The organism is Micromonospora saelicesensis (genome assembly GCF_900091575.1).
GTDB lineage: Bacteria > Actinomycetota > Actinomycetes > Mycobacteriales > Micromonosporaceae > Micromonospora > Micromonospora saelicesensis.
Genome location: NZ_FMCR01000004.1, coordinates 281,636 through 336,955, shown reverse-complemented (window position 1 = coordinate 336,955; position 55,320 = coordinate 281,636). Strand labels below are relative to the sequence as shown.

The window sequence follows — 55,320 nt, the reverse complement described above, 5'->3', positions numbered from 1 at the left end:
CTTCGGCTCGACCGTCAGGTTGATGTTCTCGATTGCCTTGAAGCCGCCGTAGTACGCGGTGACGTTCGAGGCGGAGACGCGCTTGGCCATGGTGGTACCTCCGGGGTTCATCGGCTGAGCCTGTTGCGACGGGCCAGCAGCTTCGCCGCGATCGTCAGGATGAGTACGAGGGCGACCAGGGTGAGTGCCGCGGTCCACGCCCGTGCCGGCGAGTACTTGGAGGCCTCGCCAGCCTGCTGGTAGACGAAGAGGGCCAGCGACGACTGGTTGTTCTCGAAGGGGTTGAAGTTGATCGCCGCGCCCCCGCCGGCGACCAACAGCACCGGGGCGGTCTCGCCGGCCGCACGGGCGATGGCGAGCATGACGCCGGTGACGATGCCGGGCAGCGCGGTCGGCAGCACGACCCGCAGGATTGTCTTCCACTTCGGCACGCCGAGCGCATAGGCGCCCTCACGCAGTGGGGCCGGCACGAGGCGGAGCATCTCCTCGGTGGACCGGACGATGGTCGGCAGCATCAGTACGGCAAGGGCCAGCGCGGCCGCGAAGCCGGAGAAGCTCGGCCGGCCGTCGTTGAACCACGGCGAGACGATCAGCACCCAGAACGCCAGCACGAAGAGGCCGGTGACGATCGACGGGATACCGGTCATGACGTCGACGAAGAACCGGATTGCGAAGGCGAACTTGCCCCGCCCGTACTCGACGATGTAGATCGCGCAGAGGATGCCGAGCGGCACGGTGATCAGGGTGGCGATGCCGACCTGCTCCAGCGTGCCGACGATCGCGTGGTACGCACCGCCGTTCGGGTCGCGGGCCCCGATGTTGTTCATCGAGGTGTTGAAGAAGTCGCCGTCGAGCCGCTCGGTGCCCTTGCTCACCAGCGTCCAGACGACCGAGGCGAGCGGCAGTACCGCCAGCACGAACGCGGAGTGGATCAACGCGCTCCAGGTGCGGTTGCGGGCCGACCGCCGTCCCTCGACCGCGTTGGCCGCAGCGAAGAGCCCAACCAGGTAGAGCACCGCGCCGAGGACGATCACGAGGACCGGGCCGCCGATCCCGGTGCCGTAGACGATCACGACGGAGAGTGCCAGGGCCGCTACGGCGATGGCAGGTGCGGCGTACCAGGGCAGCCGTCTGGCCCGCAGTGACGCCGGCTGGGCCGGTGGCCGAGTGCGGTGGGACGTGACGGTGGGGGTCATGCGGCGGACTCCGTGAACTCCCGGCGGCGGTAGATGATCGCCCGCGCGATGATGTTTACGATCAAGGTGATCGCGAACAGCACCAGGCCAGAGGCGATCAGAGCGCCCCGGCCGGTGTCATTCGCCTCGGCGAACCGGTTGGCGATGTTGGCAGCGATGGTGTTGCCGCCGGACTCAAGCACGTTGAACGAGATGGCGTAGGTGGAGCCGAGAGTCAACGCCAGCGCGATGGTCTCGCCCAGCGCCCTGCCCAGGCCGAGCATCACCGCGGCGATGATGCCGGGGCGGCCATACGGCAGCACGGCCGTGCGCAGCATCTCCCAGCGGGTGGCGCCCAGGGCGATGGCGGCTTCCTCGTTGGCGGTCGGCGTCTGGAGGAACACCTCGCGGGTGAGCGAGGTGACGATCGGCAGGATCATGATCGCCAGGACCAGGGAGCCGAGCAGGATCGAGTTGCCGTACGGGCCGTCGCCGCCGAAGATCGGGATCCAGCTGAAGTACTTGTTGAGCCAGACCGACAGGTCCGACACCGGACCGATGAGGTAGTCGCGGCCCCACAGGCCGAACACCACACTGGGTACGGCGGCCAGCAGGTCGATCAGGAAGCCGAGCGCGTTGCCGAGTCGCCGGGGCGCGTAGTGGGACAGGAACAGCGCGATGCCCATGGCCACCGGAACGGCCATGAGCAGAGCCAGGGCGGCGGTGAGCACGGTGCCGAAGGCGAGCGCACCAATGCCGAACGTCGGCGGGTTGTCGTTCGGGAACCAACCCTCGAAGGTCCAGAAGCTCGCCGTGTTGGCGCGTAGGGCCGGGATCGCCTTCGCGATCAGGAAGGCCGCAATGGCCACGATGATGACCAATACCGTCGTCCCGGCGGCCATGGTGAGGCCACGGAAGGCCCGCTCGGCACCGAACTTCCGGTTTCGGGGCAGTGCGCCGCCGCCGCCCAGCCCGGTGCCGCCCGGGGAACGGGTGCTGACTGGTGCCTCGGCCACACGCGCCGAGGCACCGGCGGGCCACTCGTGACTCTGGGTCACGCGCGTCCCGCCGGTGCCGGCGTCGGCCGAGCGGTGAGGGGTTTCACCCATCTGCTCGCTCGATTCCGTTGCTGAGGTGGTGGGGTCGGGTCAGGAGAGGTTCTTGACCGCGGTCTCGACCTTGGTGCGGACCGTCTCCGGCAGCGGGGCGTAGCCCAGCTCGGTCAGAGAGGCCTGGCCTTCGGCGCTGGCGGCGTGGCCCAGCAGGCCCTTGACCAGCTTCAGCTTGTCGGCGGCGAGGCCCTTGCTGCAGACGATCTCGTACGTCGCCAGGACGATCGGGTAGGCCCCGGCCTCCTTGGTGTTGTAGTCGATCGACAGCTTGAGGTCGTCGCCCTGGCCCTCGACCTTCGCCCCGGCGATGGTCTTGCCGGCCGACTCGGCGGTCAGCGCGGCCCACTCGCCGGCACCGTTCTGCACCTTGGCCATGTTCAGGCCGGAGTTCTCGGCGTACGACCACTCGACGTAGCTGATCGTGCCGACCGTGCTCTTGACCTTGCTGGCCACGCCGTCGGACTTGGCGGCACCGATACCGCCCGGGGCCTTCCACGCCTTGGCGTTGCCGAAGGTCCAGTCCGACTCGGCGGTCTTCGACAGGTACTTGGTGAAGTTGTCGGTGGTGCCCGACTCGTCAGAGCGGTGGACCGTCTGGATGGTGGCGGACGGAAGCTTGGCGTCCGGGTTGTCCGCCTTGATCGCTGCGTCGTCCCACTTGGTCACCTTGCCGGCGAAGATCTTCGCCAGAGTGGCTGGCTTGAACTGCAGGTTATCCACGCCAGTGCCGGCGTTGTAGACGACCGCGACCGGGCCGATCACCATCGGGAGGTTGAGGGCCGCGCCACCGGCGCACTTGGCATCGGCCTGCGGCTGCTCCTCCGGCTTGAGCGCGGAGTCGGAGCCGGCGAAGTCGGCGGTCCCGGCGATGAACGCCTGAATGCCGGCGCCCGAGCCGGAAGCCTCGTAGTTGATCGTGGTGCCGGTGCACTTCTGCTGGTACGCCTTGATCCATTCGGCCATGGCGTTCTTCTGGGCCGAGGAGCCCTGGGCGTTGACCGTGCCGGTACCGCAGTCGACCGCGGCGGCCGAGCCCGCGGCGCTGGCGCCGGGGGTGGGCTCGTTGTTGTCCGAGCCGCATGCACTGAGGCCGAGCGTCGCGGCAAGAGCGAGGCAGGCAAGAGTGCCGTACCGCTGGAGCTTCACCTGAGGGGTTTCCCTTCGCGTCTGACTTGGCGCCCCGATCCCGGGGCCCGAGGACCGGCACTGACCGGCTGACACGAAAGCTAGAAGTGCCAGGTGGACGGTTTGCCGGCCAGAAGTTAACGAAGGGTGAACAACCTTGGTCTCGAGAGTTGCTGTTGGCTGAGTGCAAGTTGTCCGTTAGGCAAACTCCCATCCCGAATCAGCAGGTGTGGGGCCTTATGGCCAGCCCTCATTGCTCCACGTGCCGTGCCGCTTGACGCATGGCGATGCCGGTGCGGCGTCCGCTGGAACCTCAGCGATGGATGCCCCGCGCAATCGGGTCTGCCGCGTTCCTTGCTGCGTGGTCGGATCGTGGCCGTGTAGACGCTGTCCGGTCACGGGATCTTGGTCGCTGTCCTGCCGGCGCCGATGTCGACGTGGATGGCCTCAATCGAATCCAACTGGCCCTCGGCGCCGAGGCGCAGTGGTTCATGGACGTGAATTGGCGCTTAATGCAAGGCGGCGGCGGGATGAAGAGAACCGTAAACGAATTCACTTCGAGTGATCCATTGACTTTCCTGCTTGACGTGGTGATCATTTATTCCAGATGCGAACGCGAGAAAGGGCATTGCAATGAAGGTGATTGGTAAGATTCCGCGGGCTATTGCGATGATTGCAGCCACCGTATGCCTAGGCTTGGTTTCTACAGGCACGCCCGCCCTCGCGGCACCATACACGGTATGGGCCTGGCATGATGCGAATGTTCGATCCAACACCAGTACCAGCGCCTCCATTGTTGGCAAGATCTATGCCTCCAACGGCTACCCGGCTCAATGCTACGTCATCGGCCAGACGGTAAAGGATCTCGGCTACACCAACAAGTATTGGGTTCTGATTGATCTGAAGAATGGTGGCCACGGCTGGGTTAGTGGAATCTATCTGCAGGGCGATCAAATGGGTAATGTGAATACTGAGTGTTAGCTTTCCTCGGCTGGGCCGGTAGAGTCAGAGTGAGGTTCTACCGGCCCGCTGTGGAGGACGGTCAGCCCAGGTGGTAGTTGATGTGCGCGGACCAGCGGGCGAAGCCCAGCCGCTCGTAGAGCGCGACGGCCCCGGTGTTCGAGTCGTCCACGAAGAGCATCACCCGGTCGAGGCCACGCTTGTCCCGCAGGTGTGCCAGCCCGGCGGTGGTCAGGGCCCGGCCGAGCCCGCCACCGTGCGCGGTCGGCTCCACCCCCAGGACGTACACCTCGCCGATCCGGGCCGACCCCGGCCGCTCGTGCACCTTGGTCCAGTGGAAACCGAGCAGTCGGCCGGTCGCGGTCTCCTCGGCGAGCAGGAAGCCCGCCGGGTCGAACCACGGCTCGGCGAGGCGGACCCGCAGGTCGTCCGATGTCCACCGACCCTGTTCGGGGTGCTCGACGAAGGCCCGTGCGTTGAGGGCCAACCAGGCCGCGTCGTCTGCCCCGGGCCGGAACGCGCGTAGCGCCACCCCGTCGGGCAGGCGCGGCTCACCCAGCGGGGCCGCCAACGGCCGGCGCAACTGCCAGAGCACCCGGGCGCGGGCGAAGCCGAGGTCGACGGCGAGCGCGGCGGCCGAGGGGTGGTCGCCGTGCGCCCACGCCCGCAGCGGCCCGGTGGCCGAGGCGAGTACGCCCCGGGCGAGCGCCCGCCCGGTGCCCCGTCGCCGGTACGCGGGGTGCACCACCAGCTCGACCCCGATCCCACCGACCGGGTCGGTGGTGTCCAGGTGGGCGTACCCGGTGAGGGTGCCATCGTCGGCGCGGGCGATCAGATGCACGGCGGGGGCGTCAGGGTCGCGCAGCCGCAGCAGGACGTGTTCGTCGAGCGGGTCCGCTCCGTCCGTGTCACCTGCGGCGCGGGCGAGGGCGAGTACGTCGGCGATCTCCGCCGGCGCCAGTTGGTCGCTCCGGGTCACCTGGTCGCTGGTCGGCTCCGCGCTGCTCATCCCGCCACCGTATCCGTTGCGTGTCGTGACGCCCGGAGCGTCGCCGTAAAGCCGCGGCTCACGTCGGGTCGGTGGGGAGTGCCTCCAGCTCGAACCGGGCGGTCAGGTCGGGCAGGATCCGGCGCAGCGCCTCCACCGTGCCCTGCCGGTCCCCACCGGCGTCGTGCAGCAGCACCACCGAGCCCGGTTCGGCCTGGCTCAGCACCGTCGCAGTGATCTTGGTAGCGCCGGGTAGCTCCCAGTCCGACGGATCCACCGACCAGTGCAGCGGGGTCATGCCGAGCTGCCGCGCCACCGACACCACCGGGTACGTCCAGGCTCCGCCCGGCTGGCGGTACCAGACGATCGGGGCGTTCGGCACCGCCGCCCGGATCGCCGCGTTGGTGCGCAGGAGGTCGGAGCGGATCGCGTCGGCCGACCGGGCGCCCAGGCCGACGTCGTGGTGCCAGGAGTGGTTGCACAGGGTGTGCCCGGCGTCCACGATCGACTGGACCAGGTCGGGGTGGTTCTGCGCGTTCTCGCCGACCACGCAGAACGTGGCGCGCACGTCGTATTCGCGCAGGAGGGCGAGGACCTGCGGCGTGTAGCGCGGGTCCGGCCCGTCGTCGAAGGTCAGCGCGAGCCTCGGGGTGCCGGTGGTGGCGTGCGCGCCGAACAGGTTGTCGCCTCCGGCGTCCCGTCCGGACCCGTCCTGGCCGGCCTCGGCTGGGCCGGTCCCAGCCGCGCTTGCGCTGGCGCTCGGGGCTCCGCCCGGCTCGCCAACGCCGGGCTGGTCGGCGTAGTGCGGTCCGTCGGCGCTCGTGGTGACGCCGGTGGACTGCCGAGGCGTCTGGTCGGGGACGAGGCTGCGGCCCAGCACGTACGCGGAGCCGAGCAGCCCCGCCACCACCAGCGTCACGATCCCCGCGGCCCGCGCGGTGGAGCTGCCCCGCGTCACGACTTCCGCCTGGCTTGCCGGTCACGCCGGCCCGTCGCCCCCGTGTGCAGTGCGCGCACCGTCGCCCCTTTCTCCGACAAACCCGGCAGTCAGAATAGAACCGCCAAGCTGCGCAAAAAGGGCATATGGGAAATCGTCTGGAGCGGGCCTTGGATCAGACCGGCAGGGGCGCGTGCTCCGCCTCGGGAAGCGACCGCGACGGCGGAACGACGAACTTGTAGCCGACCTGGCGGACGGTGCCGATCATCGACTCGTACTCCGAGCCGAGCTTGGCGCGCAGTCGCCGGACGTGCACGTCCACCGTGCGGGTGCCGCCGAAGTAGTCGTAGCCCCAGACCTCGCGCAGGAGCTGGTCCCGGGTGAACACCCGACCCGGGTGCTGGGCCAGGAACTTCAGCAGCTCGAACTCCTTGTAGGTGAGGTCGAGCGGACGGCCCTTGAGTTTGGCCGCGTAGGTGTCCGGGTCGATGGTCAACTCGCCGGCCCGGATCGAGCCACCCGCGCCGGCGGTCGCGTTGCTGAGCCGGCCCACCGCCAGCCGCAGCCGTGCCTCGACCTCGGCGGGGCCGGCCGACGCGAGGATGACGTCGTCGACGCCCCAGTCGGCGTTGAGGGCGATCAGGCCGGCCTCGGTCACCACCGCGACAAGCGGCACGCCGAGCCCGGTGGCGTGCAACATCCGGCAGGTCGCCCGGGCCTCGCTCAACTCCGATCGGGCGTCCACCATCACCGCGTCCGGGCTGGGGCCCGCGACCAGTGTGCGAACATCACGCGGCGCGGTGCGGACCGAGTGCGGCAGCAGGTCGAGCGCCGGCAGCACAGCCGACGGTTCTCCTGCGCGTGCGGTCACCAGCAGCAGGATCTCCACGATCACCTCCGTCCCGGCGGCGCGAGGCCGCACGCGACCAGTCGCACTCATCAAGGAGTGCGCTGAGAAATTGCGTGGTCCCGGCGTCGCTGACGGGCGGGTAACGCGTTGAGCCTAACCGATCGCCTCGGCCGCGCCGTCAGGCCGTTTCCCGTTTGTCTACCTTGCCCCTGATCGTGGCCCGGATTTTAACGTCGCTGAAACCCGTGACCACCGCGTCGGGCCGTCGGTCTGGCACGATCGGGTCGTGTTTCCCTCCACCTCGCCCGAGGCCGGCCGTGAATCGTGGCCCGCAGGGCCCCAACCGGGTCCGGCCGCCGCAGCGACGCGCGGCCAACCGCCCGCGCCGCGTACCGGTCCGGCCACCACCGACGGCGACCGCCGGGAACGGGGTGGGCCGCGCCGTGCCCGTCGCGCCGGCGAGCCGGCCCGCCGATCCGAAGACGAGATCGACGAGCCGGAAGAGGAGGTCGTTCCCCCGGTCGCGGTGCACCGTCAACTGGCGCTGACCATCGCCGGCTTCGCCGCGCTGCTCGGTGTCGGCCTGGTGCTCGGCGCGCAGACGTCGGGCCCCGGTCACCGGCTGCCGTTCGCCTTCATCATCTTCGGTGTCCAACTGCTGTTCGTGCTCGCCTGGACGATGGCCATGCGTCCGCCCGCGCTGTTGGTGGTCGCCGGGATCAGCGCCGTGGTCGCGGCGCTGGTCGACATCGCAGCGGTACAGACCGACGTCGCCGGCCTGGCGCCACTGGGCTACCTGGCCGCCGGCGGGTTCCTCGCCGCCGTGCTCGGCCAACTGGTTCGTCGGGTCGACCGGGTCCGTGTCACCGACTCCCTCGGCGCCACGCTGCTCATCGTGGTGGGGGTGGTGGCCTTCGGCACCCTGATCGTGCTCAGCCGGATCCCGGCCGGCACCCAGGCGATCACCGTCTGCCTGACCGCGAGCGGTGTCGCGCTCACCGTCGCCCGACTCACCGACGCCGTACTGCCCTGGCCCCGGCTCGCCCCGCAGGTGCCCCGGGGCGCCGCAGGCGTGGTGGCCGGCGCGATGGTCGGCACGCTGACCAGCGCCCTCCTCGGCAGCTACCTGGTGGCTCCCTTCACGCCGACCCGGGCCGCCGTGATCGGCCTGGTCGCGGCGGTCACCGCCGTCCTCTCCGACCTCGCCGTGGGGTACGCGGAGGCGGGTCGGTTGATGGCCGGCGAACCGCCCACCATGTGGGTGGCCCGGCACATGCAGGGCCCGCTCGGCGGCTTCGCCCTGGCGGCGCCCGCCGCGTACGCCATGTGCATGCTCTTCCTCTGAGTCACGGTTGAGCGCCGAGCCGGTCGGGTACCTACGGGTGCGCCGCCCTGCGGCGTCGGTACGAACGACCCGTCGCGGTGCGACGGGCGGAGACAGGAGGCGGCGTGGCGCAGGACTATCCGGTGGACCAGGCGCGACCCCGACGGCGTGGCCGCAAGCTGCTCATCGGGCTGTTCGTGCTGCTCCTGCTGCTGGCGGGGTTGCTGGTGGTCGCCGACCGGGTGGCGGTCGGGGTCGCTGAGCGGATGATCGGCGACCGCGTACGCCAGGAGATCGCCAAGCAGGGCGCGCAGTCCGCCCCACCTGAGGTCGAGGTTGGCGGAACTCCGTTCCTCACCCAGGTGCTGGATGGCCGTTACCAGCGGATCACCATCAACCTGCGGGACGTGCAGGCCTCGGTCGAGGGCGACGCCGTCCGGCTGCCGGTGCTCGATGTGACCGCCCGCAACGTTCGGGCCTCGCTGGACACCCTGCGCACCGGCCAGGGTGACGTCGTGGCGGACACCGTCAACGGTGCCGGCACGATCAGCTACGAGAGTCTGGCCGCGCTGCTGAACCGCCCGGGTCTCACCCTTGGCGAGCAGAACGGCAAGCTCACCGTCAAGGCCCCGGCCGACATCCTCGGTCAGAAGCTCACCATCAGCGGCACCGCCGACGTCACCGTCGCCGACAACGGCGCGGTCGCCCTGCGGTTCAACGACCTGGACGCCGCGGGTCTGCCGAACTTGCCGCTGGCTCGGGCCTTCCTGAGCAACTACGCCAAGAGCATCTCCATCGACGTTCCCCTGCCGGAGTTGCCGTTCCAGCTCGCGGTCCGGGAGGTCCGTCCACTGCCGGAAGGGCTGGCGGTCACCGCCGACGCCAAGAACGTGCCGATCAACTCCGCTGGCTGACGCCGGAGGCGCGGTGGGACGCCGAAATCCTCGGCGATCCCGGCGATTCCCGGATGGTGGTCGGCCCAGTGGCAGCACGGTCACTGGCTGGTAGGCTCCCTGGCCATGGGGACCCACCTCACCAAACGGCGCGCGGTCGACCTGTGCCGCGTGGCCACCTGCCTGTGTCGCCCCGTCATCTGACGGCGGGGCTGTCTCCGGCCGCCTGACGGCGGCCACCGGCACAGGGTTCTCGCACCCTCCGGTTATCCCACCGAACGCCCGGCAGCGGCGCCGTCGCACGAACCCGTGATCCCGTCCTTCCGCTGGGTCCCGCGCGTGGTGCGACAGTTACACCCATCGATTCGCGCGCGTTGGCTCACCATCCATCCTCACCAGGGAGTGATTCGATGAGTCGCGACACCGCACTCGTTTCGGCCGAGTGGGCCGAGAAGAACCTCGACGCCCCGGGCGTCGTCTTCGTCGAGGTCGACGAGGACACCTCGGCCTACGAGACCGGCCACATCGCCGGCGCCATCAAGATTGACTGGAGGACCGACCTCCAGGACCAGGTTCGCCGGGACTTCGTCAACAAGACGCAGTTCGAGGCGCTGCTCTCCGAGCGGGGCATCAGCAACGACGACACCGTCATCCTGTACGGCGGCAACAACAACTGGTTCGCCGCGTACGCCTACTGGTACTTCAAGCTCTACGGCCACCGTGACGTGAAGCTGCTCGACGGCGGCCGCAAGAAGTGGGAGCTGGACGCCCGCCCGCTCGTCACCGACGCGGTGTCCCGCCCGACGACGCAGTACGTCGCGCAGGAGCCGGACACCTCCATCCGGGCCTTCCGCGACGAGGTCGTCGCCGCGATCGGCACCAAGAACCTGGTCGACGTGCGCAGCCCCGACGAGTTCGCCGGTCGCCTGCTCGCCCCCGCCCACCTGCCGCAGGAGCAGGCGCAGCGGGCCGGCCACATCCCCACCGCGATCAGCGTGCCGTGGTCCAAGGCGGCCAACGAGGACGGCACCTTCCGGTCCGACGACGAGCTGCGCAAGATCTACGGTGACGCGGGGCTCGACGACGGCAAGGAGACCATCGCGTACTGCCGGATCGGTGAGCGCTCGTCGCACACCTGGTTCGTGCTCCAGGAGCTGCTGGGTCACCGCAACGTCAAGAACTACGACGGCTCCTGGACCGAGTACGGCTCGCTGGTCGGTGTGCCGGTCGCGCTCGGCGACGAACCCGGGGAGGCCTGATCATGACTCTTCCCACCGCCGCGGGTTGCGCCGCACCGGACCAGGCCGCGCCGCTGCCGGCCAGCCTGGATCTGGAGAAGGAAACCGTCATCACCGGCATCGTCCGTTCCGCCGAGGCCGAGCCGGTGCCGGGCGCGTACGTCCGGCTGCTCGACTCGACCGGTGAGTTCACCGCCGAGGTGGTCACCTCGGCCGCCGGGCAGTTCCGGTTCTTCGCCGCGCCGGGTTCCTGGACGCTGCGGGCGTTGTCCCGGCACGGCAACGGCGACACCGCTGTCACTGCCGGCCGAGGCGTCAACGAGGTCGCCGTCACCGTCGCCTGACCCACTGCTCTGATCGACCGGGGTCGGTCACCCTCCCGGGGGTGGCCGGCCCCGGTCGTTTCTTCGTAGCGCGCCGGCACGCCGGGGCGGGTGCCGAAATCCATTGGCATGCGTCACTATCTACTGGTGGATTTCAGGGATGAAAGCGGCGGGTCCGACGAAGCGGTCCCCATCGTCCTCTGCGTGGGCACGGACATGTCGCTTCGGGAGCGGGTGCTGAGCCAACTCGACGGGCGCGCCCCGGTGCACAGCTGTTTCGATCTGACCGAGCTACGCGAGCTGTTGTCGTCGCCGACGGACCCGGCGCCGGTCAGTCCCACAGTCCTTCCGCTCACCGGGGCGCGGGGCCTGGTGAGGTGGGGTGAGCTGGTCGTCGACCGGGCCGGACACCGGGTCACCTGGCGCGGCGAGGTGCTCCCGCTGACCCCCACCGAACGGGAGTTGCTCACAGTGCTCATCGGTCCACCGCTGGTGGTGTGGAGCTACGAACGGCTCTGTGTCTCCGCGCTGGGCGGCGCGGACACCGCAGCGCTGCAATCCACCATCAGACGGCTTCGTCGCAGGCTGCGGGGCCTGCCGGGCGGACCGCAGGTGCACACCGTGCGGGGCGTCGGCTACCGGCTCGACCCGCCGCCCCGGCTGAACGACCACTGACCCGCGGTCGCTCCGTCGGGCCGACCGCCTCCGCTGCCGGCCCGGCGGCGGGCGCGTGACACCATGGCCGGGTGAGCGGTGCTGTCCAGACGGGTTGGGCCTCTTCGGCCGGCCCTGCCGCGCCGACACCGGCCGGGTCGCGGCGGCGTTGGCTGCTGGCCGTGGCAGTGGCCTGGGCGGTGCTGCTGGCCGGGCTCACCTGGATATCGGTGCGGAACGACCCGCCGACCGTGCGCGAACAGCGTTCCCTCGATCAGGCCGGCCCGGTGGTCGACCGGGCGGTCGGCGAGTTGGCCCGCGCGGCAGGTGCGGCCGGTCTGCTGGACCTGGGCCCCGCGCGGGTCGCGTCCGGCTGCCGGGTGACCCCGTTCGCCGACGGGGCGAGGCTGCGGCGCGAGGTAGGGGTGCTCGCGGCCACCGGTGACGAGCGGGCCGTGCTGGTCGGCATCGCCGAGCGGCTGCCGGCGAGCTGGCGCGCCGGAGTCGGGCCCGGCGTGGACGGCCCCGAGCTGCGCGCCGACGCCGGAGAATTCGTGGCCGTCGAGGGCCGGCCGACCGTCGACGGCCGGGTGCGACTGGTCGTCGACACCGGTTGCCGACCGGTCGGCGCCGGCTACACGCCGGCCCCGGCCACCGCCGGCGGCCCGGAGACCACCGCGCTGACCGCCGCGCTGCGGGCCCTCGACCGGCCGGGCGACGCCGCTTCGGAGCTGGTCACCGCGCCCTGCCCGGGCGGCGGGCTCGCCCGTACCGCATGGTCCGCGAACGGTCCCGGCCCGGCGGCCTCGACGGCCGCACTCGCCCCGCTGGCCGGTAACGGCCCACTGCTGGACCAACCCCCGGTGTACGCGTACCGCAGCGGTGCCGTCACGGTGCTGGCTGAGATCAGCCCGGACGAGACCCGACTGGCGGCCACCGTCGGCTGCCCGGGCTGAGCTGGGCGTCCGCTCAGGTCAGCGGTCGTCCGGCTGGTCCTCCGGGTCACGGCTGCGGCCCAACGCGTCGACCATGCCCCACCGGCCGGGGATGTCCAGCAGCTCGACCCGGCCCATCCCCGGTGGCACGGCCGGGTCGATGATCAGGTGCTCGCCCTGCGGCTCCAACCCCAGCATCACCCGCAGCAGCAGCAGTGGGGTGCCGGTCGACCAGGCCTGCGGGCTGCACGCGGTCGGGTACTCCACCGGGTAGTCGGTGAGGTCGCGGGCGTAGCCGGCGAACGCCTCCGGCAGCCGACCCTCGAAGTACCGGGACGCGGCCAGCATCGTGTCGCAGAGCAACCCTGCCTCCTCCCGGAAGCCGTACCGCCACAACCCCCAGGCGATGATCGAGTTGTCGAACGGCCAGACGGTGCCCACGTGGTAGCCGATCGGGTTGTACCGCCCCTCGTCCGTGGCGAGCGTGCGCACCCCCCAGCCGGAGAACAGTCGTGGCCCGAGCAGATGCTCGACCACCTTGCCGGCGCGCGACTCGTCCACGATGCCGCTCCACAGCAGGTGCCCGATGTTCGAGGTCAGCGCGTCCACCTGCCGACCGTCGGCGTCCAGCGCGAGCGCGTAGTACTCGCGGTCGGCGATCCAGAAGTCGCTGTCGAACCGCCGTTTGAGGTCGGCGGCCTGGCGCTCCAGCTCGTCGGCGAACTCCGGATCGTTCCAGAAGGTCCGGGCCAGCCGGGCGGCCCGGACCTTCGCGTCGTAGGCGTAGCCCTGCAACTCACAGGTGGCCCGGGGGAAGCCGGGCAGCTGACCGTCGGCGTACGAGATGGCGTCCCAGGAGTCCTTCCAGCACTGGTTCTGCAGGCCGGTCTCCGGGTTGCGGGTCTGGTACCAGAGGTAGCCGGTGCCGAGCAGGTCACCGTAGGTGTCGATCCACTGCAACGCCGCGCGGACCTGCGGCTCCAGCTTGCGGACGAGTGCCGCGTCACCGGTCCACCGCTCGTACTCGTCGAGCAGGATGATGAACAGGGGAGTCGAGTCGGCCGACCCGTAGTACGGCGAGTGTGGTTGTTCCTCGAAACCGGCGGTCTCCCCGTACCGCAGCTCGTGCAGGATCTTGCCGGGTTCCTCGTCCCGGAAGTCGTCCACCCGGTGCCCCTGCAAGCCGGCCAGCATCAGGATGGTCGGCGGAACCAGCTCCGGCAGGAACGGCAGCACCTGCAACGAGGTGATGATGCTGTCCCGGCCGAACAGGGTCATGAACCAGGGGAGTCCCGCGGCGATCAGCCGTACGCCGAGGGCGATCGACTCGTAGCGCAGCGCGGCCAGGTCGTTGAGGCTGCGCCGGTACGCCCCGGCCAGCGGCTCGCAGTCGCAGCCGAGCTTCGGCGCCCGGTCGATCAGCTCCTGCTGCTCGGCCCGGATGGCGTCCGCGTTGCGGCTGCCGCCGTACGGGAGGGTGGCCCGGATGTCCTCGCCCCGGGCCCCGAAGACGACGCTGGACACGTGCAGCCGGGTGCTCCAGTTGTCGTTGCGGGCGATCCGGATCCGGAAGGTCATTCCGGTGTCGTCGACCTGCGCCGGCGCGGTGGTGCTGACGACCATCTCCCGGTGGAACGCCTCCCGCCGGTAGGTCAGCCGCAGCTCGTTCTCGGCGACAGTGACGGTGGTCCGGCCCCGCTTCTGCCGAGAGTTCTTGATCTCGAACAGGTCGGCGAAGTCGGCCCCGATCTCGATCCGGAGCGTGCACTCGACCTCCGCGCCGAGGTGGTTCAGCACTGTCAGCTCCTCCTCGAAGCTGCCCACGATCGCCCGGCTGCGGATCACCGACGCCTTGGCGTCCAGATAGTGCGTGGGTTCGCCGGGGGCGAGGAAGAACTTGGTGCGGTACGACTCGGCATCGTCGACGGAGAGGGCGTGCAGCCGTTCGCCGTCCAGGGTGAGCACCCACTTGGACAGGAAGCGGGTGTCGAAGGAGAACAGCCCGGTGGGGAAGTCGTAGGACGGTTCGATGTCCCCACGCCGGTCGCTGACCAGGAAGGTGTTGCCGTCCAGAATGCTGACGAGGTCCTTCACCTGAGTCGCCCGGCTGCTCGACGGGCCGTTTCGCGGGGGTCGCGGGTGCCGGGCGGGTTCGGAAAGAACCGGCGGAAGGCGAGGAAGAGCACCACGTTCCCGCTGAACGTGCTCTCGTTGCGCAGCACCGCCGCGACCCCCTGGGCCTCACCGGTGATCAGCCGGTCGAAGAGGGCGGCGCTGCTGTACCAGATCGCGTCGGCCGGGCCGCGTCCCCGGCTGACCTGCACCGACCCGGGCCGCATCCGGACCAGCCAGTGTTCGGTGCGGTGGTCCTCGCCGAGGTCGATCTGGAGGGTGCCGTCGGCCAGGCCGCCCAGGACCTCGGCGGCGCGCGACGGCAGTGCCTCGAAGAACCTCTCCGCCGCCTCGGTCACATCCGAATCGTAGGCAGCCGTCCGAGATGTCGGGTCGGTATCGGCACTCCGCTCGGATCGACCCACCGCCGCCGTGCGGTCAGTACACGAGTGCCTGCGCGCCCTCGGCCAACGCCTCCTCGACGAAGACCGCGGCACCGGCGATCCGGACCCCGGGGAGGACGTCGTCCGGGCCGATGTCCCGTCGGGCCGCGCACTGCGTGCAGGCGGTCACCCGGCCGCTGGTCAGGATGACGTGCAACAGCTCGGCCAGGGGTGCGGAGTGCGGCAGGTCGAACTGCTGGGCGCGACCGGGCAGCGCGAACCAGGTGGACTCACCGGTCAGCCAGAGCGAGACGTCCACCCCGGCCGCTACCGCCGTCGCGGCGACGGTGAATGCCTGCGCGCACCGCTCCGGGGCGTCCGCCCCTGCGGTGGCCTTGACGACGAGAGTGCGGGCCATGTGGCCCAGCATAGGATGGCCGGGATGGTTACCGAGATCGGGTTTGTCAGCCTGCTGGTCGCTGGCCTGGGCGGGCTCGCCGGTGGCCTGGTCTACCTTGCCGTACGCATTTCGAGAGGACGTTGGTGAGCGCGAGGAGTGAGCCGGGCTTGCGAGCCCCGCAGTCGCGAACGAAGGTGGCCCTGTGAGCGAGAACCCGCTGCAGCCGCCGTGGCTGAACGCGCCGCCGGTCGAGGAGTACCCGTTCGAGGAGAGCCACGACCTGCGGGTCGGGCCGAAGCTGCACCCCGCGCTGGATGCCCTGCTGCCGTACATCGGTCTGTGGCGCGGTCGGGGCAAGGGCGGCTTCCCCACCATCGAGGATTTCGACTACGCGCAGGAGATCCGGATCAGCCACGACGGCCGACCGTTCCTGCACTACGAGTCGCGTGCGTGGATCCTCGACGAGCAGAGCAAACCGGTCCGTCCGGCCGGCCGCGAGGTGGGCTGGTGGCGGCCGGTGCTGGTGGATGGGCGGGCGACCGACGAGCTGGAGGCGCTGCTGACCACCCCGACCGGGGTGATGGAGCTGCACCTGGGCAAGCGCACCGGCACGCAGCTCGAGTTCGCCACCGACGCGGTGATCCGGACTCCGACCGCCAAGGAGGTCACCGGCGGGCACCGGCTCTTCGGCATCGTCGAGGGGGCGCTGCTCTACGCCCAGGAGATGGCCGCCATGGGGCACGGGCTCAGTCCGCACCTCTCCGCCCGACTCGTCCGGGTCGGCGGCTGACCTCGACGGTCGGTGGCCGGCTAGACGGGGAAACCCAGCAGGGCCTGTAGGGCGGGGGTACGCGGGCAGCGAGCCCGCCGTACCCCGTCCAGCGTGTGGACCTCGGCGGCTCCGCGCAGCGACGAGGTGAACCACACGCCGTCCGCCGCGTGCAGTTCGGCGGTGCCGACCATCCGTTCGGCGGCGCCCAGGCCCAGCTCGCTCGCGTGGGCGAGCAGCCAGGCCGCAGTGGTGCCGGCGAGGATGCCGGTGCTGGCGGCCGGCACCGTGCAGAGCGTGTCGTCGGTGAGCCACACCACATTCGCGGTGGGGCCCTCCAGCGCGTACCCGTCGGAGGAGATCCAGAGCACGTCGTCCACGCCGGCCCGGCGGGCCCAGCGACGGGCGGCGCTGCTGACCGCGTACGACGTGGACTTGATGCCGGCCGGCAGCCAGGCCAGCCCGCTGCGGGCGGCGGCGGGCAGCCCCAGCGGCAGGGTGGCCACCGTGATTCCGTCCCTCCGGGCGGCCCGGGAGGCCGCCGGCACCGGGGCCAGCGTGGCGTAGATGGTGGGCGGACCGCCGGCCTCCGGGCCTCGGGTGCAGACCAACCGAAGCGCCCCCTCCACAGCTGCTGGCCAGCCTGTCCGCACCTGATCCACCAGGTCGATCAGCGCGCTGACGGGGGGCAGGGACAGCTCGACGGCGGCGGCCGCCGTGGCCAGGCGGGCCAGGTGTTCGTCGCGCAGCCACGGCTGGCCGTTACGTAGGTGCATGGTCTCGAAGAGGCCGTCACCGTGCAGCACCCCGAGGTCGTCACCTCGAAGCACCGGGTCGCCGGGCGGCACCGGGCCACGCCCCAGGACGGCGATCCGCGCGGTCGGGTCGGCCGCGTTCTTCCCGACGGACGACCTCACCATGACCGTCGAGCGTAGCGGTGATCGATCGCGGTGCGGGGAACAGCCGGGTGGCCGAACTATGATCGGACGGTGTCCGAATCCTCCCTCGCGGAAATGCTGCGGGCCCGTGGGCTGCGGCTGACGGCCCAGCGGCAGCTCGTCCTCCAGGCGGTGCTCGATCTGGGCCACGCCACCCCGGAGCAGGTGCACACCGCGGTCCGGGAGGTCGCCGCCGGCGTCAACATCACCACCATCTACCGCACGCTCGAGCTGCTGGAACGGCTCGGTCTGGTCACCCACACGCACCTGTCGCACGGCTCACCGACCTATCACGCCGCCGGTGAACACCAACACGTCCACCTGGTCTGCCGGGAGTGTGGCGCGATCGACGAGATCGATCCGGAGCTGCTCCGCCCCCTCGCCGACCAGTTGGCCGCGCAGCGCGGGTTCCGGGTGGACATCGGGCACGTGTCACTCTTCGGCGTCTGCGTACGCTGCGAGAACGGGGACGAAAAATGATCGACATCGCGGGTGCGGTGGCCGTCGAGGGAATCGACGAGGCCAGCCGTGACCAGCCGGATCCGGCGCACGTCGCGGCCGGGGTGCGAGGGGTGGCCGCGCACTACGGCGACCCGCTGCGCGAGCAGCGCACCCTCGACACCGCTGTCGGTCTGGTCGACCGGTCGCATCGAGGGATCATCGCGGTGCCCGGGGAGGAACGGGCCAGTTGGCTGCACACTGTCACCTCGCAGCACCTGAACGCGCTGGCCGCCGGTGAGGGCACCGAGTTGCTGGTGCTGTCCCCGCACGGCCACATCGAGCAGCACGCCATGGTCGCCGAGGACGGCGAGACCACCTGGCTGGACACCGAGCCCGGTGCGACCCAGGGCCTGCTGACCTACCTGGAGAAGATGCGGTTCTTCAGCAAGGTCGAACCACGCGACGCGACGGCCGAGCGCGCGCTGTTGTCGCTGGTCGGGCCGGCGGCCATGGAGGCGCTCGGCACGCTCGGCGTGACCGGGCTCGCCGCACCGGACGTGGTCGCGGTGCCGGGTCCGAAGTTCCCGCACGGTGCCGTGCCAGCCCGGGCGAGCGCTCGGTACGACGTACGGCCGCTGCCGATCGGCGGCTGGGCCCGACGTGGTCCGCTCGGGGTGGACCTGCTGGTGCCACGGTCGGCGATGGACCAGGTGGTGGCGGAGCTGCGCGGCGCCGGTGTGCCGGTCGCGGGGCTGTGGGCGTACGAGGCGATCCGGGTGGCCGCCCGGCAGCCCCGGGTCGGGGTGGACACCGACCACCGGACCATTCCGGCCGAGGTCGACCTGATCGCCCCGGCGGTGCATCTGGACAAGGGTTGCTACCGGGGGCAGGAGACGGTGGCGCGGGTACACAACATGGGCCGGCCGCCGCGTCGCCTCGTACTGCTGCATCTGGACGGGGTGACCACCGATCAGCCGCCGGTGGCCGGTACGCCGGTGACCCTCGACGGCCGGGCGGTCGGCTTCGTCGGCACCGCCGTGCTGCACCACGAGCTGGGCCAGGTCGCTCTCGCGGTGCTGAAGCGGAACGTCCCGGACGACGCCGCGTTGCTGATCGGCGAGACCGCGGCGGCGATCGACCCGTCCTGAGCGGGCCGTCTAGGATCGCCGGCATGACGACAGGGACGTTGATCACGGTGGCCCCGACCGGCGCTGAGTCGGCCAAGGCGGAGGTGCCGGCGCTGCCGGTGACCCTCGACGAGTTGCTGCTCACCGCCAAGGAGTGCGAGGCGCTCGGCGCCGCCGTGATCCACGTCCACATCCGCGACGACGAGGCCAGGCCGACGCTCGACCCGGTGCGGCTGGCCGACACGGTGGCGGCGCTGCGGGAGAGCACCGACCTGATCGTCCAGCTCTCCTCCGGCGGCGCGGTGACCGACCCGGAGGCCGCCCGGCTCGCCGTGCTCGACGCCCGTCCGGACATGGCCTCCTGCACCATGGGCACTGTCAACTTCGGCGACGACGTCTTCCTCAACCGCTGGGAGTTCATCGTCGACCTGCACACCCGGATGCAGGAACGCGGGATCGTGCCGGAGTACGAGATCTTCGACCTCGGCCACCTGTCCGCGTTGCAGCGGTTGCTCGGCAAGTACGGGCTGCCGGCCGGCGGGCACGTGCACGTCGACTTCGTGATGGGCGTGCCGGGCGGGATGCCGGGCAACACCGAGACCCTGGTCGCGGCCCACCGGATGCTGCGGGACCTGCCCGAGGGCACCACCTTCTCGGCCACCGGCGTCGGCCGGAGCACCATCGCGGTGCTGCTGGCCTCGCTGTCGACCGGCGGGCACCTGCGGGTCGGCATGGAGGACACGGTGACGTACGCGAAGGGCCGCCCGGTGGAGTCCAACATGCAGTTGGTCGCCCGCGCTGTGGGTTTCGCCCAGCTCGCTCAGCGGCCGCCGCTGACCACCACCGAGGCCCGCGAGCTGCTCGGGCTGTAAGGCCGGGTCTGTCCCGCGCCCCTGTCACCCGGGCGGTGGACCTCCTGGTCACCCCGCCGCCGGGCACCCCCGGACCGTCGGTACCGTCCAGCGCGTGACGAAGACGTACGAGGGCGGCGCGCCGCTCGCCGAGGTGGTCCGGTCGGGGTTCGTGGAGGGTGCGCACCGCGGCTCGGTGGTGGTGCTGGACGCCGCCGGTGTCGCGGTGGCGTCCGCCGGGGACGTGACCTCGCCGATCTTCCCCCGCTCGGCCAGCAAGCCGATGCAGGCGATCGGGATGCTCCGGGCCGGCCTGGCCCTGACCGACCCGGCCGACGTGGCGCTGGTCTCGGCGAGCCACGCCGGCGAGGAATTCCACCTGGCCCGGGTCGGTGCGCTGCTGGAGCGCGCCGGGTTGGACGCGTCGGCGTTGCACTGCCCGCCCGACCTGCCGGTGGGGGCCGCGGCCCGGGAGGCGGTGCTCCGGGCCGGTGGCGGCCCGAGCCGGGTGCAGATGAACTGCTCCGGCAAGCACAGCGGGATGCTGTTGACCTGCGAGGCCGCCGGTTGGTCCCGGGAGGGCTACTGGCGGCCGGAGCACCCGCTTCAGCAGCGGCTGCGGGCCGCCATCGAGGAGTTCACCGGCGAGCAGGCGGCGGCGGTGGGGGTCGACGGTTGCGGAGCCCCGGTCCTCGCGGTGTCGCTGGCCGGTCTGGCCGGGGCGTACCTCCGGCTGGTCGACGCCGAGCCCGGCTCGGTGCCGCGCACGGTGGCCGACGCGATGCGGGCGTACCCGGAGATCGTGGGTGGCACCCAGGCCGACGACACCCGGCTGATGCGGGGTGTCCCGGGGCTGCTGGCCAAGGTCGGTGCCGAGGGCGTGATCGCCGTGGCACTGCCGGGCGTCGGTGCCGTCGCACTGAAGATCGACGACGGCGCCGACCGGGCCCGGATGCCGGTCCTGGTCTCCGCGCTGCGCCGGCTCGGCGTGGACGCTCCGGTGCTGGCCGAGTACGCCGAGGTGCCGCTCTTCGGTGGCGGGGTCCCGGTCGGGGCGGTCCGCCCGCTCTGGTGACAGCGCTGGCCTGCTGGCCGGCGGCCCGGCTGCCCGACCCGGCGGCCAACTCCGGAACGAGCGCTATACCTCACAGGCATAAATATGACTCTGAGGTATAGCGCTCGTCGCGACGTCAGGCCCGTCGGCGGCGGTGGTGGCTAGCTCAGGAAGTCGAGCAGTGCGGCGTTGACCGGCTCCGGACGCTCCAACGGCAGCAGGTGCGCGGCGTCCGGCACGTCGGGCAGTCGTACCGCGCCGGGGACCTCGGCGGCGATCCGGTCGGCGAGCCGACTGATGTCCGGCACGTCCGCGGCGCCGGCGGTGACCAGGACGGGGATCTTCAGCTCACCGAGACGACCGATCGCCGGTGGCGACAGCTCTCCCACCTCGACCGCGCCGAGCGCCAGTTCGGCGGCGAGGGCACGCTGGTCCATCTCCTGCGCGAACGCGATCAGCTCCCTGTCGACGTCCTCCGGCTGGCGGCGCGGGCCGACCACCCAGAACCGCACCTCACCGGCCGCGCCGGCGACGAAGTCGTCCGGGTCGACCTCGCCGACCAGGCCGTCCCAGAGGTCGTTCGCCTCGTCGGACCACTCGTTGCCGGAGACCGCCGTGTCGAACAGCGCGAGCGCGCTCACCCGGTCGGGGTGGGCCAGCGCGGTGTCGATGGCGACCGCCCCGCCGAAGGAGCAGCCGACCAGGGCGGCCCGGGGCAGGTCGAGCGCGTCCAGCAGCCCGGCCACGTCGTCGTGGTGCGTGAACGGGGTCGGCGGGAGCTCCGAGTCTCCGTAGCCGCGCAGGTCCGGGATGATCACCCGGTGCCGGGCGGCGAGCGCGGACACCTGTCCTCGCCACATCCGTCGGTCGGCGATTCCGGCGTGCAGCAGGACGACGGGCGAACCGGTGCCGGCCTCGTCGTACGCGATGCTTGCTCCATTGACTGTGATCTTGTGCACGGACGGACCGTACGGATCGGCCGAGCGGCGCGCAAACGGGGTCCTGAGACCTTGCTAACTATGGTTAGCGTTTTGCTTGCAACAGCTAGCGCGGGCGGTTAGCGTCGCTGCCATGGCCACACCCAAGGACCTTCCCGACGTCGGCGGGTTCATCCGCGATCTGCGGCGCAACGCCAAGATCTCGCTTCGGCAGCTCGCCGAGCAGGCGGGGGTCAGCAACCCGTACCTCAGCCAGATCGAGCGCGGCCTGCGCAAACCCAGCGCCGAGGTGCTCCAGCAACTGGCGAGCGCGCTGCGGGTCTCCACGCCGGCGATGTACCTGCGCGCCGGCCTGCTCGACGACAAGGAAGGCCACGGGGTGCTCGCCGCCATCGCCGTGGACGCCGACCTGACGATGGCGCAGAAGCAGTCGCTCAGTCAGATCTACGAGACGTTCCGCCGGGAGAACACCCGGCTGACCGAGGCCCAGGCCGAAGCCGAGGCGGCGCAGGCCGACCAGCCCGCCAGCCAGGCTGCGGACCTGGCCAATGTGGCCGCCACCGGCCCCACCACCGTGGGCGGCACCCCGACCGAGGCCGTGCTCGAGTCGGTCGCCGTCACCGAGGCGGGCACTGCCCCCGCCCCGGGCAGCACCAGCATCCCCCAGAAGAAGAAGGCCGCCGAGGCGGCCGAAGAGGAGACGTCATGAGCGAGCCGAAGACCAACCGCATCCCCGCCCCGATCTACGCCGCAGCCGGCGCCGGTGAGCTGGCCATCGAGCAGCTGCGCAAGCTGCCGGCCGTGGTCGGCGTCCTCAGCACCCGGGTCGTCGCCGACCTGGGTGGCCGGGCCGTGCTGACCGGCTTCGAGTTGAAGCAGAAGGCCACCGAGACGCTGCGCACCGCCAACGAGACCGCCGACCTGGCGAAGCTGCGCGAGGTGGCCGACATCGACAAGCTGCGCGCCGCCGCGACCCGCAACGCCGCCCTGGTGGTCGCTGGCGCCCAGGTCGCACAGGAGCGCGCGTTCGCCGCGTACGGCGCGCTGGTCGCCCGGGGCGAGCGGGTCGTCGGTGCCGGCGTGCTGGAGGCCGCCGAGACGGTCAACGCCGACATCGAGGCCACCGAGGCCGTGACGCCGGCCACCACCGCGGCCGCCACCACCCCCACCGTTGCGGCCCCCGCCGACGCGCCGACCCCGGCCGACGTGGCCGAGATCGCCGAGGCCAAGCCGGCCGCGGTCAAGAAGGTCGCCCGCGCGCCGAAGGCTGCCAAGCCGGCCGAGACCCCGTCGGCGAAGCTCCCCCGGGCCACCAAGCGGACCCGCCCGGCGGCCGAGTAGCTCGTCGGGTCGACGACCCCGGCGGCGTCCTTGTCGGACGTAGCCGGGGTCGTGGACATAAACTGGCCGACATGGCCAACGCCGCGCCGATCTTCGCGTTCGAAGTCCGCTACGTGATCGAGCTGATCCTGCTCGTCTTCGCGCTGATCATCCAGGGTGTCGCGCTGGTGCACGCCGTCACGCAGCGCTCCGACGCCTTCCCCGCCATCGGGACGCTGCCCAAGGGCGGCTGGATCGCCATCCTGGCGGTCTGCCTCGTGCTCACCCTGCTCGGTTTCGGTCCGATCAGCCTCTTCGGACTGATCGGCATCGCCGCCGCGCTCATCTACCTGCTCGACGTACGGGTCGGTCTGCGCGACCTGAGCGACGGTAAAGGGTTCTGGTGAGAGGTTTTCGCTGGCCGCCCCCACCCGACAGCGGGCCCCGCACCTGGGGGCCCGGGCCGGGTGGGCCGCGTACCGGCCGGCCGGCGCTGCCGGAGCCGGAGACCGAGCTGGTCACCACCCCGCACGGCGTACGGCTGGAGCGGCTGGTCACCGGCACCGGTGATCCGGTCACCGTGTTCGCGCACGGGCTGGGCAACGGCATCGCCACCACCCGCCCGTTCGGCAGTGGGGTGAACGGCCGCAAGGTGTTCTTCCAGTTCCGCGGGCACGGCCGCTCCGAAGCCCCGGACGGGCCCTGGGACTACCTGGACCTGGCCCGGGACCTGCGGGCGATCGCCGATCTCGGCGGCGCCAGCCGGGCGTTCGGCGCGAGCCTCGGCGCGGGTGCCCTCTGTCGACTCCTCGTGGAGAGCCCGGAGCGTTTCGACAAGCTGGTCTTCTTCCTGCCGGCGGTCCTCGACGAGCCACGCGGGCCGCTCGCCCGGGAGCGCGTCACCGACCTGCTGGAGGCGGTGGAGAGCGGGGACGCCTCGGCGGTCGCCGACATCGTCACGCTGGAGCTGCCCCCGGCGGTGCGCAACACCCCGGCCGGCTGGGCCTACCTGCGACAACGGCTCGACCAACTGCTCCGCGACGGTCTGGCCGACGGTCTGGCCACGCTCACCGACCAGACCCCGCTGCGCCAGATCGGTGACCTGACGGCGGTCACCGCGCCGGCGTTGGTGATCGGTTGCGCGGGCGACGACCTGCACCCTGTCGAGGTCGCCGAGCGGCTCGCCGTCGCGCTGCCCCAGGCCACCCTGCACGTGTACGACCGGCCCGGCGTGCTCTGGTCGGAACGCGCCGATCTGCGGGACCGCATCTCCGGCTTCCTGAACGAGTAACCTGCCCTGTCATGGGCGTCACACAGCATGGCCGGACGCACCGGCTGGACCTTGCCGACCCGACACTGCGCGAATGGACGTGCACGGTCCTGCACTCCGATGCGGAGCAGGGCATCGTGCTGGACCGTTCGGCGTTCTACCCGGGCGGCGGTGGTCAACCACCCGACCACGGCGTCCTGCTCTGGCAGGGCGTGCAGACCCGGATCGTCGGCACCCGCAAGGGCGACGACCCCTACCTGATTCCCGCCGAGGGCGACCCGCTGCCGCCGGTCGGCACCGAGGTCGTCGGCGCGGTGGAGGACGAGCGCCGCACCCGACTGATGCGTACCCACTCCGGGCTGCACGTGCTCTGCGGTGTGGTGTTCCGCGACTTCGGCGCGCTGGTCACCGGCGGCAACATGGAGCCGGGCGAGGCCCGGATGGACTTCAACCTCCCCGAGGTGCCCCCGGACTTCAAGAGCCGCATCGAGGAGCTGGTCAACGCCGAGGTGGCCGCCGACCGCTCGGTCGCCACCCGGGTGCTGCCGCGCACCGAGGCGCTGGCCCTGCCGGACATCATCCGTACCCAGTCCAACCTCATTCCGCCGGATGAGCAGGAGGTCCGGATCGTCGACATCGTCGGGCTGGACGTGCAGGCCGACGGCGGCACCCACGTCGCCTCCACCGCCCAGATCGGCAAGGTCCAGGTGGTCAAGGTGGAGAGCAAGGGCCGGGCCAACCGCCGGGTCCGGGTCCGACTGGTCGATTAGATCGAGTACTGAATTCGGACGTCGGTTGTCAGGTATTCCTGACAACGTCGCAGGCATGACACAACCGCTCACAGGAAAGATCGCGCTCGTCGCCGGTGCCACCCGTGGTGCCGGGCGGCAGATCGCCGTTCAGCTCGGCGCGGCCGGTGCCACGGTCTACGCCACCGGTCGCAGCACCCGGGCCGGCCGCTCGGAGATGGACCGACCGGAGACCATCGAGGAGACCGCCGAGCTGGTCAGCGCGGCCGGCGGCACCGGCATCGCCGTTCAGGTCGACCACCTGGTGCCCGAGCAGGTCCGCGACCTGGTCGCCCGGATCGACGCCGAGCAGGGTCAACTCGACGTGCTGGTGAACGACATCTGGGGCGGCGACCCAATGGTCACCTGGGACAAGCCGGTCTGGGAGCAGCCGCTCGACGCCGGCTTCCGTACCCTGCGTCTGGCCGTCGACACGCACATCATCACCAGCCACTTCGCCCTGCCGCTGCTGATCCGCAAGCCCGGCGGCCTGGTGGTGGAGATGGGCGACGGCACCAAGGCGTACAACGACGAGAACTACCGGCTGTCGGTCTTCTACGACCTGGCCAAGGTCTCGGTCAACCGGCTCGCCTTCAGCCAGGCGCACGAGCTGAAGCCGCACGGCTGCACGGCCGTGGCGCTCACCCCCGGCTGGATCCGTTCCGAGGCGATGCTGGAGCACTTCGGCGTGACCGAGGAGAACTGGCGCGACGGTGCCGCCACCGACCCGAACTTCCTCATCTCGGAGACCCCGGCCTTCGTCGGCCGGGCAGTGGCCGCGCTCGCCGCCGACGAGGAGAAGGCCCGCTGGAGCGGCAGATCCGTCGACGCCGGCACGCTGTCCAAGGTGTACGGCTTCACCGACCTCGACGGCAGCCAACCCGAGGGTTTCCGCTACATCACCGAGGTGGTCGACGCGGGCAAGCCGGCGGACGTGACCGGCTACCGGTAGAGCGCGGCGAGCCGCTCGGCGCTCGCCGCGAACAACTGGCGCAGCTCGGGTGGGTCGAGGACCTCCACCTCGGGGCCGAGCCCCAGCAGTTGGTGGTACGCCACCTGGACCGACTCGACGGGCACCCGCGTCACCACCCAGCCCTGCCCGTCGGGTGGGCTGGCGGCGGCGACCAGTTCGTCGTACACGAAGGGGGCATCGACCAGGTGCCGGAGCTGGCGCAGGCCGGCGGGGCTCAGCCGGACGGCGACCTCTGCCCGCAGCATGGTCCGCAGGAACGACCCGGCCTGCTCGCGCCAGTGCCCGGCCAGGTCGAAGCCCTCGTCGCGGTCGAAGTGCTCGTCGCCCACCTCGACCCCGGTGACCCGGTCCACCCGGTAGGTGCGCACGTCGTCGCCGACCCGGCCGACCAGATACCAGACCCCGCTCTTGAGCACCAGGCCGTACGGCTCGACCTGGCGGGTCGCCTCCTGGTCGCCGCGTCGGTAGCGCAGCTCCACCACCCAATCGCCCCAGACCGCCCGGGCCAGCTCCGGCAGCCAGAGCGGTGGTGCGGTCTCCCGGAACCAGCCCGGCACGTCCAGGTGGAACCGCTGCCCGGCACGGGCCGGCGCGTCGCGCAGGGCGGGTGGCAGCGCGGCGAGCACCTTCAGCTCGGCGGACGCGACAGCGTCGGCGAGCCCCATCTCGCCGGCCGGCCCGGGCAGCCCGGCGAGGAAGAGCGCCTCCGCCTCGTCCCGGGTCAGCCCGGTCAGCCGGGTGCGGTACCCGCCGAGCAGTCGGTAACCGCCGGCCCGCCCCCGGTCGGCGTAGACCGGCACACCCGCCGCGGAGAGCGCCAGAACGTCCCGATAGACGGTCCGCTCGGAAATCTCCAGCTCCCGAGCCAACTCGCTCGCGGTCATGGACCCGCGCGACTGCAACAGCAACAGCAACGAGATCAGTCGGGACGCGCGCACCCGCCCATCCTGCCCGGTGCCGCTCACCGCCCGCCGGGCGTCAGCAACCCCCGGTCGTACGCGGTGGCCACCGCGGCGGCCCGGTCGTTGACCCCGAGCTTGGCGTACAGGTGCAGCAGGTGCGTCTTGACGGTGGCCTCGCTGATGAACAGGCGGGTCGCCGCCTCCCGGTTGGAGGCACCCCGGGCCACCAGGGTGAGCACCTCAAGCTCCCGTTGACTGAGCGGCTCCTCGGCGGGAGCGCGCAGCCGGCCCATCAGCCGGCCGGCGACGCTCGGCGCGAGCACCGACTCACCCCGGGCCGCGGCCCGGACCGCCCGAACCAGATCCTCCCGAGGTGTGTCCTTGAGCAGGTAACCGGTCGCACCGGCCTCGATCGCCGGCAGCACGTCCGCGTCCGTGTCGTAGGTGGTGAGCACCAGCACCCGGGCGGCGCTGCCGGCGCGAGCCAGCCTGCCGATGGCGGTCACCCCGTCCATGCCGGGCATCCGCAGATCCATCAGCACCACGTCCGGCCGCAGCGTCGCGACCAGGACCAACGCCTCCGAACCGTCCGCCGCCTCGCCCACCACCTCGAAATCGGGGTCGCCGGTGAACATCCCCCGCAGGCCGTCCCGCACCACCGGATGGTCGTCGACGATCAGCAGCCGAACCGGGGCGGTCAACCGGCACCTCCGGGTAGCGCGGGAACGGACGCCGAGATGGCGGTGCCGCTGCCCGGCTCGGATTCGACGGCCAACTCGCCACCGACCCCTGTCACCCGTTGCCGCATGACGGTCAGCCCGTACCCGCCGCCCGGCTCACGGGGCAGCGGCTGATCGGTGAGGTCGAAGCCCGCCCCGTCGTCACGGACGTCGAGCGTGACCACGTCCGCCATGTACGACAGGGTCAGCCCGACCCGGGACGCGGCGGCGTGCCGGGCCACGTTGGACAGCGCCTCCTGGGCGGCCCGTAGCAGGGTCACCTCGACCTCCGGGTGCAGTGGGCGGGGCGTGCCGGTGGTGGCCACGTCGGCCCGTACCCCGTTCAGGGCCGACCAGCGTCCGCCCAGCTCGACGAGGGCGTCCGGTAGCCGGGCCGTCTCCAACGGTTCCGGACGGACCGCCTGTACCGAACGGCGGGCCTCGGTGAGGCTCTCCCGGGCCAGGGCGAGCGCATTGTCGACGTGCCGGCGCCAGTCGGCAGACCGGTCGCGGGTCTGCTCGGCCGCCTCCAACTGGGTGATGATGCCGGTCAACCCCTGCGCCAGGGTGTCGTGGATCTCGCGCGCCATCCGTTGCCGTTCGTCCAGCACGCCGGCCTCCCGGGCCTGGGTGAGTAGTTGGGCGTGGAGCCCGGCGTTCTCACTGACCGTCTCGGTGAGTTGGCGGTTGGTCTCGCCGAGTTCCGCCACCAATCGCTTGCGTCTGGCGTCCTCCTGTTCGGCGATCATCGCGAACCAGGTCACCGAGCCGGCGACCACCAGGTTGAACAGCACCAGCACCAACCAGAGCGGCCAGTGCGACACCGCCACCGACAGACCACCGCCCTGAGAGGTGGCGACGAGGGTGGCCGTGGTGACCACGCCGACGACCCGCCAGCGCCCGGGCAGCACCGGAAAGGCGTGGATGTAGCCGATCCAGGCGAAGAAGCCGTACCACGGGCTGGCGGCCACCAGCGCGGCGGCGAACGTGAGCAGCCCGGCGTAGTAGACCGCCATCAGCGTGCGCCGGCTCTGCCAGCCGGGGTGCAGTGTGACGAACCAGGCGACCCAGCATCCGGCCGCCACGGCGACGGCGAGGGTGGGCAGCGCCCCGAGGTGCTGGGGTGCCGGTGCGACGAGGGCCAGCAGGGTGCCCAGGGTCAGACCGCCGAAGGGGAGCACGCGATAGAGGGCCGCCTCGCGCTCTCGCCAACTGGTCAGACGGTCGTGCCCACCGTTGCAGGTCATCGCATCTCCGCTCACTCCCAGCGGAACAGTCTCGCCGCGCCGACGCCGGCCGCCACGGCGATCACCGCCATTATCGCCAGGTGCAGCGGTTGCGGCGACGTGCCGGTCCAGGCGTCGAGGAGCGCCTGCACCCCGGGCGGCGTGTAGTCGCCGATCCGCGCCACGACGTCCGGGAGCAGGAACCGGGGCAGGTAGACCCCGCCGAAGAACATGGTGACCAGGAACAGCGGCACGGCCAGGGCCTGTGCCGCCTTCGTCGTCCGGGCCACGGCGGCGACCAGCAGGCCGAGCGACAGCAGGGCGGCCGTGCCGAGGATGAACGCCAGCGTGAAGCCGAGCGGGTGCCGGGGGAACGGCACCCCGAACGCGAGCCGGGCGACCAGGATGAGCAGCAGCGCGCTGGCCAGGATCCCGGCCAGGGCCAGCACCAGTTGGGCGGCGAGCAGAGCCGCCGGGTGCGCCGGGGTGGTCGCCAGCCGACGCAGCACGCCGCGTTCCCGGTAGGTGGCCAGCACCGAGGGCAGCGTGTTCACCCCGACCATGGCGAGGGTGACCACCAGCAGCGACGGGGCGAAATAGCTGACGAAGGTCTGCCCGTCGAAGGTCGGATCCGGCTTGCGCAGCGAGGGGACCAGCCCCAGCACCACCAGGATCACTGTGGGCAGCCCGATCGTGGTGAGAAGCGTCGGCAGGTCTCGCAGGTAGAGACGCGCCTCGGTTCTCAGGATGTTGCGGAAGGCGTGCATGCTGGCTCCCTCTCAGTTGGCGGGCCGGTGCCCGGTCAGTTCGACGAAGGCGTCGTCGAGGGTGGACTGCTCCAACCGCAGGTCCGCGGCGACGATCTGGTGGCGGGCGAGCACCGAGGTGACGGCGTGCAGCAGCTCACCGGTGCCGGTCACCACCACCTGGCTGCCGGTTCGCTGCACGCCGGACACCTCGGGCAGGTCGGTGAGGAGCCGGTCGTCGACCGGAGCCGAGGGCCGGAACCGGATCCGCTGCTCCGGAGCCACCGTCGACACCAGGCCCGCCGGGCTGTCCAGGGCGACCACCCGACCCCGGTCGATCACCGCGACCCGGTCGCAGAGCCGCTCGGCCTCCTCCATGAAGTGCGTGACCAGCACGATCGTCACCCCGCTGTCGCGGACCTGTTCGATGAGGCCCCAGGTGTCCCGGCGGGCCTGCGGGTCCAGCCCGGTGGTCAGCTCGTCGAGGATGGCGATCTCCGGGTTGCCCACGAGGGCCAGCGCGATGGAGAGCCGCTGCTTCTGACCGCCGGAGAGCTTCTTGTACGCGGTGTTCCGCTTGTCGCCGAGGCCCAGCTTGTCGATCAGCTCGGCCGGGTCGGCCGGGTTGCGGTAGAACGAGGCGTACAGCTCCAGTGCCTCGGCCACCCGCAACCGGTCCGGCAGTTGACTCTCCTGGAGTTGCACCCCGACCCGCTGGCGTAGCTGGGCCGCATCCCGGCGGGGGTCGAGCCCGAGGACCGACACCCCGCCCCCGTCGGGGACACGCAGCCCGGCGACACACTCCACCGTGGTGGTCTTGCCGGCGCCGTTCGGACCGAGGACGCCGAAGATCTCCCCGGCCTCCACGGCGAGCGACACGTCGTCCACCGCCACCAGGTCGCCGTACCGCTTCTTCAGGTGGGTCACCTCGATGACCGGCATCGTGCCGCCTTCCGTCGCCGCTGACTTCGTACCCCTCAAGGGTTGTCGGGGTGGCCCGCCGGCGAATCGACCGGTCGGCGACGAACCTCGGCGTCCCCGGTGGATCACTGCCGTCCGTCAACCGGTTGATGTGTACGTGGTGAGCTCACTGCTAGCACTCCGCCCGGCGGATGCGAGCTCGGCTGGTTAGGCTGCTCGATCGTGGATGCCAGCAGAATCGCCAGCCCGGTGACCGGGGTCGTCGGACGTTTCCTCGCCGGGGCGGGGCTGCTCCTGCGCGGGTTGGGCCTCTACGTCCGCAGCCCGGGGCTGATGCTGCTCGGCATCGTGCCGGCGCTGATCACCGGCGTGCTCTTCCTGGGCGCGCTCGCCACGCTCGTGTACTTCGTGGACGATCTCGCCGCGCTTGTCACCCCGTTCGCCGACGACTGGTCGAGCACCGGCCGCAGCCTGGTCCGGGTGATCGCCGGGTTGGCCTTCCTGGGGCTCGGCGGCCTGCTCGGCGTGCTCACCTTCACCGCTGTCACCCTGGTCATCGGCGACCCGTTCTACGAGAAGATCTCCGAGCAGGTCGAGCAGCGGTACGGCGGCACGCCGGGCGCGGTGGACGTGCCCTTCTGGTCGTCGCTGCGCCGCAGCCTCGCCGACTCGGTACGCCTGGTGGCGCTCACGGCGTTGGTCGGCATCCCGCTCTTCGTCGCCGGCTTCATCCCGGTGGTCGGCCAGACGGTCGTCCCGGTCATCGGGGCGGCCGTGGGCGGGTGGTTCCTCGCCGTGGAGTTGGTTGGTGCACCCTTCTACCGACGGGGGATGCGGCTGCCGCAGCGTCGAACGATCCTGAAGGCCGACCGACCCACCGCGCTCGGCTTCGGAGTGGCCGTCTTCCTCTGCTTCCTGATTCCGCTCGGCGCCGTGCTGATCATGCCGGCCGCGGTCGCCGGTGCCACGTTGCTGGCCCGTCGCTCGATGGGCCAGCCGATCGAGGAAAGCTGACATGGAGATCAGCCTGGCCCGCCGGGTATTCGACAACCCCGTCGCCTGGGGCCTGGGTTGGCGAGGCCGCCAATCCTCCAGCTTGATCATTTGATGGCGCTAGCTGCCTCGGTGCCCGCTCAGGTGGGAGTGTCGCCGCTGAGCCATATACCTGGGAGTCATATTTATACCTCTGAGGTATATCGCTTACCGGAGCGACACCGCGCCGACGGGCACTACCCGCGCGCCAGCGAACCCTCCGGACAGGCATGACGGTCCAGGTGAGGACCGGATCCCCGGCGGAGTCCACGGGTGGCCGCTGATTAGGTCAGGTCGGCCAGGCAGCTCCACTCGGCTGCCACCGGGCGGTAGCCCAGTCGGGTGTTGATCGCGAGCATCGGCGCGTTCGCCTCGTCGTTCGAGGTGTACGCGACGCGCACACCGTTCGCGGCAGCCCGGTGCAGCGCGGCCGTCTTGGTGAGCCGGGCGAGGCCCCGCCCCCGGTACGCCGGGAGACTGCCGGTGAAGTCCGACCACATCCGGTCCCCGTCCCGCTTCACCAGGCTGAAGGCGGCGACCTCACCATCGACCACGGCGGCGATGCTGGCCGTCTTGTCCAGACCGAGGTTGTCCCAGACGTCGTAGTGCCAGCTCTCGTAGCTGATCGAGTCGACCGGCACGTCGCCCGGCTCGTCGACGGATGCGGCCACGTCGGCCGCGTACAGCAGATGCGGGTCGAGGTCGGAGATCGAGAGCAGCCGTACGCCGGGCGGCGGGTCGGGCAGCGCGGGTGCCGGGTTCAGATCGAGCGCCGAGAAGCGCAGCTCACGACTGGGCTGGTAGCCGTGCCGTCGGGCGAACGGCAGCGCGTCCGGCTGGGCGAAGGCGCGGAGCCGGCGGACCCCCAGCGGGGCGAGGTGGCCCGTCGCGGTCGTCAGCAGCGCGGTGCCGATGCCGCGCCGCCGGTGCTCCGGGTGGACGTGCAGGAGGTTGATGTCACCGAAGTTCGCCGTTGAGGTCGAGGCGTTGCGTTGGGCCGTCACCCAACCGACGACCTGGGCATCGACCTCGGCCACGAAGGCGGCCCAGTCCCTGCCCGGTACCGGCTCGGCGATCATCTTCCGGGTCGACTCGACCCCGCGCACCTGGTACGGGTAGACGATCGCCCGCAGGGCCACCACACCCGGGGCGTCGTCCGGTTGCGCCTCACGAATCCGCATGTCGGCGAGGCTAACCAAGATCGCCAGCCCCGAGCGACGCAATAATCGCCCGGCGCGGTCAGGCGGAGGCGCGACGGATCAGCTCGGTGGGCAGCATGATCGCCTGCTCGATGCTCTCCCCGGCGGCCAGCCGGAGCAGTTGGCGGGTCATCCGGCGGCCGAGTTCCACGATCGGCTGCCGGACGGTGGTCAGCGGCGGCTCGGTGTAGGCGGCGGTCTCGATGTCGTCGAAGCCGACCACCGCCACGTCGTCGGGCACCCGCCGACCTGCCTCGCGCAGCGTCCGCAGGGCGGCGTGCGCCATCAGGTCGGAGGCGGCGAAGACGCCGTCGAGGTCGGGATGCTCCGCGAGCAGGCGGCGCATCGCCGCCGACCCGGATTCCCTGGTGAAGTCACCGATGGCGATCAGCTCGGGCAGCCCCGCGTCAGCGACAGTGCTGCGGTAACCGCTGAGCCGTTCGATCCCGGCGACCATGTCCTGTGGCCCGGCGATGGTCGCGATCCGTCGACGACCGCTGTCGATCATGTGCCGGACGGCTGCGGTCACCCCGGCCACGTGGTCGACGTCGACGTACGGGACCGGCACGTCGCCGAGCGGGCGGCCGCTGACCACCACCGGGATGCCGAGTCGGGCCAGCGTGCCGGGCAGCGGGTCGGCACCGTGCAGCGACGCGAAGAGCACGCCGTCGACGTGCCGGCCGGTGGTGTACCGCTCGACCCGATGGTGCCCGGCCGGCGAGCCGGCGAGCATCAGCACCAGTTGCTTGTCGGCCGCCTCCAACTCCTGGCTGACACCCCGGATGATGCCGGGGAAGACCTGGTCGTCGGAGAAGACCCGGGTGGCCGCCTCCGGCATGACCAGGGCGATCGAGTCGGTGCGCTGGGTGACCAGGCTGCGGGCCGCCAGGTTGGGGACGTACCCCAACTCGGCGACCGCCCGGGTGACCGCCTCGCGGATCGGTTCGGCGACGGTGGTGGAGCCGTTGACCACCCGGGAAACGGTGGCGCGGGACACTCCGGCCCGCGCTGCCACCGCTTCGAGCGTCGGCCGCTGCGCCGTCGTCATCGCGCTTTCCCCCCGCTCGTCACAGCCCGTTCCGGGAGATCACCTCCTGGTACCACCGGGCGCTGGCCTTCGGTGTGCGCCGCTGGGTCAGGTAGTCGACGTGCACGATCCCGAACCGCTTGCGGTAACCCTCCGCCCACTCGAAGTTGTCCAGGAATGACCATACGAGATAACCGCGCAGGTCCACGCCCCGGGCGATCGCCTCGTGCGCCGCACGGAGGTGCCCGTCGAGGTAGGCGATGCGATCGGCGTCGATCACCTGCGTCGGGCCGTCGGGCGAGTCGGCGCCGGGCTTGTCGGGGAACGCCGCACCGTTCTCGGTGATCAGCAGCGGCACTCCGGGGTAGTCGGCGGCGATCCGCTCCAGCAGCCGGGTGAGCCCGGCCGGTTCGATCATCCAACCCATGTCGGTGAGCGGCCCGGCCGGCGGCAGGAAGTGCACAGCGCCCTCGGTGCCCGGATACGCGCCGTTGCCGGCGCCGTCGGGCCGACCGGCCACGTAACTCGGGGCGTAGTAGTTGATGCCGAGCAGGTCGATCGGGGCGGCGATCAGCTTCTCGTCGCCGTCGCGGATGAACGTCGGCTCGACGATCCGGGCCACGTGCTCCCGGACGTCGTCCGGGTAGCCGCCGGCCAGCAGCGGGTCGAGGAAGATCCGGTTGTGCAGGCCGTCGACCAGGCGGACCGCGGCGGCGTCGGCCGCGCTCTGCGGGTCGGCCGGGCGTACGTCGGCCGGGTTGACGGTGACGCCCACGCTGCGCGCGCCGGCCGACCGCAGCGCCCGCGCCGCCAGGCCGTGCCCCAGCAGCAGATGGTGTACGGCGGTGAAGGCCGCCGCCGGATCCTGCTCGCCGGGAGCGTGCAGGCCGTTGGCGTAACCGAGGTAGGCCGAGCACCACGGCTCGTTGAGCGTGGTCCACACGTCGATCCGGTCGCCGAGGCGGGCGTACACCGCGGTGGCGTAGGTGGCGAAGTGTTCGGCGGTGTCCCGGTTGGTCCAGCCACCCCGGTCACCGAGGGCCTGCGGCAGATCCCAGTGGTAGAGGGTGACGATCGGGTCGATTCCCCGGTCCAGCAGCGTGTCCGTGAGCCGGTCGTAGAAGTCCAGCCCACGGGGGTTGGCCGGGCCGGTGCCGTCGGGCTGGATCCGCGGCCAGGCGACCGAGAACCGGTACGCCCGCAGACCCAGCTCGGCCATCAGCGCGACGTCGTCGGCGTACCGGTGGTAGTGGTCGCAGGCGACGTCGCCGGTGTGGCCCTGGTACACCTTGCCCGGCGTACGGCTGAAGGTGTCCCAGATGGACGGACCGCGACCGTCGTCGCGGGCCGCACCCTCGATCTGGTACGCGGCGGTGGCCGCCCCCCAGAGGAAGTGTTCGGGAAACCGGATCTCGTTGCTGGACCGGTTGGTTGGCTCGCTGCGCTCGTTCACGCCTTGACCGCACCTTCCATGATTCCGCCGATGATCTGCCGGCCGAACAACACGAAGACCAGTAGCAGGGGCAGCGTCGCGATGGCCGTTCCGGTGAACACCTGCGACATGTCCTGGTAATACCCGTCCGACAGTGCTCGTAGGGACAGCTGCACTGTCGGATTCGCCGGATCGTTCAGTACAGCGTACGGCCAGAGGAAGTCGTTCCAGGTGGTCATGAAGGTGAGCAGACCGAGGACGGCGGCGGCGGGACGCAGGGCGGGCAGCACGACGTGCCACCAGATCCGGGCGGTGCCGCAGCCGTCCATCCGGGCGGCCTCGATCAGCTCGTCGCTGATCGCCTGGCCGGCGTACTGCCGCATCATGAACACCCCAAACCCGGTGACCAGCACCGGGACGATGACCGCGGGCAGCCGGTCGTTCCAGTGCAGCTTGGTCATGAGCAGGTAGAGCGGGATCACGCCGAGCTGCGTCGGCACCATCATGGTCGCGATGATCACCAGCAGCATCGCGTTGCGGCCACGGAACCGCAGCTTGGCGAAGGCGAACCCGGCCAGGCTGGAGAAGAACACCACGGACACGGTGACCGTGGTGGCCACGATCGCCGAGTTGATCAGACCGGTCAGGAAGTACGCGTCGGTGTTGTCGAACAGCCGGGCGATGTTGGCGCCCAGGTTGCCGCCGGGGGTGACCGGGGGTGGCAGTTGGCCCATCGCGTCGTTGCTGCGGCTGGCGACGACGAACATCCACCAGATCGGAAAGACCGACAGGCCGGCGGCGACGACCAGGGCGAGGTAGGTGAGCGGGCTGGCCCGCCAGAGTCGGCTCATCGCGCGGCTCCCTTCTGCGGTCGGTCGCCGCCGAGCCGGCGCAGGATCAGCACGTTGACCGCCGCGACGATCGCGATGAGCGCGAAGAGCAGCCAGGCCACGGCCGAGCCGTATCCGAAGTTGTAGTGCGGGGCGAAGGCGTTCTCGAACATGTACATGGTCAGGGTCTGCGACTCGCGGAGCGGTCCGCCCCGGATCGGGTTGGTGCCGGAGTTGAACATCCGGGGTTCGGTGAAGAGTTGCAGGCCGCCGATGGTGGCGATGATGGTGCAGAAAATGATCGTCGGCTTGAGCAGTGGCACGGTGACCGACCAGAACTGTCGGGCCCGGTTGGCGCCGTCGATCGCCGCCGCCTCGTACAGGTCGCGGGGGATGGCCTGCATCGCGGCCAGCAGGATCAGCGCGTTGTAGCCGGTCCACCGCCAGTCGACCATCGCGGAGATGGCCACCCAGGAGGCGAACCGGTTGGACTTCCAGCCGATCGGATCCATCCCGACCAGGTCGAGCAGCCAGTTGATCATGCCGAACTCGCGGCCGAATAGCACCCCGAACACGATCGCCACGGCGGCCGTGGACGTGACGTTCGGGACGAGCACCGCCATCCGCCAACCGGTGCGCGCCCGCAGGCCGCGGTTGAGCAGGTTGGCCAGCCAGAGCGCGGCGAGCAACTGTGGCACGGTCGAGATGACGAAGATGCCCAGCGTGTTGACGAGCGCGTGCCAGAAGTCGGTGTCGGCGAGCAGCCGGGTGTAGTTCTCCGCCCCGACGAAGGGGTGGTCGGCTCCGAGCAGGTCCCAGTCGTGCAGCGACACCCAGAAGGTGTACGCCAGCGGGTACGCCCCGAAGACGCCGAAGATCAGGAAGAACGGGGCGATGTAGAGGTACGGCGAGAAGCGGGTGTCGAATCGACTGAGCCGACCCGAGGATTGGCGGGGATTACCGGTTGCCGGTGTGGCCGGCGGACGGGCGTCGAGCTGGACGGTCATGCCCGAGGACTCCTTTCCGTCGTGCGGGCGGGACCTCTGCTTCCGAGGCCCGCCCGCACGCTCGCTCGGGCTACTTGGCGGCGGCCTTCTTCGCGTTGGTCACCGCGTCGGTCCAGCCCTGCGCGGGGCTGCGCTGACCCAGCTCCACGGTCCGTACGGCGTTCTCCACCTCGGTCCGTACGGCCTGGTTCTTCGGGCCCATGTAGACCGGCTTCAAGCTCTTCGCGCCGGTGCCGAAGATGGCGCCGACCGGTGCCCCCGAGAAGTACGCGTTGGTCGCACCGGTGATCGCCGGGTCGTCGAGCGCCTGCGGCGAGGAGGGCAGCGGACCCTTGGCCTTGAACGCCCCGATCTGCCCCTTGGCGCTGGTCAGGAACTTGGCCAGCTTGATTGCCTCGGCCTGGTGCTTGCTCTGCTTGGGCACGGCGAGGTGCGATCCACCCCAGTTGCCGCCGTTGCCGGGCACCCGGGCGATGTCCCACTTGCCCTGGGCGTCAGTGCCGGCGTTGGCCTCGATGACGCCGGTCATCCAGGCGGGGCAGGCGATGGTGGCGAACTTCGACTGCTTGAAGGCGGACACCCACTCCTCCGACCAGGAGCCGTACTTGCCGGAGAGGCCCGAGTCGATGATGTCCATAGTGGTGTCGTAGGCCTGTCGCACGGCCGGGTTGCTGTCGACGACCAGCTTCTCGCTGGTGTCGTAGTAGCTGTAGCCGCTGCTGTTGCCGGCGGTCTGCAGCAGGATCGTGTTGAACGTGTTGGTCGCCCCGTCGAGGAAGGACGCCCCGGTCTTGGCCGCGACGAACTTCTCACCAGTGGCGATGTAGTCCGGCCAGGTCGGCCAGAGCTTCGAGACCTCGTCGCGCTCGGTGGGCAGGCCGGCCTTCTGGAAGAGGTCCTTGCGGTAGCACATGGCGATCCCGCCGACGTCGGTACCGAGGCCGATGAGCTGCTTGCCGTCGGCGGTCAGGCCGGCGTTCCACTTCCACTCCAGGAAGTTGCCCTTGAGGTCGGCGGCGCCGTGGTCCAGCAGGTTGACGAAGTTCGCCGGATTGGCCTTGTACTCGACAAGCAGACCCTCCTCGATGGCCACCACGTCGCCTGCGCCCCGGCCGGCGGCGAGCCACTGGGTGAGCTTCGGCGAGTACTCGTCGAGGTTGGTGCCGGTGCCGCGCTCGACGATCTTCACGCCGGGGTTCGCGGTCATGTACTCCTGGTAGAGCTGCTCGTAGCCGAACTGGCCGAAGACGTCGACGGTCAGCGTGACCGGTCCGTCGCCCGGCTCGTCACCGCCGCCGCAGCCAGCGGTGACGAGCAGGGCGGTGGCGGCGGCGAGGGCCACCGCGGCGAGGCGGCGGCGCGGGAAGACAGCCATGGGTTATCGACCTCTCTCAAGGCGGGCGGGTGATGGCAGATGGCTAAGAGAGCGCTCTCACGACAGGGTGGTGGGTCGTCCACGGGCTGTCAAGAGAGCGCTCTCTCAGCGTTGTGATCCCGTGATGGACGGTCGCCCGGGTGCAGCGCGCCCGGTGCGCGGTGGATCCCCCGAACGCCGACGAGGGCGCCACCCCCGCCGGGGTGACGCCCTCGTTCGTTCTGAATCGGTCAGCCGGTGCGCAGACCGTCCAACAGGGTGCGGTCACCGACGACGTCCAGCGTCTCGAAGCTCACCCGACCCCAGAGCGCCAGCAGCAGGTCGCTCGCGGTGCCGCTGACCTGGGCACGGGCGTGGTGATCGTCGTGGTCGAAGATGGTCGCGGTGTCGAGCAGCGCCACCCCCTCGCCGCGCAACCGCAGATACCACTCCTGGGCCGCATCGGTCGCGCAGAGCTGCACCACCCCGTGCCAGTCACCCGGCACCTGCCGCCGGCCCGCCGGCAGCCAGGTGTCCAGCACCTCACTCACCCCGTCGGCCGCGAGCTTCGCCTCCACCGGGTCGCCAGCCCCGATGGCGAGCTGGGCGTCCCAGCGGTGCACAGCCGTCTCGTGCGCCATCCGACGCGGCCAGAAACCGGCCTTCTTCGGCTGCGGGGCCCAGTTCCACGCCGGCGCCTCGGGGTCGAGGCCGTCGAAGAGGGTCATCACCCGGTCGTAACCCTGCTGCCACAGCTGGAGCGCGTTCACGCCCGGGTCGGCCTCGAGCTTCTCCCGCCGAGGCGGTTGGCTGGTCTGGCCGGAACCGGCGAACGACGACACCCAGTGGTAGATGCCGGCCATGTGCAGTGTGACGTCGTTGACCGTCCAGCCCGGACAGGACAGCACCGGTGTCTCCGGCGGCGCCTCGGCCACCGCTGTCGCGAAAGCCGGACCCTCCGTCCGGAGCGCCCCGATCCAGAAATCCTTGCTGCCCTGCAGTCTGCTCATCGCCATCCTCCCGGGGGTGCCGGGCGACCAGTGGGTGCCACGGCTACTTGTCAGCCTAAGGTGAAGGGCGTGCCAGACGCCTCCGCCCAGCCGACAACCGACGCCGATCGTGCCATCCCCGGTCCACTCGCCGGCTACACCACCCTCCGAACGGGTGGGCCGGCCGAGCGGATCGTGGCCGCCGGCAGTGCCGACGAACTCGTCCAGGCGGTACGCGCCGCGGCGGAGCCGGTCCTGATCCTGGCCGGGGGCAGCAACGTGGTGATCGGCGACGCCGGCTTCCCCGGCACCGTCGTGCTGGTGCGCTCCCGTGGCATGCGGGTCATCGCCGAGGACGCCACCTCGGTCACCGTACGGGTCGACGCCGGCGAGCCGTGGGACGACCTGGTCGCCGCCACGGTCGCCAACGGCTGGGCCGGGCTGGAATGCCTGTCCGGCATCCCCGGCTCGACCGGTGCCACCCCGATCCAGAACGTCGGCGCGTACGGCCAGGAGGTCGCCGAGACGATCACCGGCGTCGAGGTGTACGACCGGGTCGAGGGCACCCGTCAGGTCATCCCCGCGGCCGACTGCGGCTTCGCCTACCGGGGCAGCATCTTCAAGTACGTGGACCGCTGGGTGGTGCTCTCGGTCGACTTCCGACTCACCAGGTCTCCGCTCTCCGGGCCGGTGCGCTACGCGGAGCTGGCCCGGGCCCTCGGTGTCGAGGTGGGCGACCAGGTGCCGCTCGCCGACGCCCGAGCGGTGGTGCTGCGGCTCCGGGCGGGCAAGGGGATGGTGCTCGACGCCAACGACCCGGACACTCGCTCGGTCGGCTCCTTCTTCACCAACCCGGTGCTCGACCGCGCGACGTACGAACAGCTCCTGGAACGCTCCGCCGAGCTGGGCGACCCGCCCGCCTGGCCGGGGGCGGACGGCCTCGTCAAGGTGAGCGCCGCCTGGCTGATCGACAAGGCGGGCTTCGCCAAGGGCCACCCCGGCGAGGGTGGGGTGGCCATCTCCAGCAAGCACACTCTGGCCCTGACCAACCGCAGTGGCACCGCCCACACCGGCGACCTGCTCACCCTGGCCCGCACCATCCGTGACCAGGTCCACGCCCGCTTCGGCGTAACGCTGCACCCCGAACCAGTCCTCATCAACTGCACCCTCTAACCCCCCGAGCCCCCCACGCTCCCGCGATCTTGCAGTTTCTGCTGGGCCAAAAGGGACAAGAAGGGGCGAATCGTCGACCGGAAACGCAAGATCGGTGTGCAGGGTGGGGTCGGGGCCCGGCGTGCGGGCAGTGGGGTCAGGGGAGGGGCCAGGGGAGGGTTAGTTCGCCCTGGCGCCAGCGGGTGGGGTTGTCGAGGATGGGCCAGCCGGTTTCGCGGAGACGGGTCACCGCGTGCAGCCAGCGTTGGCGGGGGCCGAAGGTGGCGTACGGGGCGGCGGCCTGCCAGGCGTCGTCCAGGGCGCGGATCAGCGCGTGCACCGGCTCGCCGGGAACGTTGCGGTGGATCAGCGCCTTGGGCAGCCGCTCGGCCAGCTCGGCAGGGCTGCCCAGCGTGGTGAGCTTCGCGGCAAGGGTCAGCGTCCGGGGGCCGTCGGCGTCGATCAGCAGCCAACTGGCGAGCCGCCCCAACTCGTCACAGGTGCCCTCGACGAGCACTCCGCCGGGGGCGAGCGCGGCGGTCATCGTCTGCCAGGCTTCGGCCACCTCGCTCTCGTCGTACTGTCGCAGCACGTTGAACGCGCGGACCAGCACCGGCCGGAGCCCGGCCAACTCGAACCCACCCCGGGCGAACGTCAGCCCGGGTGGGTCGGCGGCCGGCGCCGCGGCCGCCACCCGGGCGGCGTCGATCTCCAACCCGACCAGCCGTACGTCCGGACGGACCCCCGCCGCCAGCCGAGCGCGCAACTCCACAGCGGTCACCGGGGTGGCGCCGTAGCCGAGGTCGACCACCAGGGGGTCGTCCGCCGCCAACAGTCGGTCGGCGCAGGTGGCGACGATCCAGTTGTCCACCCGACGGAGCCGGTTCGGGTTCGTCGTGCCGCGGGTGACCACGCCGAACGGCCGGCGCCGCGCCGCAGGGCTCATGTCGACCTCCGGGCCAATCTCCGTTCGCGACTGCGGGGCTCGAAGACCGCGCTTAGACCCGGTGCACCTTGTGCTGGGCTGCCTGTGCCCGGGGCCGGACCACCAGCCGGTCGATGTTGACGTGCTCGGGGCGGGTGGCGCACCAGGCGATGCAGTCGGCCACGTCCTCGGCGACCAGCGGCCCCGGCACCCCGGCGTAGACGGCGGCGGCCCGTTCCGCGTCGCCCTCGAAGCGGACCAGCCCGAACTCGTCGGTCTTCACCATGCCCGGGTCGATCTCGATGACCCGCAGCGGCCGGCCACACAGCTCCAGGCGGAGCGTGCCGGCGATGGCGGTCTGCGCGTGCTTCGCGGCGGTGTAGCCGCCCCCACCCTCGTACACGGTCAGGCCGGCGGTTGAGGAGACCACCACGATGGTGCCGGAGCCGGAGGCTTCCAGCGCCGGCAGCAGCGCCTGGGTCACCCGCAGGGTGCCGAGCACGTTCACGTCGTACATCCACTGCCAGTCGGCGACCGAGCCGGACTCCACCGGGTCCAGCCCGCGCGCTCCGCCGGCGTTGTTGACCAGCAGGGTGACCGGCCCGGGTGCCTGGGCGGCGGCCTCGGCCAGCCGGGCCACCGACTCGTCCGAGGTGACGTCGCAGGTCACGGCGGTGGCCTGGCCGCCGGCGGCGGTGATCTCGGCGACCAGGTCGGTGAGCCGTTCGGCGCGGCGGGCGGCGGCGAGCACATGGAAGCCCTCGGCGGCGAGCCGGCGGGCGGTGGCCGCGCCGATCCCGCTGGACGCTCCGGTGACGATGGCGACTGAGGTCATTCCGACATTGTCACAGCGGGCGTACGACCCGCCCCGACCGGGCGTACGGCAGTCGTCGGCGGGCGTTCGGTGATGAGGTCCGTCACCCCGAGGGGCCGCGCCGGGGAATTTCCGAAGCCCGATGGGGAAGATGACATCCGGCGTACAGGTTGACCGAGAAGCGCCGGTCGTGCGAGACGGCATCAACCGTGAAGAAGGAGCGGATGTGGCGGAAATGCACACCGGTGTCGGGCGTCAGCGAGGTGCCCAACCGTGGCCCCGGCCTCGCCGCATCGCCACCCTGTCGGTACACACCTCCCCCCTGCACCAGCCCGGCACGGGTGATGCCGGCGGAATGAACGTCTACATCCTCGAAGTCGCCCGGCGTCTCGCCGAGGCCAACGTGGAGGTGGAGATCTTCACCCGGGCCACCTCAGGTGACCTCCCCCCGGTGGTCGAGATGGCGCCCGGCGTGCAGGTCCGGCACATCACCTCCGGCCCCCTGGAGGGTCTCACCAAGGAGGAGCTGCCCGGTCAGCTCTGCGCCTTCACCGCCGGGGTGCTGCGTGCGGAAGCGTCCCGCCCGCCGGGGCACTACGACCTGATCCACTCGCACTACTGGCTCTCCGGCCAGGTCGGTTGGCTGGCCAAGGAGCGCTGGGGGGTGCCGTTGGTGCACACCGCGCACACCCTGGCGAAGGTCAAGAACGCCCAGCTCGCGGCCGGTGACCGGCCGGAGCCCAAGGCCCGGGTCATCGGCGAGGAGCAGGTCGTCGCCGAGGCGGACCGGCTTGTCGCCAACACCCGGGTCGAGGCCAGCGACCTGCTCGACCGGTACGACGCCGACCCGACCCGGGTGTCGGTCGTGCAGCCGGGCGTCGACCTGGCCCGGTTCCAGCCCGCGCCGGGCGACAGGTCCGCTGCCGCCCGCCAGGCCCGTCGCCGGCTGGGCCTTCCAGTCGACGGGTACGTGGTTGCCTTCGTCGGTCGGATCCAGCCGCTCAAGGCCCCCGACGTGCTGATCCGCGCGATCGCCGCGTTGCGGGAGCGCGATCCGGCGCTGGCCGATCAGGTGACGGTGGTGATCTGCGGCGGACCCAGCGGCAGTGGGCTGGACCGGCCGACCGCCCTGATCGAGTTGGCCGCCAGGCTCGGGGTCAGCGACGGGGTTCGGTTCCTGCCGCCGCTCACCGGGGACGACCTTCCGGCCCTGTACCGGGCGGCGGACCTGGTCGCGGTGCCGTCGCACAACGAATCGTTCGGGCTGGTCGCCCTGGAGGCGCAGGCCTGCGGTACGCCGGTGCTGGCCGCCGCCGTCGGGGGGCTGGTCACCGCCGTCCGGGACCAGGTCAGTGGCGTACTCATCGACGGGCACGACCCGGTCGACTGGGCCCGTGCGATGGGCAGCCTGCTGCCGAACCGGGCGTTGCGCTCGGTGCTGGCCCGAGGTGCCGAGCAGCACGCTCGGCACTTCTCCTGGGACCGTACTGTCGCCGGTCTGCTCGGGGTCTACGGCGAGGCGATCGCCGGGCAGCGCGCCCGGCTCGCGGCCGACCTGGCGGGTGACCCGGCGCTCTCCTGCTCCTGGTGACCCCGGGGCCCGCTTGTCACCCGGTGCGCGAGCCGGGTCGGTCGTAGAGTGGGTCCGGTGAGCCCGAAGAGCGATCTTGCGACCCTGATCGAGTCGGTGTGCGCCGAGCGGGACCTGGCCTGGGAGTCGACCGGCCCCGGCTCGTACGCGGTGACGCTGCCGGGCACCCACAAGCTCAAGACGATCTGCAACCTGATCGTCGGCGAGCACGCGCTGCGGATCGAGGCGTTCGTGATGCGCCAACCGGACGAGCGCCGCGAGGAGCTGTGGGCCTGGCTGTTGCAGCGCAACGCCCGGATGTACGGCGTCTCCTTCTCCACCGATGCCGTCGGCGACGTGTACCTCACCGGTCGGGTCAACCCGGCCGGCGTGGACGCCGACGAGTTGGACCGCCTGTTCGGCGCGGTGCTCACGTACGCCGACGAGTCGTTCGACACGATGTTGGAGATCGGCTTCGGCAGTTCGATCCGGCGCGAGTACGAGTGGCGGGTGAAGCGGGGCGAGTCGACCGCCAACCTGGCCGCCTTCGCCCACCTCTTCGAGCCCTCCGGCGCCGGCCCCGACCCCGCCTGACCCACCACCCCCGCGCCCCGCGCCCCCGCGCCCCCGCGCCCCGCGCCCCCGCGCCCCGCGCCCCGCGCCCCGCGCCCCCCGCGCCCCGCGGCCCCGCGCCCGGGGCCCGCATCCCATGATCGTGCTCGAACCAGGAAGTAGTGGTGTCGCCGCCGCGGCGATGCCACTACTTCCTGGATGCAGCACGATCATGGCGAGTTGACTGAGGTTCGGAGTGCTCCTGACGGGTATGCCGCACCGCGCGGTGCGGCAAGGGACCCCCGCGCGCCGATGACGGAGTGCCAAGGAGCGGAGCGTCCCATGGCTCAGCGGAACAGCTCAGGTCGCGGCGCGACTGCGACCAGGACGAAGCGACAGGCCGGCAACCAGACGCCGGGTACGCCCGGAGTCTCCGAGTCGGAGATTTCCCGGATGCGGGTGGACGACATCCGCGGGCAGCTGCGCAAACGCGGGGTCTCCGGGATCTCCGCATTGCGCAAGCCCGAGCTGGTGAAACAGCTGGTGCGCTCGATGCGGGCCGGCGCGGGTCGGAGCAGCACCGGCCCGTCCGGCCGGGCCGCCGGCACCAGGGCGTCGGCGGGTCGTGCCGCCGCCACCAAGAAGTCGGCGGCCAGGCCGGCGTCGAGCCGCGCGAAGGCCGCGCCGGCGAACAAGAGCGCGCCCGCGAAGCGGGCCGCCGCAACGAAGGCGACCGCCGGACGGAAGTCGACGGCGGCGGCGAAGCGGGCGCCGGCGAAGAAGGCGACCGCCGCGAAGAAGACCACAGCGGCGACGTCGACGGCCGCCCGCAGGAGCACGACCGCGAGCAGGACCACCGCCGCCCGGAAGACCGCCGCAGCGCGGAAGACCACGGCGGCCCGTAAGACAGCGACGGCGCGTACGGCGCCCGCGCGGAAGGCGCCGGCGAAGAAGGCACCGGCGCGACCAGCGGCGAAGCGCGCGACGCCGGCCAAGAGCGCGGCGGCCAAGCGCACCACGGCGAAGCGCACGGCACCGGCCAAGAGCGCGGCGGCCAAGCGCACGACGGCGAAGCGCGCGGCGCCGGCCAAGAGCGCGGCGGCCAAGCGCACGTTGACGCCGTCGACCGGTGGCGGGACGACGGCCGGCGGGATCCGGACTGGACGGGGTACGGGGCGGTCGGTCCGCAGTTCGCAGGTGATCTCGTCGATCATGGACCGGCCGGAGCGGCCGGGACGGAGTTTGATCACGGCGAACCACGAGGTGATCAAGCGGTGGGCCCGGGAACGCGGGGCCAAGCCGGCGACCATCGCCGGCACCGAGCGGGATGGCCGGGCGGGTGTGTTGACCTTCAACATTCCCGGATACCGGGAAAGCAGCCGGATTCGCGAGATCACCTGGGATGAGTGGTTCCACACGTTTGACCTGCGGCGGCTGAACCTGATTTATCAGGAACAGTTGCGGGACGGCCGGCAGAGCAACTTCTTCCGGACCGAGTCACCCGATCGGGAAGACGGCTGAGGTGTTTGCGGGAATGGCCGACGGGTAACCGGCTGTTGCCAACGGACGAGGCCGGAGCAGCGGATACTCGCCAGTTGTGACCGGCGAGACAGCCGTTCTGGGTTGAATCCAGAATCCGGGCGAACTAGCTTTATTGCACCGCGCCACGTTTGGAAACGTTCGGGGGAGCGGCGGATCGATCAGATCCGCGCACCAGACGAGGCGCGAGGGGACGGGTGGAATAACCGTTGGGGGACGGTTCCCACCTGTTTGGACCGGCGGCGTGAGCGGGCGATGCTTACGGGGGTGAGTGTTGCCCGCCGCCGCCGGCCCCACCGGCGGGCGCCCACCACGACCTCAGGGACGTGGTGGGCGCTTTGCGTCCGTTATCCGGTCGATACCCGGTCTGCGGTGGTTGTCGGCTCCGGGTCGACAACCCGGCGCAGCGCGGCGACGTGCCGCTCCCGGGGTGGTCCGGCGAACAGGTGCCCGAGCGCGGCCAGCAGACCCAGCCCGCCCACGATCAGCCAGTGCCGGTCGCCGAGGTGCTGAAGGCTCACCCCGCCGAGGGTGGGCGCGACGAACGCCGCGGCCGGGAACGTCAGGTAGAAGACCGACTGGTAGCGCGCTCGTAGCTGCGGTGGCGCCAGGTCCGCGTTGATCTGCGCGTTGGGCGGGGCGGCGAGCATCGAGCCGACCGTCCAGACCACTGCGGCACCCAGGTAGATGGCCAGTTCGTCAGCGATGGCGAGCGCCCCGAAACCGAGCGCGAGCAGCGCCGTGGAGGCGGCCAGCACGACGTCCTTGCGGTGCCGGTCGATCAGCCGGGGCACGAACAACTGCCCTACCACGATCAGCGCGCCGCCGAGCGCCACCACCAGCCCGTACGCCGATGGGCCCAGGCCGTCCGCGCGCATGGCCAGCGGCATGATGGTCGACGTCTGCATGGTGAGTACGGCCAGCACGAAGGTGAGCCCGACGAACACCAGGAAGGTGCGGTCGGTGAGCGCGGTGTGCAGTCCCGGCCGGCGGGTCCGGATGGATTTCGGTGCCGCTGTGGCGGGCGGTGGGCCGGCCGTTGGCCGGGCCAGCCGCAGGGTTTCGGGCACCTTCCAGGCGATCACGGCTGCGGCGGTCAGTGTGGCGCCCGCGTCGACCAGGAACAGTGCGGTGAAGCTCGCCTCGGCCAGGACTCCGGCGAGCAGCGAGGCGACCGCCATGCCCAGGTTGAACGCCCAGAACTGAAGGTTGAACGCCCGCGAGCGGCGCTCGGCGGGCACCACGTCGACGATCGCCGCCACGAACGCCGGGCTGGGCATCGAGTGGACCACGCCGATCAGCGCGGAGAGCACAGCGATCAGCAGCAGGGGTCGGGTGAAGGCGAGCGCCACCATCAGGCCGACAGTGGCCAGGTGCGCGGCGAGCAGGGTCGCGCGGCGTCCCCACCGGTCGGCGAGCACCCCGCCGAGCAGTACGCCGGCCGCTCCGCCGGCCCCGTACGCGCCGACCACTGTGCCGGCCAGGCCTTCGCTCGCGCCACGTACGTCGGTGAGGTAGAGCGAGAGGAACAGCATGGCGAACGCGCCGGCCCGGTTGATCAGCAGGCCGGCCCAGAGGTACCAGAAGGTGGCGGGTAGTCCGCCTGCGGTGTCATGCCACCAGCGCCGCAGGGCGTGCACCCGACCTCCCGACAGTTCGGATTGTTAACTGTTTCCACTGCACAGTAGGTAATCCGGCACCGCCGCGCCACTCCTTACGCTTCGGCGGTCTGCGGCGTCCGGGAGGCGGTCGTCGGTGCCAGTGCCTCGCCGGAGCGGCGTAGCGCGGCCGCCCGCCGTTCCCGGGCCGGCCCGGACACCAGGTGGGCCACTGCGGTCAGGAGGCCGAGCGCGGCGCAGCCGTACCAGAGGGTGTCGTTGCCGGCGTGCTCGCGCACCAAGCCGCCGAGGATCGGCGCGCTGGCCCCGGCGATCTGCCACGAGAGGGAGAACACGCCCTGGTAGCGACCGCGCAGTTCGGCCGGGGACAGTTCGGCGATCAGCGTGGAGTTGGACGGCGAGTTCAGCATCTCGCCGACCGTCCAGATCAGCACTGTCAGCCCGTAGAACCACGGGGTGCCGGCGAACGCGGTCAGCCCGAACCCCACGCCCATCACGACGGACGCCAGCGCGAGCACGTGCGAGCGGCTCCGACCCCGGATCAGCCGGGGCACGAAGAGCTGTCCGACCACGATGAGGATGCCGTTGAGCGCGATCACCGAGCCGTAGGTGGCCGGGCTCAGACCGTCGTCGCCCATCGCGATCGGCAGCATCGAGATGTGCTGGAGGAACACCAGCGCGGCGAACAGGTTGAGTGCCACGAAGCCGAGGTAGACCCGGTCGGTGAGGATGGTGCGCAGCGCGCCGCGCGGAGCCGCTGCTGCCGTGACGGCGGTGGCGGGGCCGGCCTGTCGGGTCTCCGGCACCTTGCTGAAGATGATCAGCGCGGTGATCAGCATGGTGGCCGCGTCGACCACGAACAGCAGCAGGTAGTCGGCCTGTGCGGCGAGGCCGGCGAGGACGGCCGCGCAGGCGAAGCCGAGGTTGATCGCCCAGTAGTTGAGCGAGAAGGCGCGCAGCCGGTCCTTCGCCGGCACCACGTCGATCATCATCGCCCCGAACGCGGGCCGGGCCGCCTCGGCGAACATGCCGAGCAGCAGCGCGCCCAGCGCCACCGCCCAGAGATCCCGGGCCAGCCCGAGCCCGAGCATCATGGCCGCCGCGCCCACGTGGGCGGTGAGCAGCGTGGGCCGGCGTCCCCACCGGTCGGCCAGAGTGCCGCCGGCGGTCGTGCCGAACGCCCCGCCGACACCCCAGAGGCCGATCACCAGGCCGGCCTGCGAGGCCGAGAAGCCACGTTCCTGGGTCAGGTAGATGGCCAGGAAGACGAGGACGAACGAGCCGAGTCGGTTGATCAGGGTGCCGGACCACAGGTACCAGAAGGTGGTCGGTAGGCCGCCGGTGGTGTCCCGGAACCAACTCCGCATCGTCCGCATATGGCGCCCCGCTTGCAAGTAATGACCGATGTGACTGACGTGCCTTACAACCCTAGTGGCGGCCGGATCCGCTGGTCATCAGGTTTTTCACGTGGTGGTCGTCACGACGGCTGCCCGCGTGTCCGTCGGGCGGTTGAGGCAGGATGATCCGCATGACTGCGAGCGAAGGGCCCACCGTCGGGACGCTGGTCCTGCTGCGACACGGTGAGAGCGACTGGAATGCCAAGAACCTCTTCACCGGCTGGGTGGACGTCGACCTGACCGAGAAGGGCGAGGGCGAGGCGCGGCGCGGCGGCGAGTTGATGCGCGAGCACAGCCTGCTGCCGGACGTCGTGCACACCAGCGTGATGCGCCGTGCGATCCGCACCGCCGAGCTGGCGCTCAACGCCGCCGACCGGCACTGGATCGCCGTGCGCCGGTCGTGGCGGCTCAACGAGCGCCACTACGGCGCCCTGCAGGGCAAGAACAAGAAGCAGACCCTCGACGAGTACGGCGAGGAGCAGTTCATGCTCTGGCGCCGGTCGTACGACACGCCACCGCCGCCCATCGACGACAACGACGAGTGGTCGCAGGTGGGTGACCCGCGCTACGCGCTGCTGCCGACCGAGCTGATGCCGCGCACCGAGTGCCTCAAGGACGTCGTCGACCGGATGCTGCCCTACTGGTACGACTCGATCGTGCCGGACATCCTGGCCGGCCGGACGGTGCTGGTGGCCGCGCACGGCAACTCGCTGCGCGCCCTCGTCAAGCACCTCGACCAGATCTCCGACGAGGCGATCGCCAAGCTGAACATCCCGACGGGCATCCCGCTGCGCTACGACCTCGACCCGCAGCTGCGCCCGCTCACTCTGGGCGGCACCTACCTCGACCCGACCGCTGCGAAGGCAGCCGCCGCTGCGGTGGCCAACCAGGGGCGCTGAGCCACCAGAAAGGGGCCCCTCGTCATCGCGGAGAGCGATGGCGAGGGGCCCCTTTGCGTGTCAGTCAGTTACTGCTGGGCGCGCTCTCCCCGGTGATCAGGTAGATCACGTGCTCGCCGGCGTTGACCGCGTGGTCGGCGAAGCGCTCGTAGAAGCGGCCCAGCAGGGTGGCGTCGATCGCCGTCTCCACCCCGTACGGCCAGTCGTCGCCGAGCAGCACGGCGAACAGGTTCTTGTGCAGCTCATCCATAGCGTCGTCGTCGCGGTCCAGTTCGCCGGCGAGGTCGGCGTCGGGCTTCGCCAGCACCGAACCGATCTTCACGGCCATCCGGTCGGCGATCTCGGACATCTCGGTGAAGACCGTCCGCAGCTCGGCCGGGACGGCGGGGGAGGGGTGCCGGCGCAGCGCGGTCTTCGCCACGTGCTCGGCGAGGTCGCCCATCCGCTCCAGATCAGCGGCCACGTGCAGCGCGGTGATCATCGCCCGGAGGTCGGAGGCGACCGGCGCCTGTCGGGCGAGCAGGTCACAGACCCGCTCCTCGACGTGCCGGTAGAGGTCGTCGATCTCGGCGTCCCGCTCGATGACCGTCTCGGCGGCCTGCCGGTCGGCGGTGAGCAGGGCCCGGGTGGCCTGGCGCATGGCGGCGCGGACGCCCTCCGCCATGTCCACCAGCAGTTGGCTGACGATCTGGAGGTCGGCCCGGAACTCGTCGCGCATCATCACGTCCTGTGGTCGGTCGCCGCCGACGGGTGCCGGCGCAGGGGGTTGAGCAGGTGCGACGCCAACGGTAGGGCGCGTGGACGGATCCCGGATGAACCACGGTGAACGACGCCAGACGTGGGGGTGAACACTTCCGTAAGTGAGGGTAGTTCGTCCCGTTCTGTGTGGTAGCCAGGTTAACAATGACCCTACGATCGCCGGGTGGAGTGGGCGGTGGCGGTCGTGGTGGCCCTGGCGTTGGTGGCCGGGATGGCCGCCGGTCTGCTGCTGCCCCGGTTCCTGCCGAGGCGGGACGGTCACTCCACGTCGACGGGGAGCGTCCGCTTCCGCTGGAGCAGGGGGAGGCCCGCGATAGCCGACGAGCAGCAGGCCGGGCTCGGCCGCCGGACGATCGACTCACTCCGGGCCGGTGTCGTGGTTCTGGACAACGACGACGTCCCCGTGCTGATCAACCCGGCCGCCCGCGCGATGGGGCTGCTGCGTACCGGCAGCACCCCCGGCTCAATCGCCGCGCACCCGCTGATCCGTACCCTCGCCGGCCAGGTGCGACGCACCGGCGTGCGACGCGAGATCGAGCTGGACCTGCCCCGAGGTCGCGACAGCGCGGGGGAGAACCCGCTCGGCGTGCACCTGCGGGCGATGGGTCTCGGCAACGGCTTCGTCGCGGTCGAGGCGGTCGACGTGACCGAGTCGCACCGGCTGACCCGGGTACGACGCGACTTCGTGGCCAACGTGAGCCACGAGCTGAAGACCCCGATCGGGGCCCTGCAACTGCTCGCCGAGGCGTTGCTGGACGCAACCGAGCCGGCCGACGCCGCGCTACCCGACCTCTCCGAGGACCTGGTGGCCGCCCGCCGGTTCGCCGAACGGATCCAGCACGAGTCGACCCGGCTGGGTCGGCTGGTGCAGGAGTTGCTGGAGCTGACCCGGTTGCAGGGGGCTGAGCCGCAGCCGCCACCGGAGCCCGTCGCACTGGACTGGGTGATCGCCGAGGTGGTCGACCGGACCCGCACCACGGCCTCCGCCCGAGGTGTCGCGGTGACGGTGGACGGGGCGCGTGGTCTCACCGCGTACGGCAGCGACTCCCAACTCGCCACGGCGGTGGCGAACCTGGTGGAGAACGCCATCAACTACTCGGGCGAGGACACCACGGTGCGGGTGACCCTCCGCGGCGACGACGAGCACGTCGAGGTCGCCGTCGCCGACCAGGGCATCGGTATCGCCCCCACCGACGTCGACCGGATCTTCGAGCGGTTCTACCGGGCCGACCAGGCCCGCTCGCGTGCCACCGGCGGCACCGGGCTCGGTCTGGCGATCGTGAAACACATTGCGAGCAACCATGGCGGACGGGTCGAGGTGTCGAGCACTCTTGGTGGTGGATCGACGTTCACCCTCCGGCTGCCCGCCAGTCCACCGGATGACCTCCTGGCGACACTGCCGCCGGTTGGGATCGAGTCCGGTCCGACTGGGCTACGGCAGGTCTGACAGCAAATGGAAAGGAAATCCCCGTTGAGCCGCGTTCTCGTGGTCGAGGACGAGGAGTCGTTCTCCGACGCCTTGTCGTACATGCTCCGTAAGGAGGGCTTTGAGGTTTCGGTCGCCGCGACCGGCACCGACGCCCTCACCGAGTTCGACCGGACCGGCGCCGACATCGTGCTGCTCGACCTGATGTTGCCCGAGATGTCGGGGACCGAGGTCTGCCGGCAGTTGCGGCAGCGCTCCGCCGTGCCGATCATCATGGTCACCGCCCGGGACAGCGAGATCGACAAGGTGGTCGGGCTGGAGATCGGCGCCGACGACTACGTCACGAAGCCGTACTCGCCGCGGGAACTGGTCGCCCGGATCCGGGCGGTGCTGCGCCGGCAGAGCCCGGAGGTGGCCGAGGCGGGTGCGCCGACGCTCGCCGCCGGGCCGGTGCGGATGGACATCGAGCGGCACGTGGTGACCGTCGACGGCGGGGCCGTACAGCTCCCGCTGAAGGAATTCGAGTTGCTGGAGCTGCTGCTGCGCAACGCGGGCCGGGTGCTCACCCGCGGCCAGCTCATCGACCGGGTCTGGGGCGCCGACTACGTCGGTGACACCAAGACGCTGGACGTGCACGTCAAGCGGCTGCGCTCCAAGATCGAGCCGGAACCGTCCGCGCCGCGCTTCATCGTGACCGTGCGGGGTCTGGGCTACAAGTTCGAGCCGTGATCGGCGTACCCGAAGGGGGTCTGCGCTCGACGCAGGCCCCCTTCGGCCTGTCCGCCCTTGCTCGGCCGGCCAGCTCCGAGAGCTGAGCCGCCTGAGCGGCGGGGGCGAGTCCGTTGATGCGGCCCTTTGGAGCTGATGTCACAGACGAGTCATCCGCCGACGCCGTAGAGCTGACGTCGTAGAGCTGACGTCCGTAGAGCCGATGCCGTAAACGAGTCAGCTCCAAAGGCGTCCCGTCGGACGCAACGGCTCCTTGCCCTCGGCCCTTGTGGCGTCGCTCTGTAGACGAGCGAGCAGTGTGGCGTGGCGTCCGATGATCTCGTCCGCGAAACCGCCGAAGTCCGCGGCGTCTCGCTGTGCCGGGTCGTCGTCAGGTGGAAGCGTCGCAGTCACTGGACTCTGACCACGACGGCTAGACCTCGTCGGCGGGGTGCGGGGCGATCATGCCCTGCTTCGTTCTGGTCGCGCACAGCTCGGCCAGCCGCTCGTACGCGGGAGCGCCGATCAGGGCGGTCAGCTCCGGCCCGTACGACAGGTACATCGGCTCGGTGCCGACGTGCGCGTCCGTCGAGGAGGTGCACCACCAGTCCAGGTCGTGCCCGCCAGCTCCCCAGCCCCGCCGGTCGAACTCGGACAGGGTGGAGACCAGCACCTTGCTGTTGTCCGGTCGCTTCACCCAGTCCTGATCGCGGCGGATCGGCAGCTGCCAACAGACGTCCGGCTTGTATTCCAACGGGTGCACCCCGTCGCGCAGCGCCTGGGCGTGCAGGGCGCAACCGCCACCGCCGGCGAAGTCGGCGTCGTTGAGGAACACGCACGGGCCGTCGGCGCCCTGGGTGGCCGTGCGGCGGGCCGGGTTCTTGCCGTCGATGGTGTCCTCGTCGGTCCAGTTCTTGAACCCGCGCCGGAAATGCTGCCAGGTCGACGGGGTGAGTCGCCGGACGGCGTTGCGAACCCGCTTCTCGTCGTCCGAGTCGGTGAAGAACGCCCCGTGCGAGCAGCAACCGTCGGCGGCCCGGCCGGCGATGATGCCGTGGCAGCCCTTGCCGAAGATGCAGGTCCAGCGGGAGAGCAACCAGGTCAGGTCGGCCCGGATCAGGTGCGTCTCGTCGGCCGGGTCGGCGAACTCGATCCACTCCCGAGGGAAGTCCAGGGGCACCTCGCGACTGCGCGGGTCACCCGGGTCGTCCACCAGCACACGGAGCTCCATCGTCACTCGGCCCAGCCTACGCGCGGTCACGTCCGCAGGCCGGTGAGCCGCGCAAACGTGTTGCGCCTAGGGTCTTCACCATGCGACTGGGTGTCCTCGACGTCGGATCCAACACGGTGCATCTCCTTGTGGTGGACGCGCACCACGGCGCGCACCCGTGGCCGGCGCACTCCGAGAAGGTGGTGCTCCGGCTGGCCGAGCAGATCGGCCCCGACGGCGCACTGACCGAGGCGGGCGCGGACGGCCTGGTCAAGGCGGTGGGCATGGCCAAGGCGGCGGCCACCGGGTTGGCGGCCGACGACCTGATCGCTTTCGCCACGTCCGCGGTGCGCGACGCCACCAACGCGGCCGAGGTGCTGGCCCGGGTCCGGGACGAGACCGGCGTACGCCTGGCGGTGCTCTCCGGTGCGGACGAGGCGCGGATGACGTTCCTGGCCGTACGGCGGTGGTTCGGCTGGTCGGCGGGCCGACTGCTGGTGCTGGACATCGGTGGCGGCTCGTTGGAGATCGCCGCCGGCATCGACGAGGACCCGGACGTCGCGGTCTCCCTGCCACTCGGGGCCGGTCGGCTGACCCGCGAGCGACTGCGGGTCGATCCGACCAGTGCGGCTCCGCCGTCGGCGGAGGCCGTCGACAAGCTCCGGGAGTACGTGGACGGCCGGCTGGACAAGGTCGTCGACCAGATGACGGAGGTGGGCTGGGGTCGGGCGGTCGCCACCTCGAAGACGTTCCGCACCCTGGCCCGACTGGCCGGGGCGGCTCCGTCCGGTTCCGGGCTGTGGGTGCGACGCAGCCTGACCCGGGCCGGCCTGCGGCAGGTCATCGGTTTCATCCGACACATCCCACCGGCACAGTTGATGGAGCTGGAGGGGGTCAGCGCCGGTCGGGCCCACCAGTTGCTGGCCGGTGCCATGGTCGCCGAGGCGGTGATGCGCCGCCTGGATCTGGACTCGCTGGACATCTGCCCGTGGGCGCTGCGGGAGGGTGTCATCCTCCGCCGGCTCGATCAACTGGAGCCGATCTGATCGGGCGGCCGTTTTCGGTCGATTTGCCGGCGCTCGTCACGATGCCCCCGGCGCTGCCGGGCTACGCTGGCTGATGTGACTTCCCGCGTTCCCGTGCTCCTGTCCAGCTCGTCGGTCTTTCCCGAGCCGACCGCGGCGGCGTTCCAACTGGCCGCGGCGCTCGGCTACGACGGCGTCGAGGTGATGGTCTGGACCGACGTGGTCAGCCAGGACGCGGGCGCGCTGCGCGGCCTCTCCACGCACTACGACGTGCCGGTGCTCTCGGTGCACGCGCCCTGCCTGCTGGTCACCCAGCGGGTGTGGAGCCCGGACCCGTGGGAGCGCCTGCGCAAGGCCGCCGAGCTGGCCGAGACGCTGGGAGCGCCGACCGTCGTGGTGCACCCACCGTTCACCTGGCAGCGCGACTACGCGCGCAACTTCGCCGAGGGCCTGGCCACCGTCG

60 protein-coding genes (2 of these 60 only partly in view) are annotated in these 55,320 nt (G+C 71.1%); 30 read left to right on the top strand and 30 right to left on the bottom strand.

The annotated features are described in order from the left end of the window. The 4 genes in view from pstB to pstS are tightly spaced (at most 39 nt apart) and all read right to left on the bottom strand, a layout consistent with a single transcriptional unit that may run on beyond the window. Positions 1-90: the start of a phosphate ABC transporter ATP-binding protein PstB gene (gene pstB, locus GA0070561_RS19735; protein ID WP_091402861.1), read on the bottom strand. It extends 687 nt beyond the left edge of the window; the window shows 90 of its 777 coding nt (coding positions 1-90); its start codon is at positions 88-90; the stop codon falls past the left edge of the window. Positions 91-107: 17 nt separating this feature from the next. Continuing rightward, a complete protein-coding gene (gene pstA / locus GA0070561_RS19730) occupies positions 108-1,196 on the bottom strand; it encodes a phosphate ABC transporter permease PstA (protein WP_091402860.1) in 1,089 nt (362 codons plus the stop codon). Continuing rightward, the gene (gene pstC, locus GA0070561_RS19725) at positions 1,193-2,284 is read right to left on the bottom strand and encodes a phosphate ABC transporter permease subunit PstC (protein ID WP_091402859.1); all 1,092 of its coding nucleotides are present in this window, start codon (positions 2,282-2,284) and stop codon (positions 1,193-1,195) included. Before pstC ends, pstA begins: the two co-directional genes overlap by 4 nt. A 39-nt stretch (positions 2,285-2,323) precedes the next feature. Then, the gene (gene pstS / locus GA0070561_RS19720; RefSeq protein ID WP_091402858.1) at positions 2,324-3,433 is read right to left on the bottom strand and encodes a phosphate ABC transporter substrate-binding protein PstS; all 1,110 of its coding nucleotides are present in this window, start codon (positions 3,431-3,433) and stop codon (positions 2,324-2,326) included. 612 nt (positions 3,434-4,045) lie between these two features. On the opposite strand from pstS, the gene GA0070561_RS33105 reads away from it, so the two are divergent. After that, positions 4,046-4,393, top strand: a complete 348-nt coding sequence (locus tag GA0070561_RS33105) for an SH3 domain-containing protein (RefSeq protein WP_141710405.1) — start codon at positions 4,046-4,048, stop codon at positions 4,391-4,393. Positions 4,394-4,454: 61 nt separating this feature from the next. Here the strand turns inward: GA0070561_RS33105 and mshD are convergent, their stop codons facing one another. The 3 genes from mshD to GA0070561_RS19705 form a co-directional block, all read right to left on the bottom strand. Continuing rightward, positions 4,455-5,381, bottom strand: a complete 927-nt coding sequence (mshD, locus tag GA0070561_RS19715) for a mycothiol synthase (RefSeq protein WP_091402857.1) — start codon at positions 5,379-5,381, stop codon at positions 4,455-4,457. Positions 5,382-5,439: 58 nt separating this feature from the next. Then, positions 5,440-6,318, bottom strand: coding sequence for a polysaccharide deacetylase family protein (locus tag GA0070561_RS19710; RefSeq protein WP_091402856.1), 879 nt, complete (start codon positions 6,316-6,318; stop codon positions 5,440-5,442). Positions 6,319-6,472: 154 nt separating this feature from the next. Next, entirely contained in the window at positions 6,473-7,192 is a 720-nt protein-coding gene (locus GA0070561_RS19705; RefSeq protein ID WP_181518701.1) for a winged helix-turn-helix transcriptional regulator, read from the bottom strand. 241 nt (positions 7,193-7,433) lie between these two features. Here GA0070561_RS19705 and GA0070561_RS19700 point away from each other — a divergent pair, with 241 nt between their 5' ends. The 7 genes from GA0070561_RS19700 to GA0070561_RS19675 all read left to right on the top strand — a co-directional run bounded on the left by GA0070561_RS19700 (position 7,434) and on the right by GA0070561_RS19675 (position 12,535). After that, complete coding sequence (locus tag GA0070561_RS19700) at positions 7,434-8,492, top strand: hypothetical protein (protein ID WP_091402855.1); 1,059 nt, start codon at positions 7,434-7,436, stop codon at positions 8,490-8,492. A gap of 104 nt (positions 8,493-8,596) precedes the next feature. Continuing rightward, the gene (locus GA0070561_RS19695) at positions 8,597-9,385 is read left to right on the top strand and encodes an LmeA family phospholipid-binding protein (RefSeq protein WP_091402854.1); all 789 of its coding nucleotides are present in this window, start codon (positions 8,597-8,599) and stop codon (positions 9,383-9,385) included. Between the two features lie 105 nt (positions 9,386-9,490). After that, a complete protein-coding gene (locus GA0070561_RS34630) occupies positions 9,491-9,568 on the top strand; it encodes an Ms5788A family Cys-rich leader peptide (protein ID WP_310503780.1) in 78 nt (25 codons plus the stop codon). Between the two features lie 206 nt (positions 9,569-9,774). Further along, entirely contained in the window at positions 9,775-10,623 is an 849-nt protein-coding gene (locus GA0070561_RS19690; protein WP_091402853.1) for a sulfurtransferase, read from the top strand. 2 nt (positions 10,624-10,625) lie between these two features. After that, complete coding sequence (locus GA0070561_RS19685; RefSeq protein ID WP_091402852.1) at positions 10,626-10,946, top strand: DUF1416 domain-containing protein; 321 nt, start codon at positions 10,626-10,628, stop codon at positions 10,944-10,946. A gap of 195 nt (positions 10,947-11,141) precedes the next feature. Beyond that, positions 11,142-11,600 (top strand): winged helix-turn-helix domain-containing protein, encoded by a 459-nt coding sequence (locus GA0070561_RS19680; RefSeq protein WP_091403566.1) that lies wholly within the window; start codon positions 11,142-11,144, stop codon positions 11,598-11,600. Positions 11,601-11,671: 71 nt separating this feature from the next. Next, positions 11,672-12,535 (top strand): hypothetical protein, encoded by an 864-nt coding sequence (locus GA0070561_RS19675; RefSeq protein ID WP_091402851.1) that lies wholly within the window; start codon positions 11,672-11,674, stop codon positions 12,533-12,535. 18 nt (positions 12,536-12,553) lie between these two features. Here the strand turns inward: GA0070561_RS19675 and GA0070561_RS19670 are convergent, their stop codons facing one another. The 3 genes from GA0070561_RS19670 to GA0070561_RS19660 form a co-directional block, all read right to left on the bottom strand. Then, positions 12,554-14,608 carry an amylo-alpha-1,6-glucosidase gene (locus GA0070561_RS19670; protein ID WP_091402850.1) on the bottom strand — a complete coding sequence of 685 codons (2,055 nt, stop codon included), beginning with the start codon at positions 14,606-14,608 and terminating at the stop codon, positions 12,554-12,556. Next, complete coding sequence (locus GA0070561_RS19665; protein ID WP_091402849.1) at positions 14,605-14,985, bottom strand: SCP2 sterol-binding domain-containing protein; 381 nt, start codon at positions 14,983-14,985, stop codon at positions 14,605-14,607. Before GA0070561_RS19665 ends, GA0070561_RS19670 begins: the two co-directional genes overlap by 4 nt. 79 nt (positions 14,986-15,064) lie before the next feature. Then, positions 15,065-15,439 (bottom strand): DsrE family protein, encoded by a 375-nt coding sequence (locus GA0070561_RS19660; RefSeq protein WP_091402848.1) that lies wholly within the window; start codon positions 15,437-15,439, stop codon positions 15,065-15,067. Positions 15,440-15,451: 12 nt separating this feature from the next. On the opposite strand from GA0070561_RS19660, the gene mtfM reads away from it, so the two are divergent. Together mtfM and GA0070561_RS19655 are read left to right on the top strand one after the other, a co-directional pair. Further along, on the top strand, positions 15,452-15,556 hold the full coding sequence (mtfM, locus tag GA0070561_RS34555; RefSeq protein WP_030327764.1) for a small membrane protein MtfM: 105 nt from the start codon (positions 15,452-15,454) through the stop codon (positions 15,554-15,556). 55 nt (positions 15,557-15,611) lie between these two features. After that, positions 15,612-16,199: a heme-binding beta-barrel domain-containing protein gene (locus GA0070561_RS19655; protein WP_091402847.1), complete on the top strand. Its 588-nt coding sequence runs from the start codon at positions 15,612-15,614 to the stop codon at positions 16,197-16,199. A 20-nt stretch (positions 16,200-16,219) separates the two neighbouring features. Here the strand turns inward: GA0070561_RS19655 and GA0070561_RS19650 are convergent, their stop codons facing one another. Next, a complete protein-coding gene (locus GA0070561_RS19650; RefSeq protein WP_091402845.1) occupies positions 16,220-17,098 on the bottom strand; it encodes an aminotransferase class IV in 879 nt (292 codons plus the stop codon). Positions 17,099-17,167: 69 nt separating this feature from the next. On the opposite strand from GA0070561_RS19650, the gene GA0070561_RS19645 reads away from it, so the two are divergent. The 4 genes from GA0070561_RS19645 (at position 17,168) to GA0070561_RS19630 (ending at position 20,610) form a co-directional block, all read left to right on the top strand. Beyond that, positions 17,168-17,596, top strand: a complete 429-nt coding sequence (locus GA0070561_RS19645; protein ID WP_091402843.1) for a Fur family transcriptional regulator — start codon at positions 17,168-17,170, stop codon at positions 17,594-17,596. Continuing rightward, positions 17,593-18,705 (top strand): CAF17-like 4Fe-4S cluster assembly/insertion protein YgfZ, encoded by a 1,113-nt coding sequence (ygfZ, locus tag GA0070561_RS19640; RefSeq protein ID WP_091402840.1) that lies wholly within the window; start codon positions 17,593-17,595, stop codon positions 18,703-18,705. Before GA0070561_RS19645 ends, ygfZ begins: the two co-directional genes overlap by 4 nt. A 23-nt stretch (positions 18,706-18,728) precedes the next feature. Then, positions 18,729-19,556, top strand: a complete 828-nt coding sequence (locus GA0070561_RS19635) for a beta-keto acid cleavage family enzyme (protein ID WP_091402837.1) — start codon at positions 18,729-18,731, stop codon at positions 19,554-19,556. Between the two features lie 94 nt (positions 19,557-19,650). After that, a complete protein-coding gene (locus GA0070561_RS19630) occupies positions 19,651-20,610 on the top strand; it encodes an asparaginase (RefSeq protein ID WP_091402834.1) in 960 nt (319 codons plus the stop codon). A gap of 140 nt (positions 20,611-20,750) precedes the next feature. Here GA0070561_RS19630 and GA0070561_RS19625 read toward each other — a convergent pair whose 3' ends face one another. Next, positions 20,751-21,548, bottom strand: a complete 798-nt coding sequence (locus tag GA0070561_RS19625; protein WP_091402831.1) for an alpha/beta fold hydrolase — start codon at positions 21,546-21,548, stop codon at positions 20,751-20,753. A 112-nt stretch (positions 21,549-21,660) separates the two neighbouring features. On the opposite strand from GA0070561_RS19625, the gene GA0070561_RS19620 reads away from it, so the two are divergent. The 6 genes from GA0070561_RS19620 (at position 21,661) to GA0070561_RS19595 (ending at position 25,857) form a co-directional block, all read left to right on the top strand. Beyond that, positions 21,661-22,236, top strand: coding sequence for a helix-turn-helix domain-containing protein (locus tag GA0070561_RS19620; RefSeq protein WP_091402828.1), 576 nt, complete (start codon positions 21,661-21,663; stop codon positions 22,234-22,236). Further along, positions 22,233-22,868, top strand: a complete 636-nt coding sequence (locus tag GA0070561_RS19615) for a hypothetical protein (protein WP_091402826.1) — start codon at positions 22,233-22,235, stop codon at positions 22,866-22,868. Before GA0070561_RS19620 ends, GA0070561_RS19615 begins: the two co-directional genes overlap by 4 nt. 71 nt (positions 22,869-22,939) lie before the next feature. Further along, the gene (locus tag GA0070561_RS19610) at positions 22,940-23,254 is read left to right on the top strand and encodes a DUF2516 family protein (protein WP_030327754.1); all 315 of its coding nucleotides are present in this window, start codon (positions 22,940-22,942) and stop codon (positions 23,252-23,254) included. Then, entirely contained in the window at positions 23,251-24,138 is an 888-nt protein-coding gene (locus GA0070561_RS19605; RefSeq protein WP_091402823.1) for an alpha/beta fold hydrolase, read from the top strand. The genes GA0070561_RS19610 and GA0070561_RS19605 overlap by 4 nt, the downstream gene beginning before the upstream one ends. 11 nt (positions 24,139-24,149) lie before the next feature. Further along, a complete protein-coding gene (locus tag GA0070561_RS19600; RefSeq protein ID WP_091402819.1) occupies positions 24,150-24,887 on the top strand; it encodes an alanyl-tRNA editing protein in 738 nt (245 codons plus the stop codon). Between the two features lie 55 nt (positions 24,888-24,942). Further along, positions 24,943-25,857, top strand: coding sequence for an SDR family oxidoreductase (locus GA0070561_RS19595; RefSeq protein WP_091402816.1), 915 nt, complete (start codon positions 24,943-24,945; stop codon positions 25,855-25,857). Here GA0070561_RS19595 and GA0070561_RS19590 read toward each other — a convergent pair. From GA0070561_RS19590 to GA0070561_RS19570, 5 genes are read right to left on the bottom strand one after another with little or no spacing between them, the layout of a single operon-like run. Further along, positions 25,848-26,816 (bottom strand): helix-turn-helix transcriptional regulator, encoded by a 969-nt coding sequence (locus GA0070561_RS19590; RefSeq protein WP_091402814.1) that lies wholly within the window; start codon positions 26,814-26,816, stop codon positions 25,848-25,850. The genes GA0070561_RS19595 and GA0070561_RS19590 overlap by 10 nt on opposite strands. A 23-nt stretch (positions 26,817-26,839) precedes the next feature. Further along, entirely contained in the window at positions 26,840-27,481 is a 642-nt protein-coding gene (locus GA0070561_RS19585; protein WP_091402812.1) for a response regulator, read from the bottom strand. Continuing rightward, entirely contained in the window at positions 27,478-28,746 is a 1,269-nt protein-coding gene (locus GA0070561_RS19580; protein ID WP_167362444.1) for a sensor histidine kinase, read from the bottom strand. Before GA0070561_RS19580 ends, GA0070561_RS19585 begins: the two co-directional genes overlap by 4 nt. An 11-nt stretch (positions 28,747-28,757) precedes the next feature. Further along, the gene (locus tag GA0070561_RS19575) at positions 28,758-29,492 is read right to left on the bottom strand and encodes an ABC transporter permease (RefSeq protein WP_091402808.1); all 735 of its coding nucleotides are present in this window, start codon (positions 29,490-29,492) and stop codon (positions 28,758-28,760) included. Positions 29,493-29,504: 12 nt separating this feature from the next. Beyond that, entirely contained in the window at positions 29,505-30,413 is a 909-nt protein-coding gene (locus GA0070561_RS19570; RefSeq protein WP_091402806.1) for an ABC transporter ATP-binding protein, read from the bottom strand. 201 nt (positions 30,414-30,614) lie between these two features. Between GA0070561_RS19570 and GA0070561_RS19565 the strand changes: the two genes are divergently transcribed. Then, positions 30,615-31,406, top strand: coding sequence for an EI24 domain-containing protein (locus tag GA0070561_RS19565; RefSeq protein ID WP_091402803.1), 792 nt, complete (start codon positions 30,615-30,617; stop codon positions 31,404-31,406). Positions 31,407-31,708: 302 nt separating this feature from the next. Here the strand turns inward: GA0070561_RS19565 and GA0070561_RS19560 are convergent, their stop codons facing one another. The 7 genes from GA0070561_RS19560 to GA0070561_RS19530 form a co-directional block, all read right to left on the bottom strand. Then, complete coding sequence (locus tag GA0070561_RS19560) at positions 31,709-32,605, bottom strand: GNAT family N-acetyltransferase (RefSeq protein WP_091402800.1); 897 nt, start codon at positions 32,603-32,605, stop codon at positions 31,709-31,711. Positions 32,606-32,663: 58 nt separating this feature from the next. Further along, positions 32,664-33,671, bottom strand: a complete 1,008-nt coding sequence (locus tag GA0070561_RS19555) for a LacI family DNA-binding transcriptional regulator (RefSeq protein WP_091402797.1) — start codon at positions 33,669-33,671, stop codon at positions 32,664-32,666. Positions 33,672-33,690: 19 nt separating this feature from the next. Then, positions 33,691-35,103 (bottom strand): GH1 family beta-glucosidase, encoded by a 1,413-nt coding sequence (locus GA0070561_RS19550; protein WP_091402795.1) that lies wholly within the window; start codon positions 35,101-35,103, stop codon positions 33,691-33,693. Beyond that, entirely contained in the window at positions 35,100-35,933 is an 834-nt protein-coding gene (locus GA0070561_RS19545) for a carbohydrate ABC transporter permease (protein ID WP_091402792.1), read from the bottom strand. The genes GA0070561_RS19550 and GA0070561_RS19545 overlap by 4 nt, the downstream gene beginning before the upstream one ends. Next, a complete protein-coding gene (locus GA0070561_RS19540; RefSeq protein ID WP_091402789.1) occupies positions 35,930-36,919 on the bottom strand; it encodes a carbohydrate ABC transporter permease in 990 nt (329 codons plus the stop codon). The genes GA0070561_RS19545 and GA0070561_RS19540 overlap by 4 nt, the downstream gene beginning before the upstream one ends. Before the next feature lie 70 nt (positions 36,920-36,989). After that, the gene (locus GA0070561_RS19535; RefSeq protein WP_091402786.1) at positions 36,990-38,294 is read right to left on the bottom strand and encodes an ABC transporter substrate-binding protein; all 1,305 of its coding nucleotides are present in this window, start codon (positions 38,292-38,294) and stop codon (positions 36,990-36,992) included. A gap of 230 nt (positions 38,295-38,524) precedes the next feature. Next, positions 38,525-39,283: a maleylpyruvate isomerase family mycothiol-dependent enzyme gene (locus tag GA0070561_RS19530; RefSeq protein WP_091402783.1), complete on the bottom strand. Its 759-nt coding sequence runs from the start codon at positions 39,281-39,283 to the stop codon at positions 38,525-38,527. A gap of 69 nt (positions 39,284-39,352) precedes the next feature. Here GA0070561_RS19530 and GA0070561_RS19525 point away from each other — a divergent pair, with 69 nt between their 5' ends. Then, positions 39,353-40,435 (top strand): UDP-N-acetylmuramate dehydrogenase, encoded by a 1,083-nt coding sequence (locus GA0070561_RS19525; protein ID WP_181539268.1) that lies wholly within the window; start codon positions 39,353-39,355, stop codon positions 40,433-40,435. A 136-nt stretch (positions 40,436-40,571) separates the two neighbouring features. On the opposite strand, the gene GA0070561_RS19520 is transcribed toward GA0070561_RS19525, so the two are convergent. Next, entirely contained in the window at positions 40,572-41,360 is a 789-nt protein-coding gene (locus tag GA0070561_RS19520; RefSeq protein WP_091402778.1) for an SAM-dependent methyltransferase, read from the bottom strand. A 52-nt stretch (positions 41,361-41,412) separates the two neighbouring features. After that, a complete protein-coding gene (locus GA0070561_RS19515; protein ID WP_091402775.1) occupies positions 41,413-42,174 on the bottom strand; it encodes an SDR family oxidoreductase in 762 nt (253 codons plus the stop codon). Between the two features lie 205 nt (positions 42,175-42,379). Between GA0070561_RS19515 and mshA the strand changes: the two genes are divergently transcribed. The 3 genes from mshA (at position 42,380) to GA0070561_RS34625 (ending at position 45,796) form a co-directional block, all read left to right on the top strand. Further along, positions 42,380-43,744, top strand: a complete 1,365-nt coding sequence (mshA, locus tag GA0070561_RS19510; protein ID WP_091402772.1) for a D-inositol-3-phosphate glycosyltransferase — start codon at positions 42,380-42,382, stop codon at positions 43,742-43,744. A gap of 57 nt (positions 43,745-43,801) precedes the next feature. Beyond that, positions 43,802-44,317: a type III secretion system chaperone family protein gene (locus GA0070561_RS19505; protein ID WP_091403565.1), complete on the top strand. Its 516-nt coding sequence runs from the start codon at positions 43,802-43,804 to the stop codon at positions 44,315-44,317. Between the two features lie 510 nt (positions 44,318-44,827). Continuing rightward, the gene (locus GA0070561_RS34625; RefSeq protein WP_341844875.1) at positions 44,828-45,796 is read left to right on the top strand and encodes a hypothetical protein; all 969 of its coding nucleotides are present in this window, start codon (positions 44,828-44,830) and stop codon (positions 45,794-45,796) included. 365 nt (positions 45,797-46,161) lie between these two features. On the opposite strand, the gene GA0070561_RS19495 is transcribed toward GA0070561_RS34625, so the two are convergent. Next, entirely contained in the window at positions 46,162-47,454 is a 1,293-nt protein-coding gene (locus GA0070561_RS19495) for an MFS transporter (RefSeq protein ID WP_091402767.1), read from the bottom strand. A 74-nt stretch (positions 47,455-47,528) separates the two neighbouring features. Beyond that, the gene (locus GA0070561_RS19490) at positions 47,529-48,809 is read right to left on the bottom strand and encodes an MDR family MFS transporter (protein ID WP_091402765.1); all 1,281 of its coding nucleotides are present in this window, start codon (positions 48,807-48,809) and stop codon (positions 47,529-47,531) included. A 152-nt stretch (positions 48,810-48,961) separates the two neighbouring features. Between GA0070561_RS19490 and GA0070561_RS19485 the strand changes: the two genes are divergently transcribed. After that, positions 48,962-49,729 carry a phosphoglyceromutase gene (locus GA0070561_RS19485; protein WP_091403562.1) on the top strand — a complete coding sequence of 256 codons (768 nt, stop codon included), beginning with the start codon at positions 48,962-48,964 and terminating at the stop codon, positions 49,727-49,729. A 64-nt stretch (positions 49,730-49,793) separates the two neighbouring features. Here the strand turns inward: GA0070561_RS19485 and phoU are convergent, their stop codons facing one another. Further along, positions 49,794-50,447, bottom strand: a complete 654-nt coding sequence (gene phoU, locus GA0070561_RS19480; protein WP_091403559.1) for a phosphate signaling complex protein PhoU — start codon at positions 50,445-50,447, stop codon at positions 49,794-49,796. Between the two features lie 204 nt (positions 50,448-50,651). On the opposite strand from phoU, the gene GA0070561_RS19475 reads away from it, so the two are divergent. Then, positions 50,652-51,935, top strand: a complete 1,284-nt coding sequence (locus GA0070561_RS19475) for a sensor histidine kinase (protein WP_091402762.1) — start codon at positions 50,652-50,654, stop codon at positions 51,933-51,935. Between the two features lie 24 nt (positions 51,936-51,959). Then, positions 51,960-52,643 (top strand): response regulator transcription factor, encoded by a 684-nt coding sequence (locus GA0070561_RS19470; protein WP_030329696.1) that lies wholly within the window; start codon positions 51,960-51,962, stop codon positions 52,641-52,643. Positions 52,644-53,055: 412 nt separating this feature from the next. Here GA0070561_RS19470 and GA0070561_RS19465 read toward each other — a convergent pair whose 3' ends face one another. Beyond that, on the bottom strand, positions 53,056-53,853 hold the full coding sequence (locus GA0070561_RS19465; protein ID WP_091402760.1) for a DUF3109 family protein: 798 nt from the start codon (positions 53,851-53,853) through the stop codon (positions 53,056-53,058). An 80-nt stretch (positions 53,854-53,933) separates the two neighbouring features. Between GA0070561_RS19465 and GA0070561_RS19460 the strand changes: the two genes are divergently transcribed. After that, positions 53,934-54,878, top strand: coding sequence for a Ppx/GppA phosphatase family protein (locus GA0070561_RS19460; protein ID WP_091402759.1), 945 nt, complete (start codon positions 53,934-53,936; stop codon positions 54,876-54,878). Positions 54,879-54,953: 75 nt separating this feature from the next. Continuing rightward, positions 54,954-55,320 carry the 5' end (the start) of a sugar phosphate isomerase/epimerase family protein gene (locus GA0070561_RS19455; protein WP_091402756.1) on the top strand. It continues 440 nt past the right edge of the window, so the window shows 367 of its 807 coding nt (coding positions 1-367); the start codon lies at positions 54,954-54,956; the stop codon falls past the right edge of the window.

Coding starts and splice junctions, on each gene's coding strand:
- pstA (WP_091402860.1), bottom strand. CDS start 1,196: ATGACCCCCACCGTCACGTCCCACCGCACTCGGCCACCGGCCCAGCCG.
- pstC (WP_091402859.1), bottom strand. CDS start 2,284: ATGGGTGAAACCCCTCACCGCTCGGCCGACGCCGGCACCGGCGGGACG.
- GA0070561_RS33105 (WP_141710405.1), top strand. CDS start 4,046: ATGAAGGTGATTGGTAAGATTCCGCGGGCTATTGCGATGATTGCAGCC.
- mshD (WP_091402857.1), bottom strand. CDS start 5,381: ATGAGCAGCGCGGAGCCGACCAGCGACCAGGTGACCCGGAGCGACCAA.
- GA0070561_RS34630 (WP_310503780.1), top strand. CDS start 9,491: ATGGGGACCCACCTCACCAAACGGCGCGCGGTCGACCTGTGCCGCGTG.
- GA0070561_RS19690 (WP_091402853.1), top strand. CDS start 9,775: ATGAGTCGCGACACCGCACTCGTTTCGGCCGAGTGGGCCGAGAAGAAC.
- GA0070561_RS19685 (WP_091402852.1), top strand. CDS start 10,626: ATGACTCTTCCCACCGCCGCGGGTTGCGCCGCACCGGACCAGGCCGCG.
- GA0070561_RS19680 (WP_091403566.1), top strand. CDS start 11,142: ATGTCGCTTCGGGAGCGGGTGCTGAGCCAACTCGACGGGCGCGCCCCG.
- GA0070561_RS19660 (WP_091402848.1), bottom strand. CDS start 15,439: ATGCTGGGCCACATGGCCCGCACTCTCGTCGTCAAGGCCACCGCAGGG.
- mtfM (WP_030327764.1), top strand. CDS start 15,452: ATGGTTACCGAGATCGGGTTTGTCAGCCTGCTGGTCGCTGGCCTGGGC.
- GA0070561_RS19650 (WP_091402845.1), bottom strand. CDS start 17,098: ATGGTGAGGTCGTCCGTCGGGAAGAACGCGGCCGACCCGACCGCGCGG.
- ygfZ (WP_091402840.1), top strand. CDS start 17,593: ATGATCGACATCGCGGGTGCGGTGGCCGTCGAGGGAATCGACGAGGCC.
- GA0070561_RS19635 (WP_091402837.1), top strand. CDS start 18,729: ATGACGACAGGGACGTTGATCACGGTGGCCCCGACCGGCGCTGAGTCG.
- GA0070561_RS19620 (WP_091402828.1), top strand. CDS start 21,661: ATGGCCACACCCAAGGACCTTCCCGACGTCGGCGGGTTCATCCGCGAT.
- GA0070561_RS19615 (WP_091402826.1), top strand. CDS start 22,233: ATGAGCGAGCCGAAGACCAACCGCATCCCCGCCCCGATCTACGCCGCA.
- GA0070561_RS19610 (WP_030327754.1), top strand. CDS start 22,940: ATGGCCAACGCCGCGCCGATCTTCGCGTTCGAAGTCCGCTACGTGATC.
- GA0070561_RS19600 (WP_091402819.1), top strand. CDS start 24,150: ATGGGCGTCACACAGCATGGCCGGACGCACCGGCTGGACCTTGCCGAC.
- GA0070561_RS19595 (WP_091402816.1), top strand. CDS start 24,943: ATGACACAACCGCTCACAGGAAAGATCGCGCTCGTCGCCGGTGCCACC.
- GA0070561_RS19580 (WP_167362444.1), bottom strand. CDS start 28,746: ATGACCTGCAACGGTGGGCACGACCGTCTGACCAGTTGGCGAGAGCGC.
- GA0070561_RS19575 (WP_091402808.1), bottom strand. CDS start 29,492: ATGCACGCCTTCCGCAACATCCTGAGAACCGAGGCGCGTCTCTACCTG.
- GA0070561_RS19570 (WP_091402806.1), bottom strand. CDS start 30,413: ATGCCGGTCATCGAGGTGACCCACCTGAAGAAGCGGTACGGCGACCTG.
- GA0070561_RS19560 (WP_091402800.1), bottom strand. CDS start 32,605: ATGCGGATTCGTGAGGCGCAACCGGACGACGCCCCGGGTGTGGTGGCC.
- GA0070561_RS19555 (WP_091402797.1), bottom strand. CDS start 33,671: ATGACGACGGCGCAGCGGCCGACGCTCGAAGCGGTGGCAGCGCGGGCC.
- GA0070561_RS19545 (WP_091402792.1), bottom strand. CDS start 35,933: ATGAGCCGACTCTGGCGGGCCAGCCCGCTCACCTACCTCGCCCTGGTC.
- GA0070561_RS19540 (WP_091402789.1), bottom strand. CDS start 36,919: ATGACCGTCCAGCTCGACGCCCGTCCGCCGGCCACACCGGCAACCGGT.
- GA0070561_RS19535 (WP_091402786.1), bottom strand. CDS start 38,294: ATGGCTGTCTTCCCGCGCCGCCGCCTCGCCGCGGTGGCCCTCGCCGCC.
- GA0070561_RS19530 (WP_091402783.1), bottom strand. CDS start 39,283: ATGAGCAGACTGCAGGGCAGCAAGGATTTCTGGATCGGGGCGCTCCGG.
- GA0070561_RS19520 (WP_091402778.1), bottom strand. CDS start 41,360: ATGAGCCCTGCGGCGCGGCGCCGGCCGTTCGGCGTGGTCACCCGCGGC.
- GA0070561_RS19515 (WP_091402775.1), bottom strand. CDS start 42,174: ATGACCTCAGTCGCCATCGTCACCGGAGCGTCCAGCGGGATCGGCGCG.
- GA0070561_RS34625 (WP_341844875.1), top strand. CDS start 44,828: ATGCGGGCCGGCGCGGGTCGGAGCAGCACCGGCCCGTCCGGCCGGGCC.
- GA0070561_RS19490 (WP_091402765.1), bottom strand. CDS start 48,809: ATGCGGACGATGCGGAGTTGGTTCCGGGACACCACCGGCGGCCTACCG.
- GA0070561_RS19485 (WP_091403562.1), top strand. CDS start 48,962: ATGACTGCGAGCGAAGGGCCCACCGTCGGGACGCTGGTCCTGCTGCGA.
- phoU (WP_091403559.1), bottom strand. CDS start 50,447: ATGCGCGACGAGTTCCGGGCCGACCTCCAGATCGTCAGCCAACTGCTG.
- GA0070561_RS19465 (WP_091402760.1), bottom strand. CDS start 53,853: ATGGAGCTCCGTGTGCTGGTGGACGACCCGGGTGACCCGCGCAGTCGC.
- GA0070561_RS19460 (WP_091402759.1), top strand. CDS start 53,934: ATGCGACTGGGTGTCCTCGACGTCGGATCCAACACGGTGCATCTCCTT.